This window comes from Halalkalibacter sp. HAAS-P013, from assembly GCF_056619925.1.
The window spans coordinates 1-55,767 of the sequence record NZ_JBWQTU010000011.1 but is presented as its reverse complement, the minus strand read 5'-3'; the positions used below and the strand labels follow the sequence as shown (position 1 = coordinate 55,767).

Sequence of the window (55,767 nt, the reverse complement as noted above, 5' to 3'; positions counted from 1 at the left end):
CCATTAGCTCTCTATATTTTTGCAGAAGAACAAGGAGTGCAGCATAAGTTCATTCATCAGCTCTCATATGGGGGTGGATGTGTAAATGATACGATTATGCACCTTGCTACTCCGCACTTACCTTTTGGAGGAAAAGGAGAAAGTGGAATGGGGGCATACCACGGTTATGAAAGCTTCTCTGCTTTTACAAATAAGAAAAGTGTTTTAAAGCAATCGACCCGTTTTGACTTGCCACTCAGGTATAAACAAGATAAAAAAACAATGAAGTTACTCAGAAACTTATTACGTTAAATAAACGTTTGTTTAAGATTTTTTCAACACCGATAGTCAAAATGAGAAAAGATTATGAGAGAAATAAAAATAATCAAACCCTATGGAACTACTTGTTCTATAGGGTTTTCTTTATATTCACATTGTTAATGATCATTCTTTCTTTAAAGTTATTATCGTTTACTGTTGACATAGTAAGAAAGGTTGGATAAAATAATAAACGTACTCAATTAATAATTATTATAAACAAGGAGTTGTTATAAATGACAGACAAAAGAATGGTGGCTAAACAAGCACCTCTATTTGAAATGGATGCAGTAATGCCTAATAAAGAATTTTCAAAAGTAAGTTTAGAAGAAAATATGAAAAATGATAAATGGACGGTACTTTTCTTTTACCCAATGGATTTCACGTTTGTATGTCCAACTGAAATCACATCATTAAGTGATCGTTTTGATGAATTTGAAGACTTAGATGCAGAAGTAATTGGAGTATCAACGGACACAGTTCATACGCATAAAGCATGGATGAACACAGCAAGAGATGAAAATGGGCTTGGGGAGTTAGCTTATCCATTAGCGGCTGATACAAACCATGTTGTATCTCGTGAGTATGGTGTACTAGTAGAAGAAGAAGGAGTCGCTCTTCGTGGTTTATTCATCATTAGCCCAGAAGGTGAGTTGATGTACTCGGTTGTTAACCATAACAATATTGGTCGTGATGTAGATGAGACATTAAGAGTGCTACAAGCCTTGCAAACGGGTGGTCTTTGCCCAGCTAACTGGAAGCCTGGACAAGAAACACTGTAGATCTTATACATAAAGGTGTTTTTTACCTTTATGTATAAGATCTAAGCGATGAGTGGAACCGCCGTAATGTTTTAAGTCTTTTAGGAATGGTTTTCTTCTAAAAGGCGCACGGCGAGAGGAGCCATCGCAACATGTTCGCACTCTCTACGCTATAAGAGAGTCTCTTATGGATATAAAGAAAATAGGTTTTCATATTAATAGGTTTGGATTTATAGATTATAGAAGAATTGGAGTGGAATTTATGAAACTACGTGAAGAAATGCCAGAATTAACAGGTGCTACAGCATGGTTAAATGGAGAGGTGACAAAGGACGAATTGCTTGAGAGCGGGAAAGCAACACTTTTTCATTTTTGGTCTGTAAGTTGTGGTTTGTGTAAAGAAGCTATGCCGGAAATTAACGAATTTCGTGATGAATATGAGGATGAGCTTAATGTCATAGCAGTACATATGCCTCGTTCTGAAAAGGATTTGGATATGTCTGTAATTGAAGCAATGGCGCAAGGACATGATATCATTCAACCTACATTTGTTGACAGTGAGCATAAGCTAACGGATGCTTTTGAAAACAAATACGTACCTGCTTATTATGTATTTGATGCTGAAGGAAAACTTAGACATTTCCAAGCTGGTGGTAGTGGAATGGATATGTTACGTAAACGCGTCAATCGCGTCCTAGGTCAAGAGGTAAAATAATTACTATAATAAAAACCAGGATATAGGGGAGGAAATAGATGAGAGGGTGTCAAAGGTCAAAAAAGGACCTTTTTGGACACCACTCTTAGCTACCCTCCAAAGAAAAAGTCAATAACGTTAGATGCAGTTGACGTTTGGCTGTTATAAAATTCAGAGTATCCACAATTTGTACAATATACGACTCGAAACTTATTATGTTGAATATCAAACACTTTTTTGAGAGTCCTGTTCCTGATTAAAAGATGTAGCGACTTTGTCGATTGCTTTGGGTTTTCAAAAGATCTAAAACACCCCTATTTAACACCTTTAAAGCTTCAAACCAGTACGACTTTTAAATCGTCTTAACAAAATGTGACTCTCTACTCTCGAAATCCCCTTAAGTGCATAGAGTTCTTCATTGATAAAGTGCTCAAGTTGATCAAAATCTTCTACGAGAACGTGCATATGTAATGTGCTTGGGCCTGTCATTTGGTAGCAGCTAGCTACTTTTGGGTTTTCTGCTAAAGTTTCTGCGACAGAAACAAGCGATGTAGGTTCACAGTCGACTTCAAAAAAGGCAGAGACTTTCTTTCCAACTTTATCAGAATTGATTACAACGCTAAACTTTTCAATCACTTCTTCCTCAATTAATTGATTTATTCGTTCGCGGATGGCTACGCGTGATAGTCCGAGTTCTTTAGCGATGTCTACATAAGACATACGGCCATTCACTGTTAAAAGTTCTAAAATTCGTTTATCAGTCGTGTCTAATTTCATATCTTCAACACCTTTATCAATTGATCTTACTTCTATTATAGTTCAAAACAACTGGTTGAAAAAACATTATAGTGAATAATAGAACATGAAATTTTAATAATTTTCTGATAGACTATTATTACGGGAGTCGAAATATTGAAGGAGGATGGATAGATGAGATATCCAGAGGTGTGGGATTTGGATTCAATTTTTAAAGGTGGGAGCAAGTCTGAAGAGTTCATAAAATTTGTAAGAGAAACGGATCAATTGCTAGCGGATTTAGCCGAATCAATAGGTGAAGAGATTACACTAGATCAACTCGAAAATGTTATACATAGTATTCAATTGCAGATGCAAAGAACAAGGCAAGCAAGTGCATTTGTTAGTTGTTTAACAGCTCAAGATGTGAAAGATAAGGAAGCTACACTTTGGCTAGGGAAGGTGACTGAACAAGCAACGAAGCTTCATAACGTATGGGGAATGATTGAAGACTTTTTAGGAGAGCTCTCTAATGAACAATGGAGTGAGTTCATTTCACGACCTGCATTATCAGGTGTTACGTTTAATCTGAAAGAGCGCCGCATGCAAGCGAAAGAAAAGTTATCCCCGAATGAAGAAAAGCTTTCTGCACAACTTGCCATTGACGGATACCATGCTTGGGGGAATGTGTATAACGCTGCGGTTGGAAGAATGCAAATTCCTTTTGAAGAGGATGGACAAGAGAAGTTGCTTTCAGCAGGACAACTACAAAATCGTCTTAATAGTTCTGATCGTTCAATACGTGAACGTGCTGCAGAAGCTTCAGAGAAGGCATGGCAAAAAGAAGCTGATTTATTTGCATCAACGTTAAACCATTTAGCGGGTTTCCGTTTAAATTTATACGGAGCGCGCGGCTGGGATAACGTGTTGAAAGAGCCACTTGCCATTAATCGTATGGAAGAAGAAACGCTTGATTCAATGTGGGCTACAATTACTGAAAATAAACCAAAATTCTATAAATTTATGGAGCGAAAAGCACAGTTATTAAGTGTTAACAAATTAGCTATGCACGATGTTCATGCTCCCCTTCCAGTTGAAGGGGATACGACGATTTCTTATGAGGACGCCTGTGATTTAATTATTCAACACTTTAAACCGTTTAGTCCAAAGCTTGCTTCATTTACAGAAGGTGCCCTTCGTGATGGATGGATCGAGGCTGAGGATCGCTCAGGAAAACGTCCTGGTGGATTTTGTACAACTTTTCCACTTTCAAAACAATCTCGTATCTTCATGACATATGATGGGACAATGGCAAATGTAGCGACGCTTGCCCATGAGTTAGGGCATGCTTACCACGGGCATTGCTTAAAAGATATGGATCCTCTTGCGCAGCGATATGCGATGAACGTCGCAGAAACAGCATCAACATTTGCCGAAACGATCATTGCCGATGCGTTAGTGAAAGAGGCACAGGCGGAAGATGTGAAGTTATCATTACTTGAAAATAAGATCTCACGTTCTCTTGCCTTCTTTATGAATATTCATGCAAGGTTTTTATTTGAAACAAGATTCTACGAAGCGCGTAAGGAAAAGTTATTATCGGTTGAAGAGTTAAGTTCATTAATGGAAGAGGCACAGAAAGAGGCGTATGGGAATCAATTAGCTACGTATTCTCCAACTTTCTGGGCATCAAAGCTTCATTTCCATATTACAGGCGTGCCATTTTATAATTTCCCTTACACGTTTGGCTTTTTATTTAGCTTGGGCATTTATAAAAAAGCTCTTGAAGCGGGGAGATCTTTTGAAGATGACTATATTGCCTTGCTACAGGATACGGCTAGTATGACCGTTGAAGATTTAGCAAAGAAGCATCTAGGTGTTGATTTAACTGGTAAAGAATTTTGGCAAGAAGCTATTGATTTAATTTTAGTCGATGTGGATGAGTTTATGGAGTTAACGAAAGATAAGTAATTAAATGGCTGTGTCAAAGGTCAAAGAACGGACCTTTGAAGGGATTGCAATGGCACGCTCGTCGCGCGCCTGTTATGAGAAAGATGAGCCTCCTAAAGTCGGCTGCCGGTGGTTGTCCAAAAAGTCCGGAACAGAGAAGGCAATGGCTCCGGTCGCTACGCGCCTTGAGAGGAGAACCCCACTCCTCTCAAGGCTTTTAAAAGATGTAGCGACTCCGCTCATTGCTTCGAGGCTGTCAAAAAGGTCAAAGAACGGACCTTTTTGACAGCCTCTTTTAATGTGTTGTATCCTGTTTTAAATACCTCTTATCCTTCATAAATAAACGCCAGAACCAAATGAATACAGGAATTAATATGGCCATTCCAACACCATAACCAATTAAGAGTAAGCGAAACATAACTTCATTTGTGAAGGCATCATAAATGGTAACGTCAGGGTATAAGAAGTAGGGCATATGAGCTGAACCGTAAGCAAAGCTTGCCAGACCGAACTGTAAGGCGATTAGGAGGACGGCAACCCTTGGTCTACCTACCTCGAACTTTTTTGTTGGCCACCAAAGAGCGCTATATCCAATCGAAAATGCCAATAGCGATAACGTAAACAATAGCCATTCATTCGCCATATTCTCAAACATCCAAAATGCTTCAGGGATGAGTGTTAAAATAGCACCAACAGCAAAAGAAAGAGTAATCGGTCCTAGGATAATCGCATTGCGTCTATAGACGTGATACGTTTCTTCAGAACCTGCTTCTTTTGCATAGTCACTTAATAGCAAGGCTGATAAAAACAGTTCTGTACTTAGTCCAAATCCAAGATGAGTGTAAAATGTAGGACTTGTAAATAACTGATCAATAAGCACGTACTGTCTGTCGCCTACAACTTCGATAAAACCTCCAATGGCAGCCGGCAAAATACTTATCAGCAACGCAGGTATGAGTAGTCCAGTAATCCCAGAAATAATCACAAGCATATTCGTGTATTTTTGAACCGAATAAGAGTAAACCATAAAGGCACTTCGGATCGTGAGTAGAAATAGTACCAAACAAAAAGGGACAATCATTAATGTTCCTAATGTTGCAGCAGCACCAGGGAAAAAGCTTACTAAGGCAACAACTAGTAATACAAGGAATACATTTGTCACCTCCCAAGATGGAGAAAGATAACGATTAGCAATGGAAGCGGCTTTTGTGTCTGTTCTTTTCCTATAATACATTGCCCAAAAACCAGCTCCAAAATCGATTGAACCAGCAATGGCATAAATGAAAAGGAATGCCCATAATATGGTTATCGCAATATAAACATCCTGCATAGTAAATCCCCTCTTTAATCTAAGACATTGTTTGTAATTCTTTTGAAACAGGGTTTCGGTTAAAGTAGTAGTGCATAACTAGTCCAGTTAAAACAAGGAGCACAACGTAGAGAGAAACAAAAAGGAAGAATAACATTCCTAAGTTACCAGAATTCGTAGCTGCCTCCGAAGTTCTTTGAATTCCATAAATTGTCCAAGGTTGTCTCCCGGTACAACTGAAAATCCACCCTGTTTCTATACCGATCATCGCAAGCGGGCCAGATGCAACCAAGCCAGCTAGCAGCCACTTAGGATATGGCTTTTTCGTTTTTCTTCTAAAAAACCACAACACCCAAAAGATCACAGCTAAGCCAAAGAGAGCAGATCCAATTCCGACCATCACGTTAAACAATGTATGGACAAATAAAGGAGGCCACTCATCCTGTGGATAGTCATACAATCCTCGTACGACGCCATCAGTTGATCCTGTAGCAAGCCAGCTAAGCATACCAGGAATTTCAATCCCACCAATTACTCGACCGGCTTCTGGATCGGGTGTTCCCATGATCGCCAGTGGGGCATTTGCTTGTGTTTCAAATAAGCCTTCTGCTGCAGCGAGTTTTACAGGTATGTGCTCATGGAGCATGATTGCTGTATCATGTCCATTGTTCATTGTATAAACAGACATAATAAGACCAATAGCAAGTGAAAGAGTTAATCCTTTCCGGTGATATGATATTTCACGTTCTGTAAGGCCTCCACGAAATAGTTTGTATGCTGCAACAGAAGCAAGTACAAATGCTCCCGTCATATATGCACTTCCAACAACATGTAAAGAAGTAACATAGAAGCTAGGGTTGTTTACAGCAGCAAGTGGGTTAACATTTGTGACTTGGCCATTTACTAAATCGAACCCTCGAGGGGTGTTCATCCAGGCATGTGCATTCGTAATTAAGACAGCAGATGCAGTCGCCCCGAGGGCAACAAAAAACACACTCACAATTCTCATTGTTGGAGAAAGACGATCTGCTGCGTATATGTATATTGAAAGAAAGAGAGCTTCTAAGAAGAAAGCAAAAATTTCAACCTGAAACGGAAGTGCAATGACTTGCCCCACAATTTCCATGAAGCCCGGCCAAAGAAGACTTAACATGACGGCAACAATTGTCCCAGATGGAATGGCGACCCCTAACAAAATCGCGACACCCTTAGTCCAACGCTTTGCGAGTGTTCCATAATCTTCATCTTTCCGAATAATCCTCATAATCTCAGCTACTAATATCATTAAAGTAATTCCTACACCTAATGTGGCGAAAATAATATGAAAGGCAATAGAAGTACCAAATATCATTCGCGCAAGCATAACATTATCCATCATTTACTTCCTTTCACACGTTTTTATGTGTATAAACTCCTTTTCCATGCTATTACTGTGCGTTAATATATTGGTTCTATTCATTTTTTTTCCAATGTACGAAATGTATAATATTGGAAAAATACATAAAAAAAAGAGCGAGATACCTAATATGGTAATCTCGCTCTTTTTATTTTGTATCTTTTTCCTGGTTATTCGAAGATCTCTCATCAATTCGATCTTCAATTTCTGCTAACGCCTCGGGGTCATTTAATAATTGTTTCTTATTTTCTAACACAAGTTCTTCAAATGATGTGGATTGTCTTCGCATAATAACCCCACCTATAATTTATTTTGTTGTTACTACAAGTATATCAACAAGTATATACAAAAATAAAGAAAGAATTGTTACAATTTTTAGACTAAAAGAATATTGTTAGAGTTTGTCGAATAAAATAGAAAAAAAGAAAGATATTAAAATGTTTATACACAAAAAAGTAGAAGTTATACACATAATACACAAAGTTATTCACAGTTATGTTGATAACTTTGTGTGTAACTCAGTAGATATCATAAAGTGTAAAAAATTTAAAAAAGCTATTTACAACTGCAGATAATATTGTTAGAATATTTTTAACATTAAAAAAGAGTTGTGGGTAAGTGAATAGGTAAAAAGTGAGCGACTGCTCAATCACTTAACCACAAAAAAGGGAGAGGGAAGTCATATGACAGTTTCAGAGAAAAAAATGATTGAAGAAATGCAGAAGAAGTTAGAACGCTTAGCAAGCGAATTAAATGAACTTAAAAAATCTAGCCACGAAGGCTTTGAAAAGTTAGAAACAGATGATTTCTTAACACAAGCTTATAATTAGTAATTGATAAGGGAATGTCTATTATGTTGTTATAGAAATATAGGCGTACTCTTTTTTTTTTTGAAGTGACTAACTAGTATTAGTTGGTAAAAGCAAGGAGGTTAATACATTGACAGTTTGTGCAGAAACCATTCATCAAATAACGCTTCCAACCCCGTTTCAAGTCGGCCCTGTGCATGTATATTTAATTTGTGGAAAGTCTCTGACTCTAGTAGATACTGGGCCTCTTACAAAAGAAGGAAAAAGGGAACTAATGCAACAGCTTCATATTCTAGGTTATAAAATAGAGGATATAGATCAGGTTATTTTGACTCATCATCACCCAGACCATATTGGACTTGCGAGTTTATTTAAGCATTCAACGCTAATTGGTCATAAGTTCTTGCAGCCTTGGTTAAAGAAGGATCAAGTTTTTTTTAGAAAGTGTAGACGGTATCTTATAGATCTCTATGTAAAGAATGGTTTGACAATTGAATTAATCAATAAAATCGAAAAGTCAAGTCAATCATATATGAACTTTATTGAACCAGCAGAACTCGACGTCATTGTTAAACACGGGGATGAGGTACCAGGAATAGTAGGCTGGAAGGTAAAGGAAGTACCAGGTCATGCTCAAAATCATATCATGATTGTACGCGAACATGATCGTCTAGCGATAGGGGCAGATGTGCTATTAGCTTCTATCTCGTCAAATGCCTTACTAGAAGCGCCTATGAACGGGGAAGAAAGACCAAAAACGTTGTTGCAATATCGAGACTCATTAAAGTTAGTAAAGGGACTAGATTTAAATCTTCTATTACCAGGACATGGAGAAGTGGTGAAAAATGTGAAGTCTTTAGTCGATCAAAGACTTGCCGGACATATGAGAAGGGCTCATACAATAAAAGAGATTATTTCTACAAAAAAAGTGACGGCTAGTGAGATTAGTTATGAATTATTCAAGGAAAAGCATCTAAAGCAACCAGATTTAACATTCTCAGAAACATTTGGTCATCTTGATTTACTGCTAGAGCTAGAACAAGTTAGTGTAAAAGAAGAAGGAGATTTATTTTTCTTTAAAAATGAATGATTAATCATTCATAAAAAAGTATTCCTAATCTTTCCTTTTTACTATCTTTCTTGGTAAAATAATGATAAGACAGATAAGAGGAGGAGCCAAATGGAGCAGAAAAAAACCAATTCTTTAAAATTGATTTGGATCTTTGGTGTGATTTTGATTTCGATTGTTTTAGCCAAAAAAGAATGGAGAACAAAAATGTTGGCTGAACTACGAAAGCTAAAGGAAGAAACGGGGAACGCCGTTCAATTTGTTAGAGACAACCGTGAACAGATCGTAGACCAAGTTAGAGCAACTGCTAATGAGGTATCGTCTGTAGTAAGAGACATTTCAAGAGATGTTAAAATAATTGGAGAGACCGCCTCGCATTTAAAAGAAAGCTCCGAAGAAATTGTAAAGGCAACGAGAGAAGCTGCAGACGACTTGAAAAGCTTGAAAAGATAAACTACATAGGAGGGGTTATCTCATTTCGGGATAGCCCCTTTGACTGTTAACGCTAATTTATCACTTTCTGCTTGTGTAATAAAACGAACAAAAAGACTAGAAATAACATGGTGCTAATGATGAAAAAGAAACTAATGCCGCTGAAAAATTGTATAAATATACCCCCAACATAAGGCCCCAAGAGGCTTCCGAAGCTGAAGGCAACCCCGCATAGAATATTCCCAGTTGGCAATAGCGATTTTGGTGTTAAGTCAGTCATATAGCTGATACCGAGAGAAAAGGTAGAGCCAACTAACACACCTGCTATAAATAGACATATCGTAAGGCCGAATATGGATTGCTCAAGGAAGCTAGCAATGAAAAATATAAAACTACCAGATGCTAGAATGAGAGTTAGTATTTGTTTTCTTCCATATTTATCACTTAATATGCCAAGAGGCAGTTGAAAAACAATTCCTCCTATTGCAAACGATACTAAAAGAATAGAAACAGATGTCACATCAAGTCCAATACGTAAACCGTAGACAGGAAAACTCCCATTTAACGATGCTTCCAAAAAGCCATAACCTAATGCGGGTAACAAAGCAACCCATGAATAAGTTAATGTTTTCTTAAAGCGGCTTGTTGTATCTTTAAAAGAGGTAAGTTCTAATGCCTTTTCAGGAAAATCATTGTGTAAAGCAAATAAAAATAACCATGCTACCAAGCAAAGACATGCTGAAATGATAAAGGGCAAAGCCTCATTAATAAAAATTAAGGGAGTCATTAGTGGTCCGATAGCAAAACCAATTCCAAAGAAAAGGCCATAAATACTAATGTTTCGGCCTCTTTTTTCTTTAGGAGATGCCGATGTAATCCATGTTTGAGTACCAAAATGAAGTGCGTTGTCTCCTATCCCAATACAGAGTCTCAAGATAAACCAAAACCAAAATGACTTCCATAAAGGAAAGAGAGCTAGTGAGATGATGACAAGTAATCCTCCAGCCATAATGATCGGTTTATAACCGAATTTTCTAAGCGGCGGTTCCATAAATGGAGAAACAATCAATATTCCAATATAAAGAGCGGTAGCATTTAGTCCGTTTAAGGTTGCTGATACACCATCCTGTTCAAAAATAACAGAAATAAGAGGGAGGAGCATTCCTTGACTAAAACCACTAATAGCAACAATGCTAACTAATATCCAAAAGCGAAAACGATTCATTCAAAAACCTCACCTTTTTCGAGGGATCTGGAAAGGTAAAAACACCTTTTCAGTGCCATCATCCATTTTAGCTTCTTTATTTACAGAAGACCATATGTAATTTCTCAATAGAACATGACGTCATGATAAGAGCCTGTTACAATAAGAAACGTGTAGAAAAGGAGGCGTTGTTAAAATGGAATTTACAATGAAGGAAAATAGTTTTATGACAGATCTTGAATATGGTCAGTTAGAGGTTTCTGGAAATGCAGAATATGGTTTCAGACCATACCAACTTCTTGTATCCTCTGTAGCAGTATGCAGTGGGGGAGTGCTTAGAAAGATATTAGAAAAGAAACGGATCTCTTATAACGATATTCGTATCCACGCTGACGTAAAAAGAAATGAAGCTGGAGCAAATGAGGTAACAGACATCCATTTACACTTTAAGCTTTATGAGGTTGATACTACGAAAGAGAAGTTAGAGAAGATCTTTGAACTAACTAGAAAGAATTGTCCTATTTATCAATCTGTAAAGGACTCCATTCGCATTACTGAGACATTTGAATGTATATAATTTGATAAAAAGCCATTAGTGGTAATATATAAAATGATATCTTCAGGGAAAACATATTTGAATTAAGATACAATTTTTTTTTTGAAAGATGGGTATTTAACAATGTACGAGCAATTATCACTCCCGTTTTTATTAGGACACCGCTATTACAAGAAGCTTACTGGAAATTGCCATCATTTTTTTCAGTAAGCTTAAAACTGTAAGTGGTGTTTTTCTTTCTTGGTTTTTAGATAAAGAAGGGGATAAGCATGTCACAATCAAAGCAGATGGATTTTACAAATGGCAAGATTATGAAGAAGATGATTCTTTTTTCTTGGCCAATTTTTCTTACTAATTTACTTCAGACATCCTATCAGTTTATTGATTCTTTATGGGTAGGGAATTTATTAGGGCCTAGTGCATTAGGAGCTACTACGATCTCCGCAACAGTTGTTTTCACAACACTTTCTTTTATTATTGGTATTAATAGTGCAACGTTGACAGTTATTAGTCAAAGACGAGGAGCCAATGATGAGGAAGGGTTAAAGGATTCTTTAAATGCGTTCGTATTCGTATTGGGAACGTTAGCTATTTTACTTGGAATGTTAGGGTTTCTATTTTCAGGGACAATTCTACAAGTCATGGGAACGCATGATGAGATTTTACCTTTGGCGCAGTCTTACTTACAAATTAACTTTATCGGGATCTTATTTTTATTTGGTTACAATTTTATCGGTACAGTTCTAAGAGCATTAGGTGACAGTCGTACACCGATACGCTTTATCATAATTGCAGTGATTCTGAATGCGATACTAGATCCACTTTTTATCCATGTGTTTCAGTGGGGAATTGAGGGGGCAGCTTATGCAACGATTATTTCGCAAGGTATAGCATTTGTTTATGGGTTATGGTACTCCATTAATAGAGCCAATGTTCCATTTCAAATTCCTACTTTGCCTGAAAAGAGATATTTTCTAGTTTTATTTAAGATGGGCCTCCCAGCGGGATTATCAATGATGGCCATATCAGGGGGGATTTTGGCTATTATGACGGTAGTCACTAGCTATGGTGAGGAAGTAGTAGCTGGATTTGGAGCTGCACAGAGGTTAGATAGCTTAATTATGCTCCCTGCATTAACGCTAGGTTCAGCTGTAAATAGTATGGCTGGCCAAAACATAGGGGCGAAACTATGGGATCGAGTAAATGAAATAGCAAAACAGGCATTGTTTCTAATCGTTCTTGTTTCAGTAACTATTAGTACAATCATTTTTTTTGGAGCAGAATATTTTATCCGCATGTTTGTTCAAGATGAAGAAACCGTGCAGTTTGGAACGATGTATGTAAAAACCGTCGCGTTTTTTTATCCTTTTTTAGGAGTAAACTTTGTATTAAATGGCATAGCAAGAGCGGCCGGTGCGATGTTTCCTGTGTTAATTTTAAATATCATCTCTTTTTGGATTTTACGCTATCCTTTGACAGCAGTCTTTTCGGCTTGGTTAGGTGAAAGCGGGATTGCCTTAGGAATGGGAGTTAGCTTTATCATTAGCAGTGTAATCGCTGTTGGTTACTATTTCCTCGGAAATTGGCGAAACATAAGTGAGAATATTGGAGGAAATACGGAAAATAAACACAAAAAAGAGGATTCATAGGTGAAAGTAGAATAGAGGGTAAGGAAATGAAGTCATTATTTATTAGATCCTTCAGTTATTTAGTCGGATTAATGATTGTTTCGTTTGGTGTCACATTAACAATACTAGCAGGTCTTGGGGCAGGTGCGTGGGATGCATTAAATGTCGGGCTTGCGTATGTAACTCCATTTTCAGTTGGGAATTGGGTTATTTTTGTAGGCGTCATACTCATTTTTATTAATTCTGTGCTAACCAGATCAAGACCCGTTTTAGTCTCACTTATTACGATTTTGTTATTAGGTTATTTCATCGATTTCTGGCTTCTAATTGTCTTCCCTCAAACATTAATTAATGAATTCTTTTTGCAAATGGTTATTTTATTGGTGGGGGTTGTAATCCTTGCTTGCGGGGCTTCTATTTATATGCAGGCTAAATTTGCTTTAATCCCCATTGACGGCTTTATGTTTGCTTTAAGGGATGTATTAGGTGTGAAAATCATGTTTGCAAAAACGATAGCAGAAGTTATAGCTTTAGTAGCTGCCGTCATTGTAGGAGGGCCAATTGGATTAGGGACAATTATCGTCACATTTTCACTTGGTCCATTGATCCAATGGTTTTACCCCCACTTTGAAAAGAGACTTAATTGGGAAGTTGTTCAATAATAGGAAGGGCTTAACCTTGTGCGATTATTAAGGTTAAGCCCTTTGTAGCATGAATCGCTAAAATAAGTGTAATGTTGTTTGATCTGTTAAAGTGAAATTCTTTGTCGTACATAAACGTTATCAAAAAATAAAGCTTACGGTAGCGATGGATAATATTTGTCTCAAAGATCACACTATAAAAAAACAATGTCCCTAATTGAAATGAGGAGGTATAAAAATGAAACGAGTAATTATAGCGCTTCTTGCGATCTTTTTATTGGCTGCATCAACAAATGTTTTTGCAGAAGGTGAAGGGAAGAAAGAAGAAGAAAAAGGGTTTAAAATTCCTGACTCTGTCCTTAAAATTTCAAAAGAAAACACGTACACGAACCCAACACAAGACTTACCTTATTTACAGCCAAGTGAACTTGCTAAAGAATTATTGGATTCTGCAGGAGTAACGATTGAAAATCCTGATTTAATTCGGATATTAAATGAATCAACGGTTAATGATTCGAAATTAGCTTTAGGTTTCCGTGCCTCAATTTACTTAGGCGAATGGCCGCTTGCCTATGAATCTGACGGGACGGAAGTGAACTGGGAATATCAAAAAGTAAATACAAATTATGCTGATAATCGTGGCGGTCGTTCCCCGCAAAAAATCACTTATTTGCAAGAACAACAAAAGAAAGTTAATGGTGGATTAACGGCGAAGATTCCCAATAGCGAAGCAGTAAAAAAAATGATGATGATTAAAGCGACAGAACACACAAGTTTACCTTTATCTTTTGAAACGGTAATCGGTCAAGGAACGAGAAAGAATAACACGTACAATGTTGCACCAAAACAAGTAGGTTATTTGCATAGTTATGTTCCTGCAGCTAACGAAAAAGGGAAAGTAACATATGGTGAAGTTTATTTAACATTTAAGGGAGGGAAGCGAAAATTAGAAGTAAAAAATGTTACTCAGCAAGGAATTGGAGCTTGGATTCCTGTTCAGGACCATCTTTCCTTTACGTTTGTAGCGGCAAACCAACCTAAATAATACAAGGAAAGAAGAGAGATTGTCTCAACTAGGTGTAAACCCCAAGCTCACAATAGATAGTGTGAGCTATACAATGAGTGTACATATATTGTAGCTCATGATGGGGGAAGATCCTTATGAGATAACTCTCTTTCTTAATTAAAGGTTCGATTTTCTTTTCGTAAAGTCAATGTCATTATAATAGGCATCTTTAACTAAAACATTCGGGCCAAGACATTTAACTGATGGGCAATGGCAGTTGAGTGATTTTGCAAGATCAGAACCGATCCAAGTTGAATAAGCCTTCTGTAATGTAGTCGTTTTAATATTTCCTAGTGGAGGAGTATCACCAAAGTCAGTAACAATGATATTGCCATCAAAAATATTCACGTTTAGCCTTGAACGGCCATCCGGATCATTACGAACAGTTACATTCTTAGCTGAATAAAGACGTTTTTGTAAAAGCAAATCTTCTGTCTCTTCACTACAAGGATAAAACGGAAGTGTTCCAAATAACATCCAAACATCTTGATTACGTACATCTAAAAGACGGTGAATACCTGAACGAATTTCTTTAAGGGAAGCAACTTCCAAATGGCTAGCAAAGTCACTTGGGTACATAGGGTGTACTTCGTGACGCTGGCAGCCCATTTCTACAATTTGCTCATGGATCTTCTCAAGATGCGGAAGGGTTCGCTTATTGAGCATCGTTTCAGCAGATACAATAACGCCTTGACTTGTTAGGGCTTTTGCATTTTCAATCATTCGGTTAAATAACTTTGCTCGTTGATCAAAACTAGGTTTTCGGTCCATTACAGCAAACCCAATTTCTGCAAAATCCTCGAAGCTACCATAATTGTGTGAAATATGGAGAACATCTAAATAAGGGACGATTTGTTCATATCGTTTTAAATCAAGAGTTAAATTTGAATTAATTTGCGTTCTGACACCCCTATCATGAGCATATTTCAACAGGGGAACGACGTACTGTTCAACAGACTGCCTAGAGAGCATTGGTTCCCCACCTGTAATACTAAATGCTCGTAAAGTAGGGATTTCATCTAACCGTTTTATTAATAAATCAATAGGTAGTGGATCAGGGTCTTTAGAAGTCAAAGTATATCCAACGGCACAGTGCTCACAGCGCATATTACATAAAGTCGTTGTTGTAAATTCAATATTTGTAAGTGCTAGCTTACCAAATTCTTTTATATCTTCATACGCTTCCCATGGATCATGAGAAGGGGTTATTTTTGGATAAATATCAATCACAAAGATCGTACTCCTTTAACGAATTACTCCATTTATCATAACGTAAAAGCAAGTGTTTCAAAAGGGCAACTTTCCGATGTTTGGCGTTTCGTTGTATCGAAGGAAAGAATCTGTTACACTTTACACATTAAAAATAGATTGTTTCATGAAAAAGGAGCGAACGTAATTGGGTGGACCTATACATGATAAAAAAGAACAAATGACTTATTTACAAAATAGACTTGATATGGTGATGACGGTTCTAGATACGATAGACCCTGAAGAAGCTGGTGTAGAAGATATTGACCGTTTGCTTGCTATGCTTGATGATATTGAAACAAAGTGTAAGCAATTCCGTCATGATTGGTCAGAATAAGGAGTTTTAAATTTATGAATTTATATCTGATCAGACATGGTGAATCAGAAGGCAATGTAAGTGGCAAGATTCAAGGGTGCGAGGATTATCCACTATCTGATCTTGGTCAGCAACAAGTTAGTCTCGTAGCAAATTATTTCAAAGATATTCAACTCGATTATCTTTATAGTAGTGATTTAACACGGGCCTATCATACAGCTAAAGCGATTGGTGCAATTAAAAATCGGACGATTCATAAGTGGGAAAAAGTAAGAGAAGTGTATCTTGGTCCACTTCAAGGTTTAACCCGATCGGAGATTTACGCAAGTTTCCCACAAACTAAAGAGAAATCCATCCTTACTTCTGGAGTTCAAGGAACTGAAACCGTTCAAGAGTTAACTGGACGTTGTCAGCACATTGTAGAACAAATGTTACTTGCCCATCAAGAGGACCATGTTGGAATCGTGTCACATGGTGGATTCATTAGTATTTTCCTTATGTATCTTTTGATAGGAGAGAAGTGGCATACTTTTCACCGACCATTTCAAATTGATAATACAAGCATTACCCGTATTGAGTGGTCGAAAAGAAATAGTAAACCACTTATCCATTATACGAATAAAACAACACACTTAGAATCTTTAGTTGATCGACAGATGAAAAAGGAGTTACTTTAGAGGGGTGTCTCAAGGTCAAAAACCGACCTTTGGGACACCCCGTTTTTTACTGACTGAAAAAAAAGGAGTACGAATTTTTATCTATTTTTGAACGCGCTTCCACTTAGGACTTTCGGAATTTTTGGACTAGCATTATAATAGTATTGGGATTATTTATGCTTGTACCAAAAGGGAGATGGATGATATGAAGAAATTTGAAGAAAGTATGTACCAGCTTATCGTTGAAACATCTACAAATCTACCAAATGATGTGCGCCGAGCTATTGCAAAGGCAAAAGCAAAAGAGAATGCTGGAACGCGCGCAGCATTATCACTATCGACAATTACAGAAAATATCGGAATGGCAGACGAAAATGTATCTCCAATTTGTCAAGATACAGGAATGCCGACCTTTGAAGTAAAGGTTCCAGTTGGTGTGAACCAAATTGAAATGAAAAAAGCTATTTATGTTGCAGTAGAAAGAGCAACAAAAGACACAAAACTTCGTCCGAACTCTGTTGATTCACTTACGGGAAAAAATTCAGGTAATAACCTTGGAGAAGGAACCCCTGTGATTCATTTTGAACAGTGGGAAAAGGATGTTATTGATGTACGTTTAATTTTAAAAGGTGGAGGCTGTGAAAACAAAAATATCCAATACAGCTTGCCAGCCGAATTGGAAGGTTTAGGACGTGCTGGTCGTGATTTAGATGGAATTCGTAAATGTATTATGCACTCTGTTTATCAAGCACAAGGACAAGGCTGTAGCGCCGGCTTTATCGGTGTTGGTATTGGGGGAGATCGTACTACAAGTTATTCATTAGCAAAAGAACAACTATTCCGTACGGTTGATGATGTAAATGAGAATGAAGAACTTCAAAAGCTTGAAGACTATGTTTTGGAAAATGCTAATAAACTTGGGATTGGAACGATGGGATTTGGTGGAGAAGCCACGTTACTTGGCTGTAAAATCGGTGCAATGAATCGTTTGCCAGCTAGTTTCTTCGTTTCAGTTGCTTACAACTGTTGGGCTTATCGTCGTTTAGGTGTCATTCTAGATCAAGAGACGGGAGATATTAAAGAGTGGCTCTATAAAGATGGCGAAAAGGTTGATCTGAATAAGGTAGAACAAGAAGTGGCGGCTGCTGAAGAAAGTGCAGGTGAAGTAAGAGAGGTCGTTCTTGAAGCGCCAATAACTGAGGAGCAAATCCGCGAACTAAAAGTGGGAGATGTTGTTATAATTAACGGTATGATGCATACAGGACGTGATGCGATTCACCATCACCTAATGGATCATGATGCACCGATTGATTTAAATGGTCAAGTCATTTACCACTGTGGTCCTGTTATGATGAAAGATGATCAAGGAGAGTGGCACGTAAAAGCTGCAGGGCCTACTACAAGCATTCGTGAAGAGCCTTACCAAGGCGATATCATGAAGAAATTTGGAATCCGCGCTGTAATCGGTAAAGGCGGTATGGGACCAAAAACTCTTAAAGCCCTTGGTGAGCATGGGGGCGTATATCTTAATGCAATTGGTGGAGCTGCTCAATACTACGCAGACTGTATTAAGAAAGTAAAAGGAGTAGATCTCTTGGATTTTGGAATTCCAGAGGCAATGTGGCATCTGGAAGTAGAGGGCTTTGCTGCGATTGTTACGATGGATTCTCATGGAAATAGTTTGCATGCTGAGGTTGATAAATCCTCGCTTGAAAAGTTAGCACAGTTTAAAGAGCCTGTCTTTAAATAATGAAGGAAAAGGAGAAGCCGTACGTAATGGGGCTTCTCCTTTTTTGAAGCAACGGTTAAACAGCAAACATAGTTGCGATGGCTCCACAAGCTGCACGCCTATAGGAGAAAACCACTCCTTTAGGTTAAAAATAAGGCAGCGGTTCCGCACACGCAAGGTAGAAACAAAAGGAGAAGGTCGCTCCTTTTGTTTCTACCTGTAATCATACATAAAGGATTCCTCCGGTGATAAACTAACAAAAAAATGAGGGAGTCTGATACTTAATGCTTAAGAAAACTACAGTTATAACTATGCTTATTTTTGCAGTACTCTTTGGCTTCGGCGCTACATTCGCTGCTGCTTATAGCAATACAGTCCATAATTGGAATTATAAGCCAGAGAGAGACAATAAACCGGTTACAACTGAGCCTTTATACCTTGAGCTATTAGAAAAAACGAATGGGCTTTTTATTGGCGATACGTCAAAAAAGGAGCTCTATTTGACCTTTGATAATGGCTATGAAAATGGATATACCGAGAAAGTTCTTGACGTTTTAAAAGAAAAGGAAGTACCCGCAGCCTTTTTTGTAACAGGGCATTATTTAAACGCTGCTCCTGACCTTATTCAAAGAATGGTTGATGAAGGACATATTGTCGGTAACCACTCATGGCACCATCCAAGCTTACCTGAGGTTGGGGATGGCCGGTTAACAAATGAATTAACCAAAGTAAAAGAGCGCTTTACTCAGCTTACAGGTGTAAAGGAAATGCATTATTTACGTCCACCAAGAGGCCAATTTAGTGAACGTTCATTAGTCCTTTCAGAAAAGCTAGGCTATACAAATGTCTTTTGGTCCATGGCATATAAAGATTGGGAAGTAGATAAGCAAAAGGGTGGGGATTATGCATATAATCAAATTATGAAAAGAATTCATCCAGGAGCAATAATGTTAATTCATTCTGTTTCGAGTGATAATGCAGAAGCATTACCTCGTGTTATAGATGACGCGAGACAACAAGGTTATGAATTTAAAAGTCTGGACGATTTAATGTTCCAGAAGCAGACAGCTGAGTGGCCATTCCTTTAAGCTAAGTTTGTTTTAATAGGGCGGATGAAATGGAACGTAACGGTTAGGATTCTAAAAATACAAAAATAGATCAGTCTCTCATCTTTCTATGAGGGACTGATCTAAATAATTAGTTAGCAAAACTTTGCTGACCAATTGCTGATGCAATTGCTTCAAGTGTACTTACATCGGTTACATCAAATGCAATTGGCTGACGACTTCGAACAACCATCATTCCAATTTCTTCTTCCAGTGAATTTGTAATAGGGAACTTTAATTCTCCGTTACATTCCCATTTAATATCATCTTCAAAAGAAGAGGCTGCAACCAGTTTGTGATCCAAGTTTTCGTACATATAAATTCCGACCCAGTCAATGTAAAGAACTTGCTCTACAAGGCTTTCTACGGTCTTATTAAAAATAGACTGTAAACTTTCACGTTTATATACGTGGGCCATAATTTGTAATGATGCTACATCTGTAGGTATAGACAAAATAATCTCTCCTCTTTTCAAATCTCTGTGTCTATTTTAGCAGATGTACACGTACTTTCGGTCTAGTAAGTTTAGGAAGAAATGTGCGAACATGCTATAATAGGGAACGCTATGATAGAACGGAGTGATTAAATGAACCAAAAACCGATACACAAGTCAATTGATATGAAAAAAGGCCAACAATTTCCACTAACGATTAAACGACTTGGCATCAATGGGGAAGGGGTAGGGTATTTTAAAAAGCAAGTTGTGTTTGTTCCGGGAGCTCTTCCAAATGAAGAAGTTGTTGCTGAAGTGACAAAAGTAAACCCAAGGTTTGCAGAAGCGAAAGTGGTCAAAATTCGTAAGCGCTCAAAAGAGAGGATTAAGCCACCTTGCCCAGTATATGAACAATGCGGTGGATGTCAATTACAACATATGAACTATAGTGCTACACTCCGTGAAAAACGAGATATTGTCAGGCAAGCTTTTGAGCGACATACGAGGCTGAACATGAATCAATTATCAATCCAAGAAACAATTGGAATGGAGGATCCTTGGGATTATCGTAATAAGAGTCAGCTGCAAGTGGCAAAACGTGGTGAAGAAGTAATTGCAGGACTGTACGCAATGAATTCTCATAAATTGATCGATCTGACTCAATGTAAGGTTCAACATAAAGCGACAAATAAAGTAACTGAAGTTGTAAAACAAATTTTAGCAGACCTTAATATATCGATTTACAATGAGCGGAAGCATAAAGGTGTGATTCGAACAATTGTTACTAGGGTCAGCTTTGAAACCGGTCAGGTTCAGGTTGTTCTAATTACAAAGGAAGAAGAATTACCTCGGAAAGAGGCCATTGTGTCAGAAATTCAAAAGCGTCTACCAGAAGTAACCTCTATTATTCAAAATATAAATTACCAGAAAACGTCCATTATTTTTGGCGAGAAAACAGTTCATTTAGCTGGAGAGGAAGTCATTGAAGAAAAATTGGGCGATTTATCCTTTACGTTGTCAGCACGTGCCTTTTTCCAGCTGAATCCTATTCAAACAGTAAAACTTTATAATGAAGTAAAACGCGCGGCTGCCTTAACCGGAAAGGAACGAGTCGTTGACGCTTATTGTGGTGTGGGAACAATCGGATTATGGCTGGCAAGTGATGCTGCTGAGGTGAGAGGAATGGATGTAATCACGGCTGCCATTGAAGATGCTAGAGTTAATGCGAAAAATCATCGATTTCATCATGTGAGCTATGAAGTAGGAAAGGCAGAAACGTTGCTTCCTCTTTGGCAGAAGGAGGGATGGAAGCCTGATGTGGTTGTCGTTGATCCCCCAAGAACTGGATGTGACGATAAGCTGATCCAAACGATTATTGAAGTAAAACCGAAACGGATGGTTTATGTATCCTGTAATCCTTCAACATTAGCAAAGGATGTTGACCGTTTATGTAAAAAAGGATATAAAGTCAAATCGATTCAACCGATTGATATGTTTCCATGGACAGCACAAGTAGAAAGTGTAACTGAGTTAGTGAGAGAAAAATGATTAGACGAATGCTTGAAATGATTCGATCGGAACGTCTGCCATTTGGAGTGGAGTCTAATCAAATAGAACAATATAAAAGTTACTATGATCTGCAAATTAAAGATTGCAACCATCTTTACGGATACATAGCATTTGCAGATTACGATATATTTGTTCAACAATTCAAGCCTAATTTTTCAAGTAAGACGGTCTTATTGATTCATGGGTATTTAGACCATGCCGCATCATTAAATAAGGCTATACGTAAGCTCGTTGAGAATCAATATGAGGTTATCGTTTATGATTTGCCAGGGCACGGGCTTTCTAGTGGGGAGCGTATGTCTATCAATAGTTTTCATGACTATTTTAACACGGCAAAGGAGTTATATGATTTCTTTTTTTTAAAGGGAGAAGCGCCACTATTGGTCGCACATAGTACTGGTGGGGCAATAGCGCTTCATTTAGTCAAAAGTAAGAAAGTAGATTTTTCAAAAATGGTCTTAGTTGCACCATTGTTTCGCCCTTATCTCTGGAGAACTTCAACGTTAGGGCTATTCTTAACGAAGCCGTTTCTCAAGAAATTAAAAAGAGTATATTCAAAAAATTCCAGTGACGAGGAATATCTTGCTTTTACAAAAATGGATCCCCTACAAGAAAAGGTGCTGCCAGTAAGCTGGCTCCATGCCTTAGGTGAATGGTTAAAAGGAGAGTCGTACGAGATAAAAGACGACATATCATTTTTAATGATCCAAGGGAGTAAAGATCGGACAGTCGATGTTGCCTTTGGCGAAAAACAAGTAAAGGCAATGTATCCAAATAGCCAAATTGTTCGAATTTATGAGGGAAGTCACCAGCTTTTTAATGAAGAATTTGTGATTAGAAACCAAACATTCTATATTATGCTGAAATATCTTAAGCAATAAACCTAATCGCTACATCTTTTAAAAGCCGTGAGAGGAGCGGTCTTCTCCTATCACGGCGAGTAGCGAATCTGACTTTTGAGTCACCTACTAAACGGGTTAATCATCTACTGTAGTAGATCTCATATTCATTTGTTCTGCTTGCCGGTAAGCATCAACCATTCCCCAAATCCACATTATGGGATAGGTGATAAAACCGATAATAATGAACATTAATAGTGCGTTAATAAATTGAATAATCATAAACGCAATGCCTTTACTGATTTGACCGTTATAAATTTGACCAAGCCCACACCAAAGAGCGCTTAGTACAGCAGCCAAACCAGGGCTTTTAGGGGGATGAGTTGGACCATTAGACATGTATATACCTCCTTTTATAGCTGTTATTACAGGTTATTTACGGTAAAGGAAAAACATGACTTTCTTTTAGTGGGACAGGAAGTAAAAATGAGGAGGAACAAATAGAACGTGTGAAACTAACAGAAGACCTTACGTTTTTTTGGGTTATTCACGGACTATGGTTTCCTTAATTAATAGAGAAGGTGACAATCCCGAGTATGTGTAAGGGGTGTCACCTTTTTTAAAGCTATTATTTTATAGATGTACTAACATTTACTATCTAGCATAGTGTTAGTAAAGAGTGACTATTAAATCGGGAATAATATGGAGATCGTTTAAGTCAAACTGATAGAAGAAGTAGGAGGATTTTCTAAACCTTTGTTGTTTGTCCGAGCTATACAGAGTAGTTGTGTCAGGATCCTCAAGCAAGAGGTTGGAAATGGATGCCTAAGACATTTGGAGCTTCAGTTATTTCTTCTTTTCTAGTTTATCAAATTAAGGAGGTTATCGTTGGAATTTGTCGAATGGTTAAGTAATAATTGTTTAGTAATATTTAAAGAAGGAGGAGAAACATGAACCTTTATAAAGCTCATTTTGTCCATCCACATACGCAAATTCCGTTAATTGTTTATTTTAATGAAAGCAATGGACATGTAACATTTGAGAAAGACAACGAAGTATTAGAAATTTTGCTTGAGTTAACTGAAGGGATGGCTGCCAACAGAAAGTTTCTAGAAAACATGAACCTTACTTCAAATATTTGTGAAACGCAATATCCAGTAAACTCTTTTCATGAGTTATATGATTTTCTCGAGGCGTTAGGAGTACATAAGGACGATTTATCTTTTCAACAATTATTCATTCATTAAAGGAGGATTAGATGAAAATAGTCATAACCCGTCATTTACCGAATGACGTAACAAAGGAACTTGTTGACAATTTTGATGTAGTGATGTGGGAAAAAGAGAATGAACCGATGCCAAGGAAAAAGCTACTAGAGGAAATTAAGGATGCTGATGGCTTATTCACGAATGTGGCTGATCAAATCGACTACGAACTTTTAGAAAGGGCACCAAAACTAAAAGTAATTAGTACAATGGCAGTCGGATATGACAATATTGATCTAAATGAAGCTAGAAATAGGGGGATTGTTGTTGGTCATACACCAGGAGTTTTAACTGAAGCAACAGCGGATTTAACGTTTGCTCTTTTGATGGCTGCAGGGCGAAGAATTGTGGAAGGGATGGATGTTATTAGGCAGAATGAATGGAACAGTTGGGGCCCGTTTTTCTTAACTGGACAAGAAATTTATAAGAAAACAATCGGAATTATCGGTATGGGCAGGATTGGTTTAGGTGTTGCTAGAAGAGCAAAAGGCTTCTCTATGGATATCCTTTATCACAATAGAAGTAGGAATAAAGAAGCAGAGCAAGAGCTAAAAGCAACATATAGTGAATTAGAAGATTTGTTAACAAAAGCAGATTATATCGTTCTATTAGCTCCTTCGACAAAAGATACATATAAAATGCTTGGAACAGCAGAGTTTGCCAAAATGAAAAATACTGCTGTGTTTGTTAATACATCAAGAGGAACAAGCGTTGATGAGGAAGCATTGTATCATGCTCTCCAATCTGGGGAGATTTTTGCGGCTGGTTTAGATGTATTTGATCCGGAGCCTATCGATTCTGAACACCCTTTATTAAAACTAAGAAATGTCACTGTTTTACCTCATATTGGGAGTGCTGCAACTGAAACAAGGCTCGAAATGGCTAGATTAGCTTGTAAAAACTTGCGTAATGGACTCAAAGGACAACCATTAGTACATGAGGTAAAATAAATTTCAAAAATAAGCACCACGGAACGAAACCCTGGAAGAATCCACCTTTCTGCCAAGGTTTTTCGCTTCCCAAGTGCTTTTTTATATTTTACAATCTACTTTAGGTAGCTTTATGCTAAAACGTGTACCAATTCCTTGCTTACTCTCTACCTCTATTTCTCCGCGCATGGCTTTAATAATACTATACACAACCATCGTCCCAAGGCCTGTTCCTGTTGTTTTTGTAGAATAGTAGGGAGTCCCTAATCTCCGGACTTGATCGTTACTCATTCCTATTCCTGTATCTTGTATATCAATGACAGTTTGTTCATTTGATTGATGCAAGTTAATTGTTAATTGTCCGCTGCCAGGCATAGCTTCAATTCCATTTTTGATAATATTAATAAGACATTGATGAAATTTTTGCCGTTCTCCCGCAACGAATAGATTCTCTGCCTTGAATAAGTGAATGGTTATATTTCGCATCGTTGCATAAGGTGATACGATTTTCATCACATAATCAATCTCTTTATTTAGCTCAAGAAGCTCAACGTTTTCAAGAGATGGTTTTGCAAACGTTAAATAATCAGAGATAATAACTTCTGCTCGTTCCAACTCATTTAGAGATAGGCGAATATAAAACTCTTTTTTATCATCTGAAATTGTTTTATCTTGTAAAAGTTGAAGAAATCCCTTTGTTACAGTTAGGGGATTTCTAACTTCGTGTGAAATACTTGCTGCCATTTCACTAACAACTTTTAGCTTCTCTAACTCTTTTAATTCGCTTAACATATGGCTTTCGATTTTGGCTCGTTCAATAAATAGAATAAATAAAGCGATGGCTATGACTTGTGTACTATAAAAAAGGATTAATGAGATCCAACCATTACCTGTTAGATTTACATTAAAGAAATAAATAACAGTTAAGATTAAAACGACACTCGTCGCCATTGCTAAGATGGCCAAAATTAGTTTATTTTTAAATTTCGTTGCTGCTTGGAAGCGTGGAGTAAGATAGATCAATCCAATAAACATTAACACGTAAATAATCAGAGATGAATAAAAACCTGGACCGTGATCTAATATGAAACGATAAGAGAGTAATACAATTAATAAAGAAACTCCAACTTTGCGGCCACCATATAATATCCCAATAATAAATGGAATTTGTCGAAAGTCGAAATAGAAACCAGGACTAATGGAAAGAGGAAATGTCATACATAAAATAATAGATACTGCTGAGATGATTCCAATTAATATTCCATTTGAGACTTTGTTAATTTTCCCTTCGATATATTTGTGGTAAATAAAGAATAGGAGGAATACAAAAGAGAGGTTTAACAAAAAAATTTGAAGGTCAAAAATAATCTCACTCACAACTTTCCCTCTTTTTCTACATTTTTATCTCTACTACTTCTTTCCTACTAGTTCTTTCTCCTTCTTGACGAAGGAAATTCTCTAAATATGTACTAAAAAGTATGACATCATTTTGACATGTTTGAAATAAAGGGGAGGGGGGACACGGTCTGAACGGGACAAAAAAACCAGCTGACGAATCAGCTGGTTTCTTAATATGATTAGTCTTCATCTACAGGATATACACCATTTTCATCATGAACTTCTCTTCCTGTAATTGGCGGGTTAAATACGCAAACCATACGCATATCTCCCTTTTCACTCGCACGAAGAAGGTGCTCATCGTGCTTATCTAATACATAAATTTCATCTTTTTTGATTGGCCACACTTTGCCATCTGCAAGTGTTTCTACTTCACCTTCACCTTCAATGCAGTATACAGATTCAAGGTGATTTTGGTACCAGATATGAGTTTCTGTACCAGCTTTAATAATTGTATCGTGGACAGAATAACCCATACCTGAATCTTTTAATACAAGACGGCGACTAACCCAAGTTCCTCCGTCGACTTCTTGTTCAGTTCCTATAATATCTTTTAGTTTTACGACTTTCATGATTGCTACCTCCAAGTGTTAGTTCAGTGATTAGGGAGTAAAATGACTCCCTGAATTATTACTTACGATGTTACTAGTTCTTTCGATCCTAGAACAGCTTTCACGCTGTCTTCAATGATTTTAAATCCTTTTTCTAAGCCTTCGTTATCAATAATAAGTGGTGGGAAGAGCTTAAATACTTCATCCTTTGGACCAGATGTTTCAATAATCAAACCACGCTCAAATGCTTCAGCAGCAATTTGACCAGATAATCCCTCGACTTCTGAGGCGATTCCAACCATGTAACCACGACCTTTAGCTTTCCCTTTTAATTCAGGATAATCAGCAACAATTCTCTCTAGGAAATTGAAAATACGTTTTGATTTTTCTTCAATATCCTTTTCGAAGTTCTCATCCTTCCAATAAGAAAGGGCTGCAGTTGCTGTAACAAATGCATGATTGTTTCCGCGGAATGTACCGTTGTGCTCACCTGGAGCCCAAATGTCTAAGTCAGGACGGATTAAGGTAATAGCTAGTGGTAATCCGTAGCCACCAATTGATTTAGACATACAAACGATATCTGGTTTAATTCCTGCTTTTTCAAAACTAAAGAATGTTCCAGTACGACCAACACCTGCTTGAACATCGTCGACGATAAGCAGAATGCCCCAACGCTTACAAATTTGTTCTACACGTTGTAACCACTCGAAGCTTGCAGCATTAATACCGCCTTCACCTTGGACTGTCTCGAGGATCATTGCAGCAGGGATTTCAACTCCGCTACCTCCATCCTCTAGGAAACGCTCGAGATACTCCAGAGTGTCGAGGTTGTCATTAACAAAGCTATCATAAGGCATTGTTACGACATTTTGTAATGGAATTCCAGCACCTTTACGTTTGAAAGCATTACCTGTAACTGAAAGGGCACCAATTGTCATACCATGGAAGCCATTTGTAAAGCTAATAATATCCGTACGTCCTGTGACTTTACGTGCTAATTTTAATGCACTTTCAACAGTATTTGTTCCTGTAGGTCCAGGGAACATAACTTTATAATCGAGATTTCTTGGTTTTAAAATCACGTCATTAAACGTTGTTAAGAATTCAGCTTTTGGAGCTGTCGCCATATCAAGCGAATGTGTGATGCCATCACTTAAGATATAATCGACTAACTTTGCCTTCATCGTTGGATCATTGTGACCGTAATTCAATGCACCTGCACCTGAAAAGAAATCGATGTATTCTGTTCCTTTTTCGTCCCACATTTTATAGCCTTTTGCTTTCGTAAAGACAGTTGGGAAACTACGGCAGTAACTACGTACCTCAGATTCAAGCTTTTCAAAAATCGTCATATCTGTTTGACTCATCGTCTTTTTTCCTCCTAATAATACCTATACTGGGTAATGTATTTTTGTTATTTCGTTTAACTTAGCTTATAAAGTGTTATTTAGTTTTTATCGGTCCTACACGAAAAGTAAGTTCTTTTTCATGCCCCTCTTCAGGGAATAAATCCTCTGCAAAACACTCACTTACTTCACATGCAGTTTCAAAACTACGAGCTAAGCGGCGGAATAACGCCTGTGATGCTTCATTTGACGGTGTAACGGTTGCTTCAATATACTTTACTTCACTACAACCTTCTCGTTGTACTAATTCATGTAGTAATTTTGAAGCCATTCCTTTTCCTCTTTGAGAAGAATGAACACCAATCTGCCAAACAAACACAACATCTTGTCGTTCTGGAGGAATAAAAGCAGTGACGAATCCAACGACTTGATCGTTTTCTTTCGCGACAACACATGTTTCTGCAAAGAATTCACACATCATGATGTATTTATAAGCAGAGTTTTGATCGAGTGTTGACTCATTAACTAATTCCCACATCGCTGCTCCGTCTTCAACAGAAGGTTTCATAAATTGAACCGATCCTGTCTTTATGGGAGCAGGAGCCATTTGACTTTTAATGTTGGTATCCCCCTTGCATCGAATTTTGTTTACTTTTTAATCATAAGGGTAGTCTTGAAAGGACGCAACTGAGCTTAAATGGGATTAATTAGCGTGAGCTACGCTTAGATGGGATTAAGGTGTGTAGGAACATTCATTGCTGAAAATGCTACTGAATGGTTAAGTTTTCTAACTAATTGAAATTAAACGACAGAATATATAGTAGGAAACCCTTATTCTATAGGGGGTTTGTGGCTTCAATAAAATTGGAAGGGAAATAAAAAGAGAAAAACAGCCCTTTTTATAAGCTGATTTTCTCTTTTTGAGATCAATAGTAAATTACGATTTACTTCTATTTGCAGCGCGATCAGCAGCTCTAAACTCTGATCCATAACGAACCTCTTGGGCTTTACGCAATGTACTTCGCTCTTCTTGAGCTCGACGTTTTCTACTTTCCATACTGACCACCACTTTCTATAAGGTTAATACCAGTATGGTCAAAATAATGAAAGTTAATCGCAATTATGCTTCTTTTATTTCTAGTTCATCTTGCGTTGTTCTCATTAAATGAAGATGATAATGGTCTTTTTCAATTTGAAAAAGGTTATAGACGTCTTCCTTTTCGTTAATTTGCTCGTAAACATCTCGTCTAAATTCATTAGCGAGTGTACAGTAAGGTAATTTATTTGCGGCCATATAGGACCTTACATTTTCTTTCCGAATCCGCATAAAAACCGTTTGGATATCACAAGAGAAGAAGAGCTCTTCAAAGAATGCATCTTTAGCTACTTTATTATACCCTTTTCCAAAATATGGTTTCCCAATCCATGTCCCTAAGAATCCACTTTGATCGGAAATATCAAATAAGTTAATGGTGCCAATTGGTGAGCCCCACTCATCGACAATTGTGCGGGAGATGAGTTCGCCGCGTTCTTCTGCTTCAATTGTCTGTTTTGTTAAGAATACAAATTCATCATATGACTGTGCCTTCTGACGAACATATGGAAACACGGCCGGGTCCACTAACAATTCGAACAAAGCATGACAATCAGCGACGTCTCGTTTTTTTAAAATCACAAAAAGCCCTCCTTTTTGATGAGGGCAGTCTCATTCCACCCTCGAATTTAATAATGTTGCGTATCAAATTCGGGGTGGGAATCGAACCCACTAGAACCAGCATAGCTGGTGGCGCACCAATTGCCTTCCCAATGCTTATTTAATCGTTTATTAAGCGATATAGGGGATTCTAGCGTGATTAGGTTACTGAAACAATATATTAAGACTATAATTCGTTCATTTACTCTTGAATCCTTCTATATATTAAATGTTTTTATTGAAAAAAGATACCTATTTTTTATAAATTTTTCGTGAAAAAATCTCCCATTTCGTATCTTTTTTATTATTTTTTTAAAAGAGCTTTTAAAGCGGAAGGCAGAGTGGGAAATAAGTATGGATAGTTTTGTGAAATAGCTTTTTGGGGTATTACTTTTTGCCCGTCTAAAACAAGAGTACTCATTTCACCTAATAGTAGTCGTAATGCAAACGAAGGGGTAGGGAAATAGTGCGGTTTATTTAGTACGCGAGCTAACGTCTTACCAAATTCATTCATTTGACAAGGGGAAGGAGCTGTTACGTTAAAGGGTCCAACTACTTCTGATTGACAGACTGCATAGGAAAACATACGAGTTGCATCGTCAATATGAATCCAGCTTAACCACTGCTTTCCGGAGCCAAGTGGGCCTCCAATAAAGAATCGATAAGGAAGGAGCATACGGTTTAGGGCACCCTCATTTGGATCTAACACTACACCTAGTCTACAAAAAACTACACGAACGCCGTATTTAGAGGCTTTTTCAGCTTCATTTTCCCATTCTGTTACAACCTCAGAGAGAAAGTTACTTTCGCTAGGTTCGGATTGCTCTGTAAAGGTTTTGTTTAATGAGTTGCCGTAAAAACCAATGGCTGAGGCGTTGACAAGGACCTTTGGTTTGTTTGGCAATTGTTCAAAGAGATTAATGATGGCTCGTGTAGAATCAAGTCTACTTTGAAGAATCTTTTTCTTTCTTTGATGTGTCCACCTTCCTGAGCCAATTGATTCCCCCGCAAGATTAATCACGGCATCGACCTGACCTAAGCTATCTTCAGGCTTTGCATCTTGATGAAGCCATTCTATATACTGGACAGAGGGTTTGACTGGTTTATTAGAGGCATCTCTTGTTAAAATGAAAATGGAATGACCTTGTTTAATTAATAAGTCAGTTAACTTATTGCCAATAAATCCTGTACCACCTGCAATCACAATATTCATAATCGTTATCCTCCTGTGAATAAATGAATTTATTCGTTGATATTATGTTTAGTTTACGTGTAATAGGAAATGTTTTGCAAAAGTTTTAGCAGTTTAGTAAGGGAGTGAAACACTAGTGGCAGTTATAGCCAAAATTGAAATTCAAAAACGAAATAAAAGTCGATATAACATATTTTTAACTAAAGGTCAGTCCGAAGAATATGCTCTAAGTGTTGATGAGGATCTATTAATTAAGCACCGCTTAACGAAAGGGCTAGAAATTGATGAGAATACGTTAATACGATTAATTGATGAAGATGAAAAGAAAAAAACGTATAACCTAGCTATCAATTATCTCTCTTACCGTATGCGCTCTGTTCAAGAGATGAAACAGTATTTGGGGAAAAAGGAGAAAGAGCAGAAGCATATTAACGAAGTAATAAATGAATTACTTCAGCATGGATTGTTAAATGATGAGGAATTTGCACAGGCCTATATTAGGTCAAAGCAGCTAACCTTAATGAAGGGACCGTTAAAGCTTAAACAAGAGCTCATGCAAAAAGGGGTAAACGATGCGGTCATTGAAGCAGCGCTGGCAACCTTTACAGAAGGTGAACAAAAGGAAAAGATCGTAACGTGGTTAAAGAAGCAACAATCAAAGAAAAATAGCAAAGTAAGCAACAAGGCTTTTAAAGAAAAACTCTCTAATCAGCTAATAACAAAAGGCTATTCACAGCGTGTTATTGTAGAAGCGCTTCAGACTGTCGATTTCCCTGAGGAGAGTTCAGAAGAGTGGGAAGCGATCTGTTTTCAAGGAGATAAGGTTAGAAGGAAGCTTGAAGGGAAATATACTGGTTGGGAATATGAGCAACGATTCAAACAGCAACTGTATCGCAAAGGATTTCCGATGGATGTAATTGAACAATATATGAGCGAAGGAGACTATTAAATCTCCTTTTTTTATACATCAGGTTTGTGAATTGTTGAACAAACTTTATGTATAATAATAATGAGAAGAGTTCTTATAATATTTATAGAGATTTCTAGAAAACGGGGAGTGAGGACAATGGTTACTATTATCGCTCTAACACCCATCATCAAGCAAGTGGAGGCATTGATACGATTCGTAACAGTTTTTTAGGAATTAGCAATGACCGCCGGATACAACTCATTCTAATTGCTTGGTTGTTTGGTGCATTTATTGAGGGGGCAGCTGGGTTTGGTACTCAGGCCTAATTGGTTTAATTCTCGCGTTCTTTTTGTAACCAATTCCTTTGTTTGTTAGACAAGATTCAACTATAATAAAAGGGGATGAACGGGAGGGACAGAAGAATATGGAACAACAACAGAAACGGTTTAGTCAAATGACAGAATATGAACTACGAACTGAAATTGCACGATTGAATGAAAAGGCTAAAAAAGCGGAACAACTAGGGATGTCAAGTGAATTTGCTGTATATGAACGTCGTGTACTTTTAGCAAAAGCCTATTTGTTAAATCCAGAAGATTTTGAGCCGGGAAAGACTTATGAAATAGAAGGTGGATCTTCATTCCGAATTTCCTATATGAATGGTTATTTTGCTTGGGGGTATAGAGACAATCAAACAAATTTAGAAGCTGTGCCTATTTCTTTATTTGTTAAAAAAGAAGGAGAAGAGTAATTTCTTCTCCTTCTAAAATGAAAAGTTATCTTTGCTCTGCTTTTCTGTGTAATTTAACTTTAATATCGGTTTGACTCATCTGAGTTTCGCCGCCAATTTGATTGGAAGCGTGCTTTGGACTAGCACGAGGTGAATCAAATGGACTTTTATATTCTTGTCCAGCTTGGAAATTCATACTCCTCTTACCCATAGGTTGGCACCTCCAGAAACGTTGGTTGTAATTAAACACAAATTAATTACAAATTTTTAATTGTTCGTATCACCATCAGTTGTTCTCATACGCTCTCTAGGTCGCGTATTAATGCTTAAATCTGCACGTTTGGATTCATTTTTATTTCGAATGCCTTTTGGTGAATTCCCCTCGAACTTAATATGGTTTGGAAAGCCTTTTGCTTTGTTTCGCATTGATGGACCCCCCTTCCAACGTGTTCAATAGTATTATTAGCTCACATCACTAAGTTATGACACGTAAACTTTGTCAAAGGAGGAAAACGGTGTGGAGGATAGGTTCCAACGATTAGCCGAACAGTTATTAGCTATTAATTCAAATATTACTGCATCGCAAGCAAGAACGTGGGTTGAAAGTTTATGGGAAGATTTTGAAACAACTCGGGCAAAAGGAGGATGGTCTTATCAAGGGCAAGATCAAACGGAGAAGATTGTTACAAAGTGGATCAGCCAATATGGACCTTATTTGCATCAATACAATCCGAGCAAAGAAAAATTTTCTCATCTAAATAAAGATGACGAGATGAAGCATTAAAAAAGGGGGGAATCTCAAAAGGTTTATTAACCTGATGGGACAACCCCTCTTTTTATTTATTCAGTAGCAATATTTAACTTTTTTTGAAGCGTCTCTTCGCTAAATACCCAACCTGTATAAGAACTTAAAATTTTTAAATTCTTATCGAGTTGGACAATTGCTACAAAAGGATAGTGTCCTTTGCTCCGATAACGTAAATCAATAAACCGTACTTCCGTAATATCATTTTCTTTATCTTCAATTTCCCAGCGATACGAAGGTGAAAATGATAAGAATGCTGCTAAATTTGGATCTTTTCTGGCCTCATTAATAACAGGAATATCTGGAATCGGGTCAAATGCATATTGCTCAAAGTATTCAATTTGATGATTTCGATATTCTGTCACAAACATTATTTCAGGTGTACGAATGACCATATGCCACTGATTCCATCTAATGGAGGGAGAGACAAAAATATGACTAGCATCAGGGTGCAATTTCTTTGCGTGATTGACGACTCGCTTTTTCTCCCAAATTCGCCAATTATAATACACAATTAACACTAAATATAATAGCAAAATGGTTGGACCTGGTCGTGCTAAACCAAGTCCCCATATGCCAAATGCCACAAGGTGACTAAAGAAAATGAATGGATCAAAAATGTTAATAATCCCAAGTGCAATCCATTTGTTTGAAAAGGGCCTAAGTGCTTGCGTTCCATAAGCATTAAAGATGTCGACAAATACATGGAGAAAAACAGCAATAAAAGACCAAAGGAATACGATAGACCAGTTAGTTTCCGGAGTGATAATCAAAATACCACTCGTAATTAGAAGAGGCCATATAAAAATGGCAGGAATGGAATGTGTAATCCCACGATGGTTACGTATGTATACAGCATTATTTCGTAATTTTAATACTGTATCGAAATCAGGTGCTTGCGAGCCGACGATTGTAGCGATCATGACCGACGTTGGAAGCAATGGATCGTTTGCAATTGTTGGGCTTAACGTCGCTAATCCACCGAGAGCAACGCCCATTACTACATGAGTACCTGTATCCATCGTGTGTGATACCTCCTTATCGATCTAAAACATGGTATAGTTTATTTATACCCGAAAAGACACTGTTTAAAAAGGGGAGATTGGAAGAAATGACGAAACCTTTACAGATTTTTATGGAATATAAAGTGAATAAAAATTATATCAGTGAATATGAGCAGGCAATGAAAGAGATTATGGATGTACTTCCCGATTTCGAAGCAAAAAATATTCAGTGGTATGTTGCCGACGATCAGCCGCATCTTTATGTAGAGATGTATGAAGTTCCAACGACATCTCATTACCAAATTTTAAAGAAGCTACGACGGTCGAAAGAACATCCTGTTTTCAGCAAGATGGTACCATTAATTGAAGGTGGAGCAGATAAAATACACTGCTGGGCTTTTCAAAGGAAGGAATAGTGATTTTACGTTGGAACAAAAGCAATTAAGAAATTTTAACATCACTGGATTTCAGCATCAGTTAATTAGTTGGTTTCAAGAGAATCAACGTGAGTTGCCATGGAGAATATCGAAAGACCCTTATCGAGTTTGGGTGTCCGAAATTATGTTGCAGCAAACAAGGGTAGATACGGTTATCCCGTACTACAATGCATTTATGAGAGAGTTTCCGACTCTTGAAGCATTGGCTGAAGCAGAAGAAGATCGAATATTGAAAGCATGGGAAGGTCTTGGTTATTACTCTCGTGTTCGTAATTTACAGACGGCTGTTCGTGAAGTGGTGGAACGGTATAAAGGGACGGTGCCTGATACAAGGGAGGAGATCTCTGCTTTAAAAGGGGTTGGACCATATACGGCTGGAGCTGTCTTAAGTATTGCTTATGGGAAACCAGAGCCTGCAGTAGATGGAAATGTTATGCGAGTACTTTCTAGAGTATTACTGGTCGAAGAGGATATTGCGAAAGCATCTACGAGAAAACTCTTTGAAAACATATTATATGAGCTTGTCTCCAAAGACGATCCATCCTCATTTAATCAAGGCTTAATGGAGCTAGGAGCGCTTATTTGTACACCTACTTCTCCAGGGTGTTTGCTTTGTCCGATAAGAGAGCATTGTCGTGCTTATGATCAAGGAAAGCAAGATGAACTGCCGATAAAGTCAAAAAAGAAAAAACAAACGTCTAAGCAAATGGCAGCAGTAGTTCTTCGTAATGAGCGTGGAGAGGTAATGATTGAAAAACGTCCGGAAAAAGGCTTATTAGCTAGGCTTTGGCAATTTCCTAACTTTGAAGTTACTGGTGAAATATCTGTAGCAGATCAATTTAAGAAAAGTTACGACATAGAAGTGTTATTAGGTGAACCTATTCAAAAGGTTGAACATGTTTTTTCCCATCTGATATGGAATATAACGGTTTATGAGGGGCGGGTAAGTGGTCAACCTGATGGTGGACAAGCTACAAGAAGGTGGATTCCAATAAATGAAATTGAAAAGTATGCTTTCCCTGTTTCGCATCAGAAAATAATACAGAAATCGTTATTGTAATGGAGGGGTCCTAATGGATTTGCAGTTAACCAATAAAGTAGTTCTTGTTACGGGAGGTTCAAAAGGAATCGGATACGCAATTGCTTCCGCTTTTCATAAAGAAGGAGCAAAAGTGGCGATTGTAGCAAGGGGGAAAGAAGCACTTTATGATGTGCAAGCAAAGTTAAAAGAAAACATTGTAACAATTCAGGCAGATATGACAATAGAAAAAGAAAGAGAACAAGTTGTCGAAAAAGTATTAGATGCCTATGGAACAATTGATATCCTTATCAACAATGTAGGAGGAAGCAATGGTTCCACTACAGCTGAAACGGAACTCGAATTATTTCATGAAGCGTTTGAACTAAATTATTTCTCTGCTGTGCATTTTAGTAAGCTTATTCTACCTTATTTAAAAGAAAAGCAAGCTGGAAGCATTATTAATATATCATCTATTTTTGGAAGAGAAGCAGGGGGTAAAGTAACATATAACAGTGCGAAGGCCGCAATGATAAGCTTCACAAAAGCATTAGCCGATGAAGCAATAAAGGATGGGGTTCGCGTTAATGGTGTCGCACCTGGTTCCATTCTTCACCCATCTGGCAACTGGCAAAGAAGGCTGGATGAAAACCCAGAAAAAATAAACAAATTTGTTCAAAATGAAATTCCTGCAGGACGATTTGGAACAGCAGATGAAGTAGCTAATGTTGTAACCTTTTTAGCTTCTGAAAAAGCTAGCTGGGTTGTAGGTGCAACCATTAATGTAGATGGAGGGCAATCTAAGTCAAACTTCTAAGGGGTCAGCCCCCTTTGTCACGCTTTTACAGTGAAAAAGGGGGGTCTGATTAGTAAGATTTTCTCTGTATGAAATGAAGTTGGGATGAGGTACCTTTACATATATATTTTATCAATATGTACCTAGGTTGGTGGTAAGACATTAGGAGAGCAGGGGTGTAATTGTTAGAAGTTAGAGCACTTATTGTAATGAAATAATAACTTTTTTAGAGGTGTTATTTTGCACCAAGTCTTTCCATAATGAAAATTTTTGAAAAGCATAACCGTTGTCAATAATATATTTTGCTTGGTAGATTCCTTCTTCAATTGAGTGGGCATTTCCACAAAGCCAAATACGCACGCCTGCATTCAAGAGAACAGTATTGAAAAAGGGAAGATCGGCTTTTCCTTGTAAGACAGATAAAATCATGTCGCATTGTTGTTTTAGTGACCACTGAATGTCAGGATAGTGAACTTGTAATTCCATTAGTTCAGGGTCGATGATTAATTGTGTTGTTTCTTCTTTTGTAACCCATTGTACTCGAGTAATACGTTCTACTGATATATCATCTGAGCCTTCTAAACCTTGAATGACTAGCCCCTTATCGACACCTGTTCGGCGCAGAACTTCAACTACTTTGTCAACGATGGTTCCATGGTAGATGCCGAGTGTCATAAAAGGTGCGTCGGATAGTCGGAGTAATTTTTCAACCGTATTTAACAACGTCCTCATTCCAATCTCTGTTCTGATTGACCGCAATTGAGCTAAGGGAAGGCACCATTTTTCAGTAGGGATAAACAAAAATCCAGTTTGTTCTGCGGCTTTAAGTAAAGATGTTGCATCCAATTGCTTTGGAACAGCCTCTAACCCTGTCAATAAATCATTTAAAGTTAAGCCATGTTTTGGTGGGAGGGGCGGACTGCTGTGCAATGTTACGGGTAATCCACTCGCACATAAGACAAACGCTGTAGGTAAAGTCGAATAAAAAGATTTATTTCTTCCATCATACGGTCCAGCACAATCTAACCCTCCAGGAATGGGGTGGATCTTGCTTTTTGATCGACATACGTCAATAAAGGCCTTTATTTCTTCTGGCGATGACATTTTAATTCGTTCTGCAATGAGAAAAGCGCCAATTTGAGCGGGGGTAGCCGCTCCATTAAAAATCAACTCCGCTGCTTGTACACTTTCATCATAGGTTAAATCCCTGGAGCCTCTTTTACCACGACCTACTTCTTTTAGCAGAGAATTCATCATATTGTTACCCTCCTTATTTATTAGCCACTAGTATTTGATAAGCTGTAATAATTGAAATTGCAACATCGACCACTCGTTTTCGTTCATCCATCGCTTGCTTACGTATAAAGTCATATGCTTCTTGCTCAGAAATCTTTTTTAATTCGCAAAGAATCGCTTTTGCTTTTTCGAGGTGTTTTCGTTCTTCTAATTTTGAGAGTAACAATTCTCTCTCTTCTTGCCATTGGATACGTTGCAGAAAACGATTCGAGCATAAATGAAGAGACCAGTGTATTTCTCTATTACTCATGTTTGAATTTAGCAAAGCATCAATGTCAATTTCTAGTTCACATATTTCATCCATATGGGACGAACCCTCGTGGAACCACCAAATTAGGGGAAGAGAACGATGATTAAGGGATTGTTTGGCGAAAATTTCAATTTTTGCTATCGATGAACAAATAATAAGTGCATCGACCTGATGAATGTACGTACTAACTGCGGATACATCCGTAGTTTTGATAACACGATAACCAAGATCTTGTAATCTGCTACCCAAGTTTGTAGAATCAGTTGGCTTATAATAGTCTTTAACTTCAGGATCTATAAACAAAAGAAAACGATCTATCATTCTCCAGCCACCTCTCCGTATGTCTTTGAATTTCAAATAATCGGGTAATTTTAACATCGTAAGATGCATTTAAAATACCTTATTTTCAAATTGGATTATAACAACAGAATTACTTTTTGGTTGAAAATCTGTTACATTTTCTGTCAGGCTTTGTTGACGAAAGAGATAGATCGTTATAACCTAAGTGTAAGCAACGGCGATCAATGAAGACGCCTATTGACACAGTGACGTGTTCAATTAATGACAGGAAAAACTGTCAACCAAAACAATTGGTTTGTATATGACTTCCATCAACGAAGGTGGAGTAACTCGGCAACGAAGCCGCGAAGGACAGTATCTATGACCATACTATGCCTTTGCGGCTTTTTCATTTTATGCAAATTAGAAAAATGGAGGGAATTATCGCATGTCATTATCTGAATTTTTAAAATTTAAAAAGGGGAGTATCGTTCAAGAAAGGGGGGACTTCAATGAGTAAATCATTTACTAGACGAGATTTCTTAAAAAAATCTAGTATGGCAGGTATCGCTGCATTAATGGTGCCAAGCGCGTTCCTGGCAGCATGCGGGAGTAATCAAGAAAGTGCGATACCACAGAATAGCGGGACGTCAGAGGGTGGAAAAAAGATAACAATAGGATTTATTCCACTGACAGATTGTGCGTCTGTTGTTATGGCGAAGGAATTAGGACTTTATGAGAAGTACGGTGTTGATGTAGAAGTAACAAAGGAAGCTTCATGGGCCTCCGTACGAGATAAGTTACTAAGTGGAGACTTAGATGCGGCTCATTGCCTTTTCGGAATGCCATTCTCTGTTTATACAGGGGTTGGTGGAGCAGCTGGTAGCGAGTTACCGATTGCAATGCTACTCAATGCAAATGGACAAGGAATCACCCTTTCGAAAGATCTTGTTCAGGCTGGTTTCCGTGATATTTCAGCAGCAAAGAATGTGATCGAAAACGCGATGGCTGATCGTGAGTTAACATTTGCGATGACCTTCCCAGGTGGAACCCATGACCTCTGGTTACGCTACTGGATGGGTGCTGTTGGCATTGATCAGGCCAAAACGCAAATTATTACGATTCCACCACCACAAATGGTTTCAAATATGCAAGTAGGGAACATGGATGGATACTCTGTAGGTGAACCTTGGAACGGAGTTGGTGTTCGCCAGGATATCGGTTTCACTCATATTTCTTCTCAAGATATTTGGCAAGATCACCCTGAAAAAGCGCTTGTTCTTAATAAGAGTTTTAGCGAAAGAACAGATGAGCTGAAAGGGGTCATGAAAGCCATTCTTGAAGCTTCACAGTGGCTTGATGACCTGGATAATCGCAAAGAAGCGGCGAAAGTCATTGGGCATCAAGCATATGTCAACGCTCCACCAGAAGAAATTGAAAATCGCTTGCTCGGTAAGTACAATCTTGGAGGTGATTTAGGGGAACATGTTTATACGGACGACTATATGCTCTTCCATAAAGGGGGTAACGTTAATTTTCCACGTAAATCCCATGCTATGTTCTTTATGAGCCAGTATGTGCGGTTTGGATATTTAAATAACCATCCAGACTACGAGCAAATTGCAAACAAATTAATCATGCAGGACCTATATCAAGAAGTTGCAACCGAAATGGACATCGCGATTCCTGACGATGATATGAAGCCTTTTGAATTGAAAATCGATGGCGCAATTTTTGACCCAGCAGATCCAGCTGGATCACTAGAGCAATATGGAGGTGCTTAATATGAGTAAACAATTGGAACACAGTGTGAAATCTAGTTCAGTTAGTACAGGGAAGGGATTTGCCCTCCCCCCATACGTTAAGGATGCCTTAGGGAAATTAGGCTACTTAGTTGGGAGCGTGGCGATTCTCGTTCTTCTTTGGGAGATTGCTAGCCGATTCTCAGCCCAATCGTTACCAAGTCCAATCAGTACATTTGGTGTACTTTGGTCAATTCTTTCCGACCCTTTTTACAATTACGGGCCAAATGATAAAGGAATTGCGCTACAATTTGCTGCTTCGTTGCAACGGGTGTTCACTGGATTTATTTTAGGTGCCCTTGTAGCCATTCCATTAGGAATTTTAATGGGGGTTACCCCATTTTTCAAACAGATTTTTGAACCGATTGTCGAAGTATTAAGACCTGTTTCCCCATTAGCATGGTTCCCTATTGGATTAGCAGTTTTCCAATCAGTAGGTCCAGCAACGATTTTTATTATTTTTATCACATCACTCTGGCCAACCGTTGTAAATACTGCCTTTGGGGTTTCAGCCATTCCAAAAGACCATCGCAATGTTGCTGCTGTCTTTCGGTTTTCAAAGTGGAAATATTTAACGAAAATCCTGTTGCCTTACACGTTACCGCACATTCTTACAGGGTTACGCCTAAGCATGGGAGTTGCTTGGTTAGTAATCGTTGCAGCTGAAATGCTTTCAGGCGGCGTTGGGATCGGATTTTTTGTTTGGGATAGTTGGAACGCACTTAGCTTAGAACGTGTAATTGCTGCGATCATACTGATCGGATTAGTCGGCCTCGTTTTAGACAGGGGATTTCATTATATTCAAAAACGATTCACATATGGAGGGTAATGCGCTATGGCTTATTTAGATTTGCAGAACATTGGAAAGGTATATCCAACGAAACAAGGTGACTTTGAAGTGCTTCGAAATGTTGACTTATTAATTGACCGAGGAGAATTCGTCTCATTAATTGGACATTCTGGCTGTGGAAAATCCACGGTTCTGAATATCGTCTCAGGACTGGAGAAGGCAACGACAGGGAAGGTGCTTTTAGATGGGAAGCCAATAACAGGACCAGGGCCCGAGCGTGGGGTTGTTTTTCAGAACTATTCGTTATTACCGTGGCTAACGGTATGGGGGAATGTCTATGAGGTCGTAGACTCTGTTTTCCCAAAACATATAAAGGCAGAGAAAAATGAGATTGTCGAACATTTTCTGACAATAGTTGGACTTTGGAAGCATCGACATAAGCGCCCGGATGAAATCTCAGGAGGGATGAAGCAACGAGCAGCAATTGCTCGTGCATTCGCAGTGAAGCCGCAAGTGCTCTTACTCGATGAACCTTTTGGGGCATTGGATGCTCTAACACGATCTACGCTTCAAGATGAACTTGTAAACCTGATGAAGTCGACAGGGACAGGAGAAGAAAGTGAATCAGAACATAACGGTACTGATACCGTCATTATGGTCACTCATGATATCGATGAAGCCATTTTTTTATCTGACCGCATTGTGGTCATGACAAACGGTCCATCAGCAACGATAGACACAATTATTAAAGTTCCGGTCAAACGGCCGCGTGACCGAAGAGAAATGATCAATCAGCCCGTATATAACGAATTGAAGCAAGAGTTATTAGAGTACCTTCATGGAACTCCTGCTGCACATTAAAATAGTGTTATTCTCTTCATATCGTCAAAAAAATTAGGTCAAATAAATTTTAATCAAAAGGAGTCGTTTAAATGGGGATTGGATCAATTGGTATTCCGGGATTAATTTTAATTTTAATTATTGCGCTTGTGGTATTTGGACCGAAGAAACTTCCCGAGATTGGAAATGCTTTTGGGAAAACATTGTTAGAGTTTAAAAAAGGAACAAAGGAACTCACGGATAGCCTTGAGGAACCGTTACAAGATGATGGAGAAAAAAAGAAAGCATAATAAAAATGTGGCTCCTAGTATAAACCATTAGGGTTTATACTGGGGGCAATAAAATACCAGATTATGTCTTAGGAGGTGATAGTATTGGAACAAATTTCATCTATGCCAGTCGTTAATCATTTAGAGGAATTGCGCACTAGAATTATTATAATCTGCTTAGGTTTTGTTGCTTTTTTTATTTTGTCTTTTATATATGTTAAGGAGATTTACGAATTTTTGATAAAAGACATCGATTATAATTTAACAATTCTTAGTCCAATAGATGTAATTTGGGCATATGTGATGATTTCGTCAGTGGTTGCTCTCGCTTTTTCAATACCATTAATTACCTACCAAGTATGGAAATATATCTCGCCTGGCTTGAAGAAAGAAGAAAGGTCTGCTGGCCTTTTTTATATTCCCATATTCCTTTTGCTCTTTATTTTAGGATTATGCTTTGGGTTTTATATTATCTTTCCTCTAGTGATGAACTTTCTAATGTCGATGGTGGATGGGCAGTTTGAAACGATGTTTACAATCGATCGTTACTTTAAATTTATGTTTTCGTTGACCGTACCGATTGCTCTGCTCTTTGAATTACCAGCGGTTGTTTTATTTTTAACGAAAATTGGTCTCATTACACCTAAAGCGCTAGTTCGTAAACGGAAGTATGCATATTTTGCCCTTGTGTGTGTGTCTGTTTTCATTACTCCGCCAGACTTTTTATCAGATGTGTTAGTTATTATTCCATTACTATTACTTTACGAGGTGAGTATTACATTATCGAGGGTAATATATCGAAAAAAACAATCCGATTAAAACGATTTCTACAAACTAAGTAATATAAAGGATTTTCTCTTCAAGTTGTGCTGGGACGTCTTTTTTTTAGTGAAAATTATTTAACACCTCGGGATTGCTTATATAGTCTTCTATAAAGAGACATTCATGCTGTATCATAATCAACTCAATATTTCTGTTATTCTTTACAGTAATAAAGCAGGGTCTGACCCCGCTTTATTACTGATCATCATTGATCATGTGAATTTCTTTTATTTTTTGTTTAGTTTCTGCTGTTCCTAGCCGATAAAGTTCTTCATATACATCATTTAATCCTCGTTGATATTCGTTCCGATCTTCGTCAACTTGCTCGTCATCGAAGTGGCGAAATGTAAACAAGTTACCTAGTTCAAGGTCATGAGATTGTACTTCGTGTAATAAATCCTCTAATGCTTTTTTCTCAGCTGGTGTTGCTTCAATTTCATATTCAATCAATTGTCCATCATCGACTTTAGTAGAGCTAATCGTATCCATGCTAATTGGGTTTAAGTTGACGTAGAACAATTCCTTTTCCATCAAATAAACTCCTTTCCTTTTAATTAACTTTATTTTTATGGTTCCCCATAAAAATAAACTTTAACAAAAAGGTTGTCTCAAAGTCAGGACCAGAGATGTAGCGACTCCGCACATTGCTTCGGGGGGCATAAAAGGTCAAATTTGTGATAGCTCTGTTACTTTGAATGGTCTAAGATAATCCGCCCATCGTATACTTTCTTCTCTAATGCTTCATGAGCCGAAGCCGCATCTACATAAGAAAAGACTTTTCCAATGTGTGAAGTGAAAGTTTCACTCTCTAATCCCTTTGATATAAAGTTTCCGGCACTCACTAATTCTTCTAATGGGGCAGTAAATAGGAAAACTCCTATGAGTGATGCGTGCTTCATATTTAATTGACGCCACATTAATGGAGGGGTGTTGTTAACGGGCGATCCAATCGTGATAATTCGCCCACCTAATTTAATCATTTCTAAATCCTTCTCCATATTTTCACTAAACGACATATCTAAAATAAGTGAAACACCAGCTTCATTTGTCAGCTTTTTCACGCGTTTTACGAGATCCTCGGCTGTGTATATAATTACTTCATCTGCTCCGGCCCCTTTTGCAATAGCTGCTTTTTCTTCATTTCTCGCAGTTGTGATAACGTAGGCACCTGCTTCTTTAGCGAGTTGAATGGCTGCATGGCCGACAGCTCCAGCTCCTCCGAAAATAAGTACTGATTCATCCTCTTTTAGTTGACCTCTATTAAATAAAGAGAGATACGCAGTCATATATGGCATAGCAATTGCTGCCCCTTTATCAAAAGTCAACTTCTTAGGAAGAGGAAAAACAAGGTCGCTAGAAACAGCAACGAATTCAGCAGAAGCCCCTTTAGCATTAGTTGCCCAGACGCGATCGCCGATTTGAATGTTATTTACATCATTACCAACCTCAACAACCTCTCCTGCTAAATCAAAGTGGGGGATGTGAGGAAATGATTCAACTTGGCGTATTCCTTTTCTAAAATATGTATCAACTGGATTAATACCACTTGCTTTTACATGTATGAGAACTTCATTGGCCTGTATGGTTGGCTTTGGTACCTCGGAGACTTTTAAAACATTTGGATCTCCGTATGATTCATAAACAACTGCTTTCATATCTGACCACTCCTTTGCATGATTTCAACTTCATTTTAAAGCAAAAGTGGTTAAATTCCTATATAAGACATCAGTGAATTTACGGGGCTGTCTCAAAAGTCTGGAACAGAGGTGGCAATGGGTAGTTCGCTACGCGCGGTGAGTGTGTAACTCACTCCTCTCAAGTTTTTTTTCGTGTAGCGATTCCGCATATTGCTTTAGAGGGTACTGAAAAAGTCTCTTTTAGCAACTTCGAGGAAGCAGCAATGGCTCCACACGTTGTGCGCCTGCTATGAGAAATCCGCTCATAGCAGGCTTAAGACAAAGCAACGGTTCCACTCATTGTTTAAAGGCAACTGAAAAAAGGTGAAAACCGTTCCTTTTTCAGTTGCCTCATCAATCATAGTGAGGTTTAGTACCTTGTGTCCAAGTTGCTTCTTGGTGTAGGCCGCCTCTTGCTTCTATTTCACGAATAATTTCTCGATGGATACTGGCCCCTTCGGCATTAAGATAGGGGGTCATCTGTTGTAATCCATGATGAAAATAAGCCAGCTCTTTTTCTGTCCATTGATCAATGGACATCATGGAAAGTTCTGTCATGTCTCTTCCAACATACATTCAATCGTCCTCCTTATTAGGTTTGGTTTTAGTGTTTCTGTTCTGTGAACGCCCTATACGATATAATGAGTACAGATGAAAAAATGGAGGATTGGTCATGGGAAAAAAAGTAGCATTAGTAACAGGCAGCAGCAGAGGAATCGGAAGGTTAATTGCCCTTAAGTTGGCCGAACGTGGTTATGATATAGTCGTAAATTACGCCAGAAGTAAACAAGCAGCGTTAGACGTAGCAAAAGAGATTGAAGAACTAGGTCAAAAAGCACTCGTCGTAAAAGCGAATGTAGGGAAGCCTGAAAAAATTAAAGAGCTTTTTGAAAAGATTGATGAAGAATATGGAAGACTCGATGTGTTAGTAAATAATGCAGCGTCTGGAGTTCTTCGTCCCCTTATGGAATTAGAAGAGAGCCATTGGGATTGGACAATGGATATTAATAGCAAAGCCCTTCTATTCTGTGCACAAGAAGCGGCTAAAAGAATGGAAAAAACAGATGGAGGTCATATCGTTAGCTTAAGTTCTTTAGGCTCGATTCGCTATTTAAAGAATTATACAACCGTTGGTGTATCAAAAGCAGCTGTTGAAGCATTAACTCGTTATTTAGCTGTAGAGCTAGCGGAAAAAGGAATTGTTGTGAATGCTGTTTCTGGTGGTGCAGTTGATACGGATGCATTAACTCATTTTCCAAACCGTGAGGAACTTTTAGCAGATGCTGCGGCAAGAACACCAGCTGGACGAATTGTCGAAGCAGAAGATTTAGCCAACACCGTATTATTTCTATTATCAAAAGAAGCTCATATGATTCGCGGACAAACGTTAATTGTTGACGGGGGAATTTCTCTTTTAACATAAATTAATTTAGTTGCATAAAGGATCTCATCACCGGACATCTTAATAGTCGTGGAGGTGATATCAAATGAACAACCAACAAAACCAACAAGGTCAACAACAAGCATCTAAAACAAATGCTCAACAAGTACGCCGTCAAAACCAAGCTTCTGCTCAAGGTCAAGACACTGAATTTGCTAGCGAAACAAACGCTCAAGAAGTTCGTCAGCAAAACGCTCAATCAGCAGCTCGTAAGCAGAAAAGTTCTTCAAACCAACAACAACAGTAATTCTTAAAAACAAAGCACTCTTTGGCAATTCGCCCAAAGGGTGCTTGTTTCTTATACATAGACTTTTATCGATTGAAGAGGTTTGCATTTCAAATTAACTGACGAAACGTTATAATAGAGAGTGAATGTAAGCAAATGAAGTGATTAAGTGAGAGTTATTAGTAGAGAATAGAGTAGATGAGCTTATTTTTTAATGGCAACATAATAACTACTCTACCCTACAGACGTCCGAAATCATGCAAGGAAGGGAGTTTAATATGAATTTTCCCAAAGTAGGAAGTAATATTGAAATCCATAGCTACAAGCATAATGGATTGATTCATCGGATTTGGGAAGAAACAATCGTGCTTAAAGGGACGTCAAAGGTTGTAATTGGAGGAAATGACCGAATTCTAGTGAAGGAATCGGATGGAAGGAATTGGAGAACACGGGAGCCGGCTATATGTTATTTTGATTCCGAACAATGGTTTAACACGATCGGTATGATACGTTCAGATGGTATTTATTACTATTGCAACCTTGGGTCACCTTTTACTTGGGATGAGGAAGCGTTGAAATATATTGACTATGACCTCGATATTAAGGTGTTCCCAGATATGACCTTTAAGCTCTTAGATGAAGATGAATATGAGCTGCACCGGAAACTAATGAACTATCCGCCAGCTGTAGATGATATTCTCAAACGAAGTGTAGATGAATTGATCTCATGGATACACCAAAGAAAAGGACCGTTTGCACCACAATTTGTTGAAAGCTGGTATGAAAGATTTTTACAATATCGTTAAAATCAAAGGGTCTGACTCTTGGGAGTAGCTAGAATCGCTCTCGATATTTGAGTCAGGCCTTTGTCTTAGAAAAGAGGGGGTGACGAAGCTGGATAGTATGAAGCGCTATATGGCATTCGTCAAGCCGTATTGGAAGGAAATTATTGTAACCATTATCATTGGGATTTTTAAATTTGGGATCCCATTGTTACTTCCTTTAGTAATGATGTATGTCATTGATGACATAATATTTGCTGAAGCGATGTCACAAGATGATAAGGTTTCATTATTGTTCAAAATAATGGCGGTTATGTTTTTTATATTTGTCTTCTTGCGTCCACCTATCGAATATTTTAGACAGTATTTTGCGCAGTGGATTGGTAGCAGAGTTCTATATGACATTCGAGATCAACTATTTACCCATATCCAAAAGTTGAGTTTGCGTTATTATTCTAATCGTAAAGTTGGGGAAATTATTTCTCGTGTCATTCATGACGTTGAACAAACGAAGAATTTTGTTATTACAGGGTTAATGAACATTTGGTTAGACCTAATTACAATCGTAATTGCTATTATCATTATGTTAAATTTAAATGTTTGGTTAACGCTTGTTGCCATTTCTATGTTCCCGTTATATGGATTCTCTGTGAAATACTTTTATGCAAGACTAAGACATTTAACTAGAGTTCGTTCACAAGCATTAGCAGAGGTACAAGGTCATTTGCATGAGCGTGTACAAGGGATGAGTGTCATCCGTAGCTTTGCGCTTGAAGATCATGAACAAAAACAATTTGCAAAAAGAAATAGTCATTTTTTAAACCGAGCAATTGATCATACAAAATGGAACGCAAAAACGTTTGCCGTTGTCAATACCATCACAGATGTTGCTCCATTACTCGTTATATTCGTGGCTGGCTATTTTGTTATTACAGGTAGTCTAGAAGTTGGTGCAATGACTGCGTTTGTACTGTATATGGAACGACTATATGGACCTTTAAGGCGTCTTATTAATTCGTCAACAACACTGACACAATCAATTGCGTCAATGGACAGGGTTTTTGAGTTCATTGATGAAAAGTATGATATTGAAGATGAGTCACATTCTAAATATTTACATCGGGCACGTGGCCATCTTGAATTTAGAAATGTAACCTTTCATTATGATAATGAAGAAAAGCCTGTTCTGAAAAATTTGCAGTTGGACGTTAAACAAGGGGAAACCATTGCATTTGTCGGAATGAGTGGTGGAGGGAAAAGTACATTAATTAGTCTAATTCCCCGTTTTTACGATGTGACGTCTGGACAAATCTTATTAGATGGTACGGATATAAAAGATTTCAAAGTGCGTAGTCTTCGTGACAATATTGGGATGGTGCTGCAAGATAATATTTTGTTTAGTGACTCGGTGAAACAGAATATTTTAATGGGAAGACCTGATGCCAGTGAGGAAGAAGTGGTGGCAGCGGCTAAAGCTGCGAATGCTCATGATTTTATTATGAACCTTCCTAAAGGATATGACACCGAGGTCGGTGAGAGAGGGGTCAAGCTTTCTGGGGGGCAGAAGCAACGTGTGGCTATTGCGCGTGTTTTCTTGAAAAACCCACCAATCTTAATATTTGATGAAGCGACATCGGCACTTGATTTAGAAAGTGAACATTATATTCAAGAAGCTCTTGAAGTTCTAGCTAAAGACAGAACAACCTTTATCGTTGCGCACCGACTTTCTACGATTACGCATGCAGACCGTATTGTTGTCATTGAAAATGGTGAAATTGCTGAAGTTGGAAGTCATGATGAATTAATGAACCGAAAAGGAAGTTACAAGAAATTATTCGAAGTACAACAGTTAAATTGATAAGGTCATTTTTAAAAGAAAGGACTCTACTGGGTTTAAAGTAGAGTCTCTTTCTTTTTTACTCTTCATCTCGCTCTTGAATTTTCACCTCATTTTCTTCCTGGTGATATGTGAAGAAACTATCAACAAGGTGGTCAAGGTGCTCAAGTTGTTCTTGGTACTCTATCATCTGTGAAACAGCAGGTAAAAGGTGTAACCATTGATTGTAATCAAAACATGAATGGTTTTGCAGACTAATATAATAACTCATTAATTCTTCTTTCCCTTTGTTCATTTTCTGAACTAATTCCTCGGAGTGGCTAGAATGAGCTTTTCCGATATACCTTAGTAAAATTCGATCATGATAAGAGGTCAAGTAATGAAGCTGCTTTTCGAATTTTTTATGTGTTTCACCTGTCATTAAATTTAATTCTTCAGAACGTCTTTCTAAATTTTTTAAAACATATAAGGATTTTTTTGTTGTGACGAGCATTTGTCGATAAAGGACAACTTTTCGTGCTTTGCCATATTTATTTTTCATGAAATAATTACGTTCTTCTTTATAAAGTAAATATAAATTCTCAAGTTTGACCATTTGTTCTTCTAGACGGCTTAAATCTTTTTTTAAGGAGCGATGGTCTGCTGCGTGACGAATGAGTAACATCGTCCACTGATTGATATCTTCTGTTGCGTTTAGAATTTTATGATAGAGCTTTGTTTCGTATTTTGGTGGAATGAAAAATAAGTTAATTATAAAGGCCGCTAAAACGCCAAGAAGAACAAGGGCAAAGCGCCCTGCAGCAAACTGGATAAAATCAGTTGCTGGACTTTCCATGATGATAATAACCGTCACAATAGCTAACGGGATTGTAGTTGGTTCTAACTTTACTTTTAAAATAATTGAAATGGCTAATACGACAACGAGACCGACCACAAAGGGATCATGACCAAATGTCATAACGAACATAACGGCTAACACGGCCCCGATCAGATTCGCTTGGACTTGTTCCAAGATCGTTTGGAACGTTCTGTATAGGGAGGGTTGCACAGCAATTGCAGCTGCAAGAGCTGCAAACATAGGTGGATCAAGTTCCAACCAGATTGCCAAATATAGAGAAAGCATGACAGCAAGCCCTGTTTTAAATATTCGAGCCCCAAGTTTCATATGTTTACACTAACTCCTTTATTCTTTCACTTGGAATCATAGATCCATCGATATTGATAGTATTACAATTGACTCTCAATAATACCCGGATAATGAACACCGAAGCGTACTATACAACGGATAAGAGTGTGAATCAAGCTTTTTTATATTCATTTCAAAAAAAGATGACTAACGTATGACGAACTATAAAAAATAGTACGAAAACGTTAGTCATCTTAGATTATTTATTTGTTCATTGATGCAAATGACTCATCCACTGCTTTTAATGTTTCATTAATATCTTCTTCTGTATGAGTGATTGTTAGAAACCATGCTTCATATTTCGATGGAGCAAGATTAATTCCCCGCTTTAACATTTCTTTAAAAAAGCGGCCGAACTGCTCACCGTTTGAGTTCTCTGCTTGCTCATAATTCGACACTTTGTCCGAAGTGAAGTAAAGAGTTAACGCCCCTTTTAAACGATTAATGGTAATTGTTTGATTATGCTTAGTGGCAAGAGAATGAATTCCTTCTTCAAGCAATGCACCTAATTGATCTAATTTGTCATAAGTGCCTTCTTCCTTTAATACTTCAAGACAAGCGATTCCTGCACTCATTGATGCGGGGTTTCCGGCCATGGTTCCCGCTTGATATGCAGGTCCGAGTGGAGCGACTTTCTCCATTATATCGACTCGACCGCCATAGGCTCCGATTGGTAATCCTCCACCAATTATTTTTCCTAAAGCAGTCATATCTGGTTCGATTCCTAGGTAATTTTGAGCTCCTCCATACATGAAGCGAAAGGCTGTAATTACCTCATCGTAAATGACGAGAGCCCCTGCTTCGTGAGTGAGTGTGTTCACTGCTTCTAGGAAACCATCAACAGGCTCGACAATACCGAAATTCCCTACAATCGGTTCAACTAAAACGGCAGCTACATCGTCCCCCCATTTTTCTAATACAGCTTTGTATGCCTCAATGTCATTAAAAGGGACTGTGATAACTTCTTTTGCGATACTTTTTGTCACACCTGCAGAATCTGGGGTGCCAAGTGTAGATGGACCAGACCCGGCAGCTACTAGTACTAGGTCTGAATGCCCGTGGTAGCAGCCGGCAAATTTGATTATTTTATCTCGGCCTGTATAAGCGCGTGCAACTCGGATTGTTGTCATGACAGCTTCTGTTCCAGAGTTTACGAAACGTACTTTTTCAAGAGATGGGATAGCTTCCTTTAACATTTTCGCAAATTGATTCTCGAGTTTTGTGGGTGTTCCGTATAAAACACCGTTCTCAGCAGCCTGTTGAATAGCCTTCGTAATATGTGGGTGAGCGTGACCAGTAATGATTGGTCCGTATGCGGCTAAATAATCTATGTAGCGGTTTCCGTCAACATCCCAAAAATATGCTCCTTGTCCTTTTTCCATAAAAACAGGTGTACCTCCACCTACTCCTTTGTATGCGCGTGAAGGACTATTTACCCCTCCAACAATGTGTTCTTGTGCTTCTTTATATAAAAGTTCTGATTGTGTCCAGTTCATCCTTGTCCTCCTAATGTAGTCAATGTCTTCTGTCTGTATTCAACCATAGAGGAGCGATCAGGGCAAGTTGAATGATTCTATATAAGTTACCTGCTTCATAAATTATTGTGAAAGAGGTGATAAGGTGAATTGGATATTATCGATTGCGTTAATTATAGCCACTGTTGGGACTATCGTTAGTTTATTAATGCTGCTAAGATATCGTCCAGTCAGAGGGACCCATTCAGTGTCGCTAAGGCATTTTACACTCCTTTTACTAGTTTATATAACTGTAATCTTATCTTTTTCCAATTTGTATTTAGGGTTAGAGATGTTAGGGATTGAAGTTTTAAGAGAAGGAAATTCTCATGTTGAAGGATCCGTGAACCATCTTATAGAAGATATTGTTTATTTTAGCGCAGTAACTTTACTTTCTGTTGGTTATGGTGACCTTGTTCCGGTTGGTATTGGTCGGATAATTGCTATGGTACAGGCTCTATTTGGTTACTTACTCCCAGCAGCCTTTGTCGTAACATCTGTCCTGCAAGTGACTAAGAAGGAAGAATAGTTGTCATTTTAAAGTTCTTGGGATACGCTATTATTAACTAAATCATTGGAAGGGTGAGTGAATTGACAATTCAAATTGGACAAGAGGCGCCGCTATTTTCCTTGCCAGCTAATAATGGTGAGGTGGTTTCGCTAGAAGCTTATCGAGGGAAGAACATTGTTTTGTATTTCTACCCAAAAGATATGACACCTGGCTGCACAACTCAGGCTTGTGATTTTCGAGATAAAATAGAGGATTTCTCAGACCTTGATACCGTTATTTTGGGTGTTAGCCCAGACCCTGTAGCTAGACATGAGAAGTTTATTGAAAAGTATGAGCTACCATTTTTGTTACTAGCAGACGAAGATCACAAAGTGGCCGAGCAGTATGGAGTTTGGAAACTAAAGAAGAATTTTGGAAAAGAATATATGGGCATTGAACGTTCAACATTTATCATTGATAAGCAAGGGAACGTTGTCAAGGAATGGAGAAAAGTAAAAGTGAAAGATCATGTAGCGGAGGCTCTTTCTTTCGTGAAGGAGGAGTTAGAAAAAGAATAAGTCTTTCTATATATTTAGGTAGATAAAGGCTCTCTCCAGCTTTAAATACAAAAGTAAAGTAGGAACACCATACTCTAAAGCAGAATAGTTTTAAGTATAAACCATTTAGAATGGAGGAAGAGCTTTGAAACTACTCATTTGTATTATTGATAATGTATATGCTGATGAAGTTGAACTAAAATTAAAAAAGCAAGGGTATAGAATGACCGAGTTGGCTAGTTCAGGGGGATTTTGGAGGAAAGGGAACACAACCTTCTTATTTGGAGTTGAAGAGAAGGATATAAAAGAACTGCAAGCTGCTTTGAAGTCTGTATGTCTCGACCTTGAAAAAAGGAAGCAAAGAAGCAGTAAACAAGCGCATCGTTATACATCATTTTTGTTAGATGTAAAAGATGCAGCCCCTTTTCTTGCGGTGGGGAAGTAGTTGATTTATCGCAAGATTGACAAAATATCTTTTTGTATATTATACTAATTATAAAGTAAGAATGGTTACTTGAAAGTGAGGTGCATGACAATGTCTGATCATCGTTTGCAAGATGCACTTGATGCTTTGAAAAGCACCCGTGTCCGTATGACTCCGCAACGTCATGCGATACTAGAATTCCTATATGAATCAATGACCCATCCAACAGCTGATGAAATATATAAGGCTTTAGAAGGGCGTTTTCCTAATATGAGTGTCGCAACTGTGTATAATAATTTGCGCGTCTTCAAGGAAGCTGGCATCGTAAAAGAGTTAACATATGGTGATGCATCGAGTAGATTTGATTCAGTAACATCGGATCATTATCACGTTATTTGTGGGGATTGTGGGAAGATTGTTGATTTTCACTATCCAGGGTTAGATGAAGTTGAAACTCTAGCAGAGCACGTAACAGGGTTCAAGGTGCATAGTCACCGTATGGAGATTTATGGAACTTGTCCTAAGTGCAAAGAGAAAGTTGAGCATTAAGATACCTTCTAATTGATGAGGGTGTCTTTTTTTATTTTATACATAAAAAAGGAGATGTCTGTTACCTTCCTGAGACATCTCCTTGAACTTATTTTTTTCTTGTTTTACGATTATAGTCTTCATTAAATTCCTTACCTTCTAGCGACTTGTCCATTGTTAAAGGTTCGCTGCAGTGCATACAGGCGTCGACGCGCCCTAACATTTTAGTAGCTCCTCCACAGTTTGGACAGACAACTTGAATCGTCTTGGATGAAAGCATCCCAATCCAAAAATAAACAACGGTACTACCAATAATAAAAAGAAACCCCACTAACATTGCAAGTGTCATAATGATGTAGGATTCTCTAAAGAAAATGCCAATGTACATAACGAGAATTCCTACAAATACAAGAGACAAGGCAAAGGTTCTAATTTTATTGATTTTATTTGTATATTTTAATGCCATAGTTAGTCCCTCCTAAATCTAGTAGTAGTATAGCATATAAATTATCGGTTCTTCCTTATAGAAATGTTAACAGTTAAAGAAGATTCCTTTGTTCTGTAGCAGGAGATGCCCTTTTTATGTAGAAATTGTATGTCTGAATCATAAGAGATAGTTATTAATCTTTTGCGTGGAGCTTATAGACTTGACTGTAAGTGGGATTGTTGATCTATTACATAGAGAGGGGAAGAGTTAAATGGATGTATTGTTGCGACAACTTTATCAAGACCGTGCGAGTGAAGAAGAGACATTAGCAATTCTTCTAGTAGAAAAAGAATTTTTGCCTTTATCGGTTACAGACGGTTTTGATGTCGTTATTGTCCTTATTAATTACAATCAAAATATTTCATGGGAAGTTAAACACTATACGTTAGGGGAAAGACGTGTATCGTTTCACTCGCTTAGCCAAGCGATGATGTATCAAACCTTAATAGTAGGAAACCATAGAAGGTTGGTTGATTGGTTAATTAACGGAAAAATTGTTTTTGATCGTAATGAATTTTTGAAAGATGTGAAAGAAAGAATAGATTCTTTTCCTCCTGGTGATCGTACGAAGAAAATGACGATCCAGTTTACGAAAATGTTAAGGAGGTTTGAGGAGGGAAAGTCATTATTCTATAACGGGCATCATTTTGACGCGTTTAGCAATATGATGCATTCGCTTCATCACTTAGCTCGTTTATCTTTGATTACTCATGGTTTTTATCCGGAAGTAACAGTTTGGGAGCAAGTAAAAAAGATTGAGCCACAAACGTATAAGTTGTATCAAGAGTTATTAAAGAGTGAAGAGTCGCTGGAGAAGAGGATTGAGCTTCTAATATTAGCAACAGAACTAGCAATTCATTCAAAAACAGTGTTGGGAAGTCAGCATTTTCTCTCTTTACTAGACAATAGTAGAGAACAGTTGCTTTCGGTGGCAGAATTAATGTCGCTACCTGAGGTTGAGGACTACTGTGTTGACTTAGAGCTCCTTATACGGCATTTAGTTGAAAAAGAACTAATTGAAAGTACAAGAGTTGCAACTAAAGTAGAAGGGATCGAAAAGATATTTTATCGTTTGAAAAAAAATTGAAATATATTGTTGACGTATTAATTGTATGATGATATATTATTACTTGTCGCTGACGAGGTGTCAAAAACGAAAAAATAACATCGAAAAAAACATTTGACTTCAAATGATAAAAGATGTTATGATTATCGAGTCGCTATCAGGTGACAAGTAGTTCTTTGAAAACTGAACAAAAGCCAAGCGAAATAGAGATACATGATATCTCGTCAATTTAGTAATTTAGAAAAATTACACGAAGTATCGTTAGCGATACATTTTGAGCTAATCAGCTTACCATTTTTATGGAGAGTTTGATCCTGGCTCAGGACGAACGCTGGCGGCGTGCCTAATACATGCAAGTCGAGCGGACGTCATAAGAGCTTGCTCTTATGACGTTAGCGGCGGACGGGTGAGTAACACGTGGGCAACCTGCCCTGTAGATCGGGATAACACCGAGAAATCGGTGCTAATACCGGGTAATAGAGTGAACGCGCATGCGTTTACTCTCAAAGATGGCTCCGGCTATCACTACAGGATGGGCCCGCGGCGCATTAGCTAGTTGGTAAGGTAATGGCTTACCAAGGCGACGATGCGTAGCCGACCTGAGAGGGTGATCGGCCACACTGGGACTGAGACACGGCCCAGACTCCTACGGGAGGCAGCAGTAGGGAATCTTCCGCAATGGACGAAA

General features: G+C 38.0%; 65 protein-coding genes, 1 rRNA gene and 2 pseudogenes (1 of these 68 only partly in view). 41 read left to right on the top strand and 27 right to left on the bottom strand.

From position 1 onward, the window contains the following. The 3 genes from AC1FXP_RS15070 to AC1FXP_RS15060 form a co-directional block, all read left to right on the top strand. Positions 1-291: the end of an aldehyde dehydrogenase gene (locus AC1FXP_RS15070; protein ID WP_480062747.1), read on the top strand. The gene continues 1,071 nt to the left of window position 1, outside the view; only the last 291 of its 1,362 coding nucleotides appear in the window; its start codon lies beyond the left edge, outside the window; it ends in the stop codon at positions 289-291. A 242-nt stretch (positions 292-533) separates the two neighbouring features. Then, positions 534-1,079 (top strand): peroxiredoxin, encoded by a 546-nt coding sequence (locus AC1FXP_RS15065; RefSeq protein ID WP_480062745.1) that lies wholly within the window; start codon positions 534-536, stop codon positions 1,077-1,079. A 241-nt stretch (positions 1,080-1,320) separates the two neighbouring features. Further along, entirely contained in the window at positions 1,321-1,773 is a 453-nt protein-coding gene (locus AC1FXP_RS15060) for a TlpA family protein disulfide reductase (protein WP_480062978.1), read from the top strand. Between the two features lie 89 nt (positions 1,774-1,862). On the opposite strand, the pseudogene AC1FXP_RS15055 reads toward AC1FXP_RS15060, so the two are convergent. Together AC1FXP_RS15055 and AC1FXP_RS15050 are read right to left on the bottom strand one after the other, a co-directional pair. Next, a pseudogene (locus AC1FXP_RS15055) lies at positions 1,863-1,994 on the bottom strand (zinc ribbon domain-containing protein); the annotation flags it as partial. Between the two features lie 85 nt (positions 1,995-2,079). Next, a complete protein-coding gene (locus AC1FXP_RS15050; protein ID WP_480062744.1) occupies positions 2,080-2,529 on the bottom strand; it encodes an Lrp/AsnC family transcriptional regulator in 450 nt (149 codons plus the stop codon). Positions 2,530-2,682: 153 nt separating this feature from the next. Between AC1FXP_RS15050 and AC1FXP_RS15045 the strand changes: the two genes are divergently transcribed. Next, complete coding sequence (locus AC1FXP_RS15045) at positions 2,683-4,458, top strand: M3 family oligoendopeptidase (RefSeq protein WP_480062742.1); 1,776 nt, start codon at positions 2,683-2,685, stop codon at positions 4,456-4,458. A gap of 274 nt (positions 4,459-4,732) precedes the next feature. Here AC1FXP_RS15045 and AC1FXP_RS15040 read toward each other — a convergent pair whose 3' ends face one another. The 3 genes from AC1FXP_RS15040 to AC1FXP_RS15030 all read right to left on the bottom strand — a co-directional run bounded on the left by AC1FXP_RS15040 (position 4,733) and on the right by AC1FXP_RS15030 (position 7,431). Beyond that, positions 4,733-5,767 carry a cytochrome d ubiquinol oxidase subunit II gene (locus AC1FXP_RS15040; RefSeq protein WP_480062740.1) on the bottom strand — a complete coding sequence of 345 codons (1,035 nt, stop codon included), beginning with the start codon at positions 5,765-5,767 and terminating at the stop codon, positions 4,733-4,735. Positions 5,768-5,786: 19 nt separating this feature from the next. Next, the gene (locus AC1FXP_RS15035; protein ID WP_480062977.1) at positions 5,787-7,121 is read right to left on the bottom strand and encodes a cytochrome ubiquinol oxidase subunit I; all 1,335 of its coding nucleotides are present in this window, start codon (positions 7,119-7,121) and stop codon (positions 5,787-5,789) included. A gap of 169 nt (positions 7,122-7,290) precedes the next feature. Further along, complete coding sequence (locus tag AC1FXP_RS15030; protein ID WP_250098214.1) at positions 7,291-7,431, bottom strand: FbpB family small basic protein; 141 nt, start codon at positions 7,429-7,431, stop codon at positions 7,291-7,293. 394 nt (positions 7,432-7,825) lie between these two features. Between AC1FXP_RS15030 and AC1FXP_RS15025 the strand changes: the two genes are divergently transcribed. The 3 genes from AC1FXP_RS15025 (at position 7,826) to AC1FXP_RS15015 (ending at position 9,473) form a co-directional block, all read left to right on the top strand. Then, a complete protein-coding gene (locus tag AC1FXP_RS15025) occupies positions 7,826-7,972 on the top strand; it encodes a hypothetical protein (protein WP_480062738.1) in 147 nt (48 codons plus the stop codon). Positions 7,973-8,081: 109 nt separating this feature from the next. Further along, complete coding sequence (locus AC1FXP_RS15020; RefSeq protein WP_480062736.1) at positions 8,082-9,041, top strand: MBL fold metallo-hydrolase; 960 nt, start codon at positions 8,082-8,084, stop codon at positions 9,039-9,041. Positions 9,042-9,131: 90 nt separating this feature from the next. Beyond that, complete coding sequence (locus tag AC1FXP_RS15015) at positions 9,132-9,473, top strand: methyl-accepting chemotaxis domain-containing protein (RefSeq protein WP_250098211.1); 342 nt, start codon at positions 9,132-9,134, stop codon at positions 9,471-9,473. Positions 9,474-9,525: 52 nt separating this feature from the next. Here the strand turns inward: AC1FXP_RS15015 and AC1FXP_RS15010 are convergent, their stop codons facing one another. Then, positions 9,526-10,677: an MFS transporter gene (locus AC1FXP_RS15010; protein ID WP_480062734.1), complete on the bottom strand. Its 1,152-nt coding sequence runs from the start codon at positions 10,675-10,677 to the stop codon at positions 9,526-9,528. Positions 10,678-10,852: 175 nt separating this feature from the next. On the opposite strand from AC1FXP_RS15010, the gene AC1FXP_RS15005 reads away from it, so the two are divergent. From AC1FXP_RS15005 to AC1FXP_RS14990, 4 genes are all read left to right on the top strand, one after another. Next, positions 10,853-11,233: an OsmC family protein gene (locus AC1FXP_RS15005; protein WP_480062732.1), complete on the top strand. Its 381-nt coding sequence runs from the start codon at positions 10,853-10,855 to the stop codon at positions 11,231-11,233. A gap of 248 nt (positions 11,234-11,481) precedes the next feature. Then, positions 11,482-12,861, top strand: coding sequence for an MATE family efflux transporter (locus tag AC1FXP_RS15000; protein WP_480062731.1), 1,380 nt, complete (start codon positions 11,482-11,484; stop codon positions 12,859-12,861). A gap of 26 nt (positions 12,862-12,887) precedes the next feature. Then, a complete protein-coding gene (locus AC1FXP_RS14995) occupies positions 12,888-13,502 on the top strand; it encodes a YczE/YyaS/YitT family protein (protein ID WP_480062729.1) in 615 nt (204 codons plus the stop codon). A gap of 217 nt (positions 13,503-13,719) precedes the next feature. Further along, entirely contained in the window at positions 13,720-14,526 is an 807-nt protein-coding gene (locus AC1FXP_RS14990; protein WP_480062727.1) for a YfkD family protein, read from the top strand. Between the two features lie 138 nt (positions 14,527-14,664). On the opposite strand, the gene yfkAB is transcribed toward AC1FXP_RS14990, so the two are convergent. Next, complete coding sequence (gene yfkAB / locus AC1FXP_RS14985) at positions 14,665-15,777, bottom strand: radical SAM/CxCxxxxC motif protein YfkAB (RefSeq protein WP_480062725.1); 1,113 nt, start codon at positions 15,775-15,777, stop codon at positions 14,665-14,667. A gap of 166 nt (positions 15,778-15,943) precedes the next feature. On the opposite strand from yfkAB, the gene AC1FXP_RS14980 reads away from it, so the two are divergent. From AC1FXP_RS14980 to pdaA, 4 genes are all read left to right on the top strand, one after another. Next, positions 15,944-16,132: an SE1561 family protein gene (locus tag AC1FXP_RS14980; protein ID WP_480062723.1), complete on the top strand. Its 189-nt coding sequence runs from the start codon at positions 15,944-15,946 to the stop codon at positions 16,130-16,132. Between the two features lie 14 nt (positions 16,133-16,146). After that, complete coding sequence (locus AC1FXP_RS14975) at positions 16,147-16,788, top strand: histidine phosphatase family protein (protein ID WP_480062721.1); 642 nt, start codon at positions 16,147-16,149, stop codon at positions 16,786-16,788. 184 nt (positions 16,789-16,972) lie between these two features. Continuing rightward, positions 16,973-18,517 (top strand): fumarate hydratase, encoded by a 1,545-nt coding sequence (locus AC1FXP_RS14970; RefSeq protein WP_480062719.1) that lies wholly within the window; start codon positions 16,973-16,975, stop codon positions 18,515-18,517. Between the two features lie 263 nt (positions 18,518-18,780). Continuing rightward, positions 18,781-19,584, top strand: a complete 804-nt coding sequence (gene pdaA, locus AC1FXP_RS14965) for a delta-lactam-biosynthetic de-N-acetylase (protein WP_480062717.1) — start codon at positions 18,781-18,783, stop codon at positions 19,582-19,584. Between the two features lie 109 nt (positions 19,585-19,693). Here the strand turns inward: pdaA and AC1FXP_RS14960 are convergent, their stop codons facing one another. Beyond that, complete coding sequence (locus tag AC1FXP_RS14960) at positions 19,694-20,056, bottom strand: GAF domain-containing protein (RefSeq protein ID WP_480062715.1); 363 nt, start codon at positions 20,054-20,056, stop codon at positions 19,694-19,696. Between the two features lie 132 nt (positions 20,057-20,188). On the opposite strand from AC1FXP_RS14960, the gene rlmD reads away from it, so the two are divergent. Further along, on the top strand, positions 20,189-21,583 hold the full coding sequence (gene rlmD / locus AC1FXP_RS14955) for a 23S rRNA (uracil(1939)-C(5))-methyltransferase RlmD (protein ID WP_480062713.1): 1,395 nt from the start codon (positions 20,189-20,191) through the stop codon (positions 21,581-21,583). Beyond that, positions 21,580-22,485, top strand: a complete 906-nt coding sequence (locus AC1FXP_RS14950; RefSeq protein WP_480062711.1) for an alpha/beta fold hydrolase — start codon at positions 21,580-21,582, stop codon at positions 22,483-22,485. Before rlmD ends, AC1FXP_RS14950 begins: the two co-directional genes overlap by 4 nt. A 96-nt stretch (positions 22,486-22,581) precedes the next feature. Here the strand turns inward: AC1FXP_RS14950 and AC1FXP_RS14945 are convergent, their stop codons facing one another. Next, a complete protein-coding gene (locus AC1FXP_RS14945; RefSeq protein ID WP_480062709.1) occupies positions 22,582-22,842 on the bottom strand; it encodes a hypothetical protein in 261 nt (86 codons plus the stop codon). Positions 22,843-23,393: 551 nt separating this feature from the next. Here AC1FXP_RS14945 and AC1FXP_RS14940 point away from each other — a divergent pair. Together AC1FXP_RS14940 and AC1FXP_RS14935 are read left to right on the top strand one after the other, a co-directional pair. After that, positions 23,394-23,690 (top strand): hypothetical protein, encoded by a 297-nt coding sequence (locus AC1FXP_RS14940; RefSeq protein ID WP_480062707.1) that lies wholly within the window; start codon positions 23,394-23,396, stop codon positions 23,688-23,690. Between the two features lie 11 nt (positions 23,691-23,701). Then, on the top strand, positions 23,702-24,658 hold the full coding sequence (locus tag AC1FXP_RS14935) for a 2-hydroxyacid dehydrogenase (RefSeq protein ID WP_480062705.1): 957 nt from the start codon (positions 23,702-23,704) through the stop codon (positions 24,656-24,658). An 81-nt stretch (positions 24,659-24,739) separates the two neighbouring features. Here AC1FXP_RS14935 and AC1FXP_RS14930 read toward each other — a convergent pair whose 3' ends face one another. From AC1FXP_RS14930 to AC1FXP_RS14900, 7 genes are all read right to left on the bottom strand, one after another. Further along, positions 24,740-26,014, bottom strand: coding sequence for an ATP-binding protein (locus AC1FXP_RS14930; protein ID WP_480062703.1), 1,275 nt, complete (start codon positions 26,012-26,014; stop codon positions 24,740-24,742). 200 nt (positions 26,015-26,214) lie between these two features. Further along, positions 26,215-26,607, bottom strand: a complete 393-nt coding sequence (locus tag AC1FXP_RS14925; RefSeq protein WP_480062701.1) for an ectoine synthase — start codon at positions 26,605-26,607, stop codon at positions 26,215-26,217. Between the two features lie 62 nt (positions 26,608-26,669). Next, positions 26,670-27,953 (bottom strand): diaminobutyrate--2-oxoglutarate transaminase, encoded by a 1,284-nt coding sequence (ectB, locus tag AC1FXP_RS14920; RefSeq protein ID WP_480062699.1) that lies wholly within the window; start codon positions 27,951-27,953, stop codon positions 26,670-26,672. 76 nt (positions 27,954-28,029) lie between these two features. Continuing rightward, entirely contained in the window at positions 28,030-28,500 is a 471-nt protein-coding gene (ectA, locus tag AC1FXP_RS14915; RefSeq protein WP_480062697.1) for a diaminobutyrate acetyltransferase, read from the bottom strand. Between the two features lie 369 nt (positions 28,501-28,869). After that, on the bottom strand, positions 28,870-28,989 hold the full coding sequence (locus AC1FXP_RS14910) for a YfhE family protein (RefSeq protein ID WP_084138611.1): 120 nt from the start codon (positions 28,987-28,989) through the stop codon (positions 28,870-28,872). Positions 28,990-29,052: 63 nt separating this feature from the next. Next, entirely contained in the window at positions 29,053-29,604 is a 552-nt protein-coding gene (locus AC1FXP_RS14905; protein ID WP_480062976.1) for a GNAT family N-acetyltransferase, read from the bottom strand. Positions 29,605-29,929: 325 nt separating this feature from the next. Beyond that, positions 29,930-30,838, bottom strand: a complete 909-nt coding sequence (locus tag AC1FXP_RS14900; RefSeq protein WP_480062695.1) for a TIGR01777 family oxidoreductase — start codon at positions 30,836-30,838, stop codon at positions 29,930-29,932. Between the two features lie 115 nt (positions 30,839-30,953). On the opposite strand from AC1FXP_RS14900, the gene recX reads away from it, so the two are divergent. The 3 genes and pseudogenes from recX to AC1FXP_RS14885 all read left to right on the top strand — a co-directional run bounded on the left by recX (position 30,954) and on the right by AC1FXP_RS14885 (position 32,478). Then, the gene (gene recX, locus AC1FXP_RS14895; RefSeq protein WP_480062693.1) at positions 30,954-31,766 is read left to right on the top strand and encodes a recombination regulator RecX; all 813 of its coding nucleotides are present in this window, start codon (positions 30,954-30,956) and stop codon (positions 31,764-31,766) included. Between the two features lie 161 nt (positions 31,767-31,927). Beyond that, a pseudogene (locus tag AC1FXP_RS14890) lies at positions 31,928-32,053 on the top strand (L-lactate permease); the annotation flags it as partial. Between the two features lie 98 nt (positions 32,054-32,151). Further along, a complete protein-coding gene (locus AC1FXP_RS14885) occupies positions 32,152-32,478 on the top strand; it encodes a YfhH family protein (protein ID WP_480062691.1) in 327 nt (108 codons plus the stop codon). A gap of 25 nt (positions 32,479-32,503) precedes the next feature. Here AC1FXP_RS14885 and AC1FXP_RS14880 read toward each other — a convergent pair whose 3' ends face one another. Beyond that, positions 32,504-32,668, bottom strand: a complete 165-nt coding sequence (locus AC1FXP_RS14880; RefSeq protein ID WP_480062689.1) for a YpzG family protein — start codon at positions 32,666-32,668, stop codon at positions 32,504-32,506. A gap of 56 nt (positions 32,669-32,724) precedes the next feature. Next, positions 32,725-32,883, bottom strand: coding sequence for a small acid-soluble spore protein K (sspK, locus tag AC1FXP_RS14875; protein WP_480062687.1), 159 nt, complete (start codon positions 32,881-32,883; stop codon positions 32,725-32,727). A gap of 91 nt (positions 32,884-32,974) precedes the next feature. Between sspK and AC1FXP_RS14870 the strand changes: the two genes are divergently transcribed. After that, a complete protein-coding gene (locus AC1FXP_RS14870; RefSeq protein ID WP_480062685.1) occupies positions 32,975-33,241 on the top strand; it encodes a YfhJ family protein in 267 nt (88 codons plus the stop codon). Positions 33,242-33,297: 56 nt separating this feature from the next. On the opposite strand, the gene AC1FXP_RS14865 is transcribed toward AC1FXP_RS14870, so the two are convergent. Continuing rightward, the gene (locus AC1FXP_RS14865) at positions 33,298-34,284 is read right to left on the bottom strand and encodes a metal-dependent hydrolase (protein WP_480062683.1); all 987 of its coding nucleotides are present in this window, start codon (positions 34,282-34,284) and stop codon (positions 33,298-33,300) included. 89 nt (positions 34,285-34,373) lie between these two features. On the opposite strand from AC1FXP_RS14865, the gene AC1FXP_RS14860 reads away from it, so the two are divergent. From AC1FXP_RS14860 to AC1FXP_RS14850, 3 genes are read left to right on the top strand one after another with little or no spacing between them, the layout of a single operon-like run. Then, a complete protein-coding gene (locus tag AC1FXP_RS14860; protein ID WP_480062681.1) occupies positions 34,374-34,682 on the top strand; it encodes a hypothetical protein in 309 nt (102 codons plus the stop codon). A gap of 10 nt (positions 34,683-34,692) precedes the next feature. Then, positions 34,693-35,763: an A/G-specific adenine glycosylase gene (gene mutY / locus AC1FXP_RS14855; RefSeq protein WP_480062679.1), complete on the top strand. Its 1,071-nt coding sequence runs from the start codon at positions 34,693-34,695 to the stop codon at positions 35,761-35,763. 13 nt (positions 35,764-35,776) lie between these two features. Further along, positions 35,777-36,538 carry an SDR family NAD(P)-dependent oxidoreductase gene (locus tag AC1FXP_RS14850; RefSeq protein WP_480062677.1) on the top strand — a complete coding sequence of 254 codons (762 nt, stop codon included), beginning with the start codon at positions 35,777-35,779 and terminating at the stop codon, positions 36,536-36,538. A 180-nt stretch (positions 36,539-36,718) separates the two neighbouring features. On the opposite strand, the gene AC1FXP_RS14845 is transcribed toward AC1FXP_RS14850, so the two are convergent. Both AC1FXP_RS14845 and AC1FXP_RS14840 read right to left on the bottom strand, forming a co-directional pair. Further along, entirely contained in the window at positions 36,719-37,774 is a 1,056-nt protein-coding gene (locus AC1FXP_RS14845; RefSeq protein ID WP_480062675.1) for an anthranilate phosphoribosyltransferase, read from the bottom strand. Between the two features lie 13 nt (positions 37,775-37,787). Beyond that, a complete protein-coding gene (locus AC1FXP_RS14840; protein ID WP_480062673.1) occupies positions 37,788-38,384 on the bottom strand; it encodes an ANTAR domain-containing response regulator in 597 nt (198 codons plus the stop codon). Between the two features lie 470 nt (positions 38,385-38,854). Between AC1FXP_RS14840 and AC1FXP_RS14835 the strand changes: the two genes are divergently transcribed. The 5 genes from AC1FXP_RS14835 (at position 38,855) to tatC (ending at position 42,862) form a co-directional block, all read left to right on the top strand. Further along, complete coding sequence (locus tag AC1FXP_RS14835; protein ID WP_480062671.1) at positions 38,855-40,126, top strand: CmpA/NrtA family ABC transporter substrate-binding protein; 1,272 nt, start codon at positions 38,855-38,857, stop codon at positions 40,124-40,126. Position 40,127: 1 nt separating this feature from the next. Beyond that, positions 40,128-40,973: a nitrate ABC transporter permease gene (gene ntrB, locus AC1FXP_RS14830; RefSeq protein ID WP_480062669.1), complete on the top strand. Its 846-nt coding sequence runs from the start codon at positions 40,128-40,130 to the stop codon at positions 40,971-40,973. A gap of 6 nt (positions 40,974-40,979) precedes the next feature. Continuing rightward, on the top strand, positions 40,980-41,795 hold the full coding sequence (locus tag AC1FXP_RS14825) for an ABC transporter ATP-binding protein (RefSeq protein WP_480062667.1): 816 nt from the start codon (positions 40,980-40,982) through the stop codon (positions 41,793-41,795). Between the two features lie 71 nt (positions 41,796-41,866). Next, on the top strand, positions 41,867-42,064 hold the full coding sequence (tatA, locus tag AC1FXP_RS14820; RefSeq protein WP_480062665.1) for a twin-arginine translocase TatA/TatE family subunit: 198 nt from the start codon (positions 41,867-41,869) through the stop codon (positions 42,062-42,064). An 84-nt stretch (positions 42,065-42,148) separates the two neighbouring features. Next, complete coding sequence (tatC, locus tag AC1FXP_RS14815; protein ID WP_480062663.1) at positions 42,149-42,862, top strand: twin-arginine translocase subunit TatC; 714 nt, start codon at positions 42,149-42,151, stop codon at positions 42,860-42,862. Positions 42,863-43,060: 198 nt separating this feature from the next. On the opposite strand, the gene AC1FXP_RS14810 is transcribed toward tatC, so the two are convergent. The 3 genes from AC1FXP_RS14810 to AC1FXP_RS14800 form a co-directional block, all read right to left on the bottom strand. Further along, entirely contained in the window at positions 43,061-43,396 is a 336-nt protein-coding gene (locus AC1FXP_RS14810; RefSeq protein WP_480062661.1) for a hypothetical protein, read from the bottom strand. 155 nt (positions 43,397-43,551) lie between these two features. Continuing rightward, positions 43,552-44,520 (bottom strand): NADPH:quinone reductase, encoded by a 969-nt coding sequence (locus tag AC1FXP_RS14805; protein WP_480062660.1) that lies wholly within the window; start codon positions 44,518-44,520, stop codon positions 43,552-43,554. A gap of 375 nt (positions 44,521-44,895) precedes the next feature. After that, positions 44,896-45,117 (bottom strand): cytosolic protein, encoded by a 222-nt coding sequence (locus AC1FXP_RS14800; RefSeq protein ID WP_480062658.1) that lies wholly within the window; start codon positions 45,115-45,117, stop codon positions 44,896-44,898. Between the two features lie 97 nt (positions 45,118-45,214). On the opposite strand from AC1FXP_RS14800, the gene fabL reads away from it, so the two are divergent. From fabL to AC1FXP_RS14780, 4 genes are all read left to right on the top strand, one after another. Continuing rightward, positions 45,215-45,964: an enoyl-[acyl-carrier-protein] reductase FabL gene (gene fabL, locus AC1FXP_RS14795; protein WP_480062656.1), complete on the top strand. Its 750-nt coding sequence runs from the start codon at positions 45,215-45,217 to the stop codon at positions 45,962-45,964. A 64-nt stretch (positions 45,965-46,028) separates the two neighbouring features. Next, a complete protein-coding gene (locus AC1FXP_RS14790) occupies positions 46,029-46,229 on the top strand; it encodes a gamma-type small acid-soluble spore protein (RefSeq protein ID WP_480062655.1) in 201 nt (66 codons plus the stop codon). A 257-nt stretch (positions 46,230-46,486) separates the two neighbouring features. After that, complete coding sequence (gene ntdP / locus AC1FXP_RS14785; protein WP_250098171.1) at positions 46,487-47,014, top strand: nucleoside tri-diphosphate phosphatase; 528 nt, start codon at positions 46,487-46,489, stop codon at positions 47,012-47,014. An 88-nt stretch (positions 47,015-47,102) separates the two neighbouring features. Next, a complete protein-coding gene (locus AC1FXP_RS14780; protein WP_480062975.1) occupies positions 47,103-48,848 on the top strand; it encodes an ABC transporter ATP-binding protein in 1,746 nt (581 codons plus the stop codon). 58 nt (positions 48,849-48,906) lie between these two features. Here AC1FXP_RS14780 and AC1FXP_RS14775 read toward each other — a convergent pair whose 3' ends face one another. Both AC1FXP_RS14775 and AC1FXP_RS14770 read right to left on the bottom strand, forming a co-directional pair. Next, positions 48,907-49,992, bottom strand: coding sequence for an FUSC family protein (locus tag AC1FXP_RS14775; RefSeq protein ID WP_480062653.1), 1,086 nt, complete (start codon positions 49,990-49,992; stop codon positions 48,907-48,909). A gap of 224 nt (positions 49,993-50,216) precedes the next feature. Next, positions 50,217-51,509, bottom strand: coding sequence for a glutamate-1-semialdehyde 2,1-aminomutase (locus tag AC1FXP_RS14770; protein WP_480062652.1), 1,293 nt, complete (start codon positions 51,507-51,509; stop codon positions 50,217-50,219). A gap of 124 nt (positions 51,510-51,633) precedes the next feature. Here AC1FXP_RS14770 and AC1FXP_RS14765 point away from each other — a divergent pair, with 124 nt between their 5' ends. The 4 genes from AC1FXP_RS14765 (at position 51,634) to perR (ending at position 53,547) form a co-directional block, all read left to right on the top strand. Then, entirely contained in the window at positions 51,634-52,056 is a 423-nt protein-coding gene (locus AC1FXP_RS14765; protein WP_480062650.1) for an ion channel, read from the top strand. 62 nt (positions 52,057-52,118) lie between these two features. Beyond that, positions 52,119-52,595 carry a thioredoxin-dependent thiol peroxidase gene (gene bcp / locus AC1FXP_RS14760; RefSeq protein WP_480062649.1) on the top strand — a complete coding sequence of 159 codons (477 nt, stop codon included), beginning with the start codon at positions 52,119-52,121 and terminating at the stop codon, positions 52,593-52,595. 124 nt (positions 52,596-52,719) lie between these two features. Next, complete coding sequence (locus AC1FXP_RS14755; RefSeq protein ID WP_480062647.1) at positions 52,720-53,019, top strand: cyclic-di-AMP receptor; 300 nt, start codon at positions 52,720-52,722, stop codon at positions 53,017-53,019. A gap of 90 nt (positions 53,020-53,109) precedes the next feature. Continuing rightward, positions 53,110-53,547 (top strand): peroxide-responsive transcriptional repressor PerR, encoded by a 438-nt coding sequence (gene perR, locus AC1FXP_RS14750; RefSeq protein WP_250098165.1) that lies wholly within the window; start codon positions 53,110-53,112, stop codon positions 53,545-53,547. 88 nt (positions 53,548-53,635) lie between these two features. On the opposite strand, the gene AC1FXP_RS14745 is transcribed toward perR, so the two are convergent. Further along, the gene (locus AC1FXP_RS14745; RefSeq protein ID WP_332630993.1) at positions 53,636-53,992 is read right to left on the bottom strand and encodes a YgzB family protein; all 357 of its coding nucleotides are present in this window, start codon (positions 53,990-53,992) and stop codon (positions 53,636-53,638) included. A gap of 232 nt (positions 53,993-54,224) precedes the next feature. Here AC1FXP_RS14745 and AC1FXP_RS14740 point away from each other — a divergent pair, with 232 nt between their 5' ends. Both AC1FXP_RS14740 and AC1FXP_RS14735 read left to right on the top strand, forming a co-directional pair. Then, positions 54,225-55,100: a nucleotidyltransferase-like protein gene (locus AC1FXP_RS14740; protein WP_480062645.1), complete on the top strand. Its 876-nt coding sequence runs from the start codon at positions 54,225-54,227 to the stop codon at positions 55,098-55,100. 275 nt (positions 55,101-55,375) lie between these two features. Continuing rightward, positions 55,376-55,767, top strand: a 16S ribosomal RNA gene (locus AC1FXP_RS14735); the annotation flags it as partial.

Excerpts from the sequence above, each read along its gene's own strand:
- AC1FXP_RS15065 (WP_480062745.1), top strand. The coding sequence starts at position 534 with ATGACAGACAAAAGAATGGTGGCTAAACAAGCACCTCTATTTGAAATG.
- AC1FXP_RS15060 (WP_480062978.1), top strand. The coding sequence starts at position 1,321 with ATGAAACTACGTGAAGAAATGCCAGAATTAACAGGTGCTACAGCATGG.
- AC1FXP_RS15050 (WP_480062744.1), bottom strand. The coding sequence starts at position 2,529 with ATGAAATTAGACACGACTGATAAACGAATTTTAGAACTTTTAACAGTG.
- AC1FXP_RS15045 (WP_480062742.1), top strand. The coding sequence starts at position 2,683 with ATGAGATATCCAGAGGTGTGGGATTTGGATTCAATTTTTAAAGGTGGG.
- AC1FXP_RS15040 (WP_480062740.1), bottom strand. The coding sequence starts at position 5,767 with ATGCAGGATGTTTATATTGCGATAACCATATTATGGGCATTCCTTTTC.
- AC1FXP_RS15035 (WP_480062977.1), bottom strand. The coding sequence starts at position 7,121 with ATGGATAATGTTATGCTTGCGCGAATGATATTTGGTACTTCTATTGCC.
- AC1FXP_RS15030 (WP_250098214.1), bottom strand. The coding sequence starts at position 7,431 with ATGCGAAGACAATCCACATCATTTGAAGAACTTGTGTTAGAAAATAAG.
- AC1FXP_RS15025 (WP_480062738.1), top strand. The coding sequence starts at position 7,826 with ATGACAGTTTCAGAGAAAAAAATGATTGAAGAAATGCAGAAGAAGTTA.
- AC1FXP_RS15015 (WP_250098211.1), top strand. The coding sequence starts at position 9,132 with ATGGAGCAGAAAAAAACCAATTCTTTAAAATTGATTTGGATCTTTGGT.
- AC1FXP_RS15010 (WP_480062734.1), bottom strand. The coding sequence starts at position 10,677 with ATGAATCGTTTTCGCTTTTGGATATTAGTTAGCATTGTTGCTATTAGT.
- AC1FXP_RS15005 (WP_480062732.1), top strand. The coding sequence starts at position 10,853 with ATGGAATTTACAATGAAGGAAAATAGTTTTATGACAGATCTTGAATAT.
- AC1FXP_RS15000 (WP_480062731.1), top strand. The coding sequence starts at position 11,482 with ATGTCACAATCAAAGCAGATGGATTTTACAAATGGCAAGATTATGAAG.
- AC1FXP_RS14995 (WP_480062729.1), top strand. The coding sequence starts at position 12,888 with ATGAAGTCATTATTTATTAGATCCTTCAGTTATTTAGTCGGATTAATG.
- AC1FXP_RS14990 (WP_480062727.1), top strand. The coding sequence starts at position 13,720 with ATGAAACGAGTAATTATAGCGCTTCTTGCGATCTTTTTATTGGCTGCA.
- AC1FXP_RS14975 (WP_480062721.1), top strand. The coding sequence starts at position 16,147 with ATGAATTTATATCTGATCAGACATGGTGAATCAGAAGGCAATGTAAGT.
- AC1FXP_RS14970 (WP_480062719.1), top strand. The coding sequence starts at position 16,973 with ATGAAGAAATTTGAAGAAAGTATGTACCAGCTTATCGTTGAAACATCT.
- pdaA (WP_480062717.1), top strand. The coding sequence starts at position 18,781 with ATGCTTAAGAAAACTACAGTTATAACTATGCTTATTTTTGCAGTACTC.
- rlmD (WP_480062713.1), top strand. The coding sequence starts at position 20,189 with ATGAACCAAAAACCGATACACAAGTCAATTGATATGAAAAAAGGCCAA.
- AC1FXP_RS14950 (WP_480062711.1), top strand. The coding sequence starts at position 21,580 with ATGATTAGACGAATGCTTGAAATGATTCGATCGGAACGTCTGCCATTT.
- AC1FXP_RS14945 (WP_480062709.1), bottom strand. The coding sequence starts at position 22,842 with ATGTCTAATGGTCCAACTCATCCCCCTAAAAGCCCTGGTTTGGCTGCT.
- AC1FXP_RS14940 (WP_480062707.1), top strand. The coding sequence starts at position 23,394 with ATGAACCTTTATAAAGCTCATTTTGTCCATCCACATACGCAAATTCCG.
- AC1FXP_RS14935 (WP_480062705.1), top strand. The coding sequence starts at position 23,702 with ATGAAAATAGTCATAACCCGTCATTTACCGAATGACGTAACAAAGGAA.
- AC1FXP_RS14925 (WP_480062701.1), bottom strand. The coding sequence starts at position 26,607 with ATGAAAGTCGTAAAACTAAAAGATATTATAGGAACTGAACAAGAAGTC.
- ectB (WP_480062699.1), bottom strand. The coding sequence starts at position 27,953 with ATGAGTCAAACAGATATGACGATTTTTGAAAAGCTTGAATCTGAGGTA.
- ectA (WP_480062697.1), bottom strand. The coding sequence starts at position 28,500 with ATGAAACCTTCTGTTGAAGACGGAGCAGCGATGTGGGAATTAGTTAAT.
- AC1FXP_RS14910 (WP_084138611.1), bottom strand. The coding sequence starts at position 28,989 with ATGGAAAGTAGAAAACGTCGAGCTCAAGAAGAGCGAAGTACATTGCGT.
- AC1FXP_RS14900 (WP_480062695.1), bottom strand. The coding sequence starts at position 30,838 with ATGAATATTGTGATTGCAGGTGGTACAGGATTTATTGGCAATAAGTTA.
- AC1FXP_RS14885 (WP_480062691.1), top strand. The coding sequence starts at position 32,152 with ATGGAACAACAACAGAAACGGTTTAGTCAAATGACAGAATATGAACTA.
- AC1FXP_RS14880 (WP_480062689.1), bottom strand. The coding sequence starts at position 32,668 with ATGGGTAAGAGGAGTATGAATTTCCAAGCTGGACAAGAATATAAAAGT.
- sspK (WP_480062687.1), bottom strand. The coding sequence starts at position 32,883 with ATGCGAAACAAAGCAAAAGGCTTTCCAAACCATATTAAGTTCGAGGGG.
- AC1FXP_RS14865 (WP_480062683.1), bottom strand. The coding sequence starts at position 34,284 with ATGGATACAGGTACTCATGTAGTAATGGGCGTTGCTCTCGGTGGATTA.
- AC1FXP_RS14860 (WP_480062681.1), top strand. The coding sequence starts at position 34,374 with ATGACGAAACCTTTACAGATTTTTATGGAATATAAAGTGAATAAAAAT.
- AC1FXP_RS14850 (WP_480062677.1), top strand. The coding sequence starts at position 35,777 with ATGGATTTGCAGTTAACCAATAAAGTAGTTCTTGTTACGGGAGGTTCA.
- AC1FXP_RS14845 (WP_480062675.1), bottom strand. The coding sequence starts at position 37,774 with ATGATGAATTCTCTGCTAAAAGAAGTAGGTCGTGGTAAAAGAGGCTCC.
- AC1FXP_RS14840 (WP_480062673.1), bottom strand. The coding sequence starts at position 38,384 with ATGATAGATCGTTTTCTTTTGTTTATAGATCCTGAAGTTAAAGACTAT.
- AC1FXP_RS14835 (WP_480062671.1), top strand. The coding sequence starts at position 38,855 with ATGAGTAAATCATTTACTAGACGAGATTTCTTAAAAAAATCTAGTATG.
- ntrB (WP_480062669.1), top strand. The coding sequence starts at position 40,128 with ATGAGTAAACAATTGGAACACAGTGTGAAATCTAGTTCAGTTAGTACA.
- AC1FXP_RS14825 (WP_480062667.1), top strand. The coding sequence starts at position 40,980 with ATGGCTTATTTAGATTTGCAGAACATTGGAAAGGTATATCCAACGAAA.
- tatA (WP_480062665.1), top strand. The coding sequence starts at position 41,867 with ATGGGGATTGGATCAATTGGTATTCCGGGATTAATTTTAATTTTAATT.
- AC1FXP_RS14810 (WP_480062661.1), bottom strand. The coding sequence starts at position 43,396 with ATGGAAAAGGAATTGTTCTACGTCAACTTAAACCCAATTAGCATGGAT.
- AC1FXP_RS14805 (WP_480062660.1), bottom strand. The coding sequence starts at position 44,520 with ATGAAAGCAGTTGTTTATGAATCATACGGAGATCCAAATGTTTTAAAA.
- AC1FXP_RS14800 (WP_480062658.1), bottom strand. The coding sequence starts at position 45,117 with ATGTATGTTGGAAGAGACATGACAGAACTTTCCATGATGTCCATTGAT.
- fabL (WP_480062656.1), top strand. The coding sequence starts at position 45,215 with ATGGGAAAAAAAGTAGCATTAGTAACAGGCAGCAGCAGAGGAATCGGA.
- AC1FXP_RS14790 (WP_480062655.1), top strand. The coding sequence starts at position 46,029 with ATGAACAACCAACAAAACCAACAAGGTCAACAACAAGCATCTAAAACA.
- ntdP (WP_250098171.1), top strand. The coding sequence starts at position 46,487 with ATGAATTTTCCCAAAGTAGGAAGTAATATTGAAATCCATAGCTACAAG.
- AC1FXP_RS14775 (WP_480062653.1), bottom strand. The coding sequence starts at position 49,992 with ATGAAACTTGGGGCTCGAATATTTAAAACAGGGCTTGCTGTCATGCTT.
- AC1FXP_RS14770 (WP_480062652.1), bottom strand. The coding sequence starts at position 51,509 with ATGAACTGGACACAATCAGAACTTTTATATAAAGAAGCACAAGAACAC.
- perR (WP_250098165.1), top strand. The coding sequence starts at position 53,110 with ATGTCTGATCATCGTTTGCAAGATGCACTTGATGCTTTGAAAAGCACC.
- AC1FXP_RS14745 (WP_332630993.1), bottom strand. The coding sequence starts at position 53,992 with ATGGCATTAAAATATACAAATAAAATCAATAAAATTAGAACCTTTGCC.
- AC1FXP_RS14740 (WP_480062645.1), top strand. The coding sequence starts at position 54,225 with ATGGATGTATTGTTGCGACAACTTTATCAAGACCGTGCGAGTGAAGAA.